This window comes from Streptomyces sp. NPDC050164 (assembly GCF_044459945.1).
Lineage (GTDB): Bacteria > Actinomycetota > Actinomycetes > Streptomycetales > Streptomycetaceae > Streptomyces > Streptomyces coeruleorubidus_A.
This window is the reverse complement of the sequence record NZ_JBITJK010000056.1, coordinates 1-52602: the sequence shown is the minus strand read 5'-3', so window position 1 is coordinate 52602 and position 52602 is coordinate 1. Positions and strand designations below refer to the sequence as shown.

Sequence of the window (52602 nt, the reverse complement as noted above, 5' to 3'; positions counted from 1 at the left end):
TAGGTGTCGCAATCCACACCGAAACCAGGGGCCCTCACCCCGTTCAAGGACCACTCAAGGCGTGTCGCCCGTCACCAACGCCCCGGGACAGCACACCTAGACCCGTGACCGATGCGCCACGTACGCCAGCGTGCCCAGCACCAGCCGGGCCTCCGGTGGCCGGGACGCCGAGTCCAGGGCGGGGGAGCGCAGCCAGCGCACGGGGCCGAGGCCGCCGCGGTCGGAGGGCGGTGCCGTGATGTGCGCGCCGGGGCCGAGGCCGCCGAGGTCGAGGGCGGCCGGGTCGTCCCAGCCCATGCGGTAGAGCAGGCCGGGCAGGTCGGCGGCGGCGCCCGGGGCGACGAAGAAGTGGGCGCGGCCGTCCGGGGTCGCGGCGACCGGGCCGACGGGCAGGCCCATGCGCTCCAGCCGGGCCAGCGCGCGGCAGCCGGCGGGCTCGGCCACCTCGATGACGTCGAACGCCCTGCCCACCGGCAGCATCACCGAGGCGCCGGGGAACTCGCCCCAGGTCTCGGTCACCTCGTCCAGCGTCGCCCCGGCGGGGATCACCGGCGCGAAGTCCAGCGGATGCGCGCCCGGCGCCGGGCAGTCACGGCGGCCGCAGGAGCAGGTGCCCGCCGCGGCCCGGGCGCCGGGCACCACGTCCCAGCCCCACAGGCCGGTGTACTCGGCCACGGCGGTGCCGTCCGACGTGCGGCCGCGGCGGCGTGAGCCGGACCGGATGTCGCGCATGCCCCGGCTGATGCCGATCGTGAAGCCCATGCCCCCTCCAACGGGTCCGACGTCCGGTAGTTACGTAGCGGACGCGAGATGTGACTCTCTGTTCCCGCCTTCCCGGGGACGATCGGTTCACTCGGCGCCCGGAAGTGCCCAGGGTGGTGTGTTCGACGACACGCGCCCCTGAGTGCATCGCTGCACCCGCTCCTGGTTGTCCTGTGTCAAGTGAATCGCGGTAACGCGTGCATGAGTTCATTCGTTGGGGTGGCGAATGGTGGCGTTTCCGTGTGAGCCGTGGCTGGACGGGTGATCGTAGGATTACTTTGTGTGCACGAGTCCTGGGGGCGCATGCACTTGTGGATATGCCGGAGGCAAGTCGGCATTCCGTTCGAAGGGTGACAAGGACCGGACGGACGACGGTACGAACCGGCATGCTGATAGGGCTTGGCGCACTCGGCGACAAGTGGTCTCAGGGATGGGGGCGTTCCAGTGAGCGGCAACGGCGGAAGCGGGACGAACGCTGCAAACGCGACGCACGCTGACAAGCGCCCGAACGAGCTGCTCACCTCCTGGTTCGTGCGCAGCGGCTGGTCCAAGGGCGAGCTCGCCCGCCAGGTCAACCGCCGGGCGCGCCAGCTGGGCGCCAACCACATCTCCACGGACACCTCACGCGTGCGCCGCTGGCTCGACGGCGAGAACCCCCGCGAGCCGATCCCCAAGATCCTGTCCGAGCTGTTCTCGGAGCGCTTCGGCGTCGTCGTCTCCGTCGAGGACCTGGGGCTGCGCACCGCGCGCCAGTCCCCCTCCACGACCGGCGTCGACCTGCCCTGGACGGGCCCGCAGACCGTGGCCCTGCTCAGTGAGTTCTCGCGCAGCGACCTGATGCTGGCGCGGCGCGGCTTCCTCGGGAGCTCGCTGGTCCTGTCTGCGGGCCCGGCCCTCATCGAGCCCATGCAGCGCTGGCTCGTCCCCTCGCCCCCGGCCCCGCGGTCGGAGCCCGAGCCCGCGACCGGCCCCTCCGGCCGGGCCCGCGGCCGGCTCTCCAAGCCGGAGCTGGACCTGCTGGAGTCCACGACCGTGATGTTCCGGCAGTGGGACGCCCAGTGCGGCGGCGGCCTGCGCCGCAAGGCGGTCGTCGGGCAGCTGCACGAGGTGACGGACCTGCTCCAGGAGCCCCAGCCCGAGGCCACCACCCGGCGCCTGTTCAAGGTCGCCGCCGAACTCGCCGAGCTGGCCGGCTGGATGTCGTACGACATCGGGCTCCAGCCGACCGCCCAGAAGTACTTCGTCCTCGCGCTGCACGCCGCGAAGGAGGCCGGTGACCGGCCCCTCGGTTCGTACGTGCTGTCCAGCATGAGCCGGCAGATGATCCACCTCGGCCGGCCAGACGACGCGCTGGAGCTGATCCATCTCGCGCAGTACGGCAGCCGGGACTGCGCGAGCCCGCGGACCCAGTCGATGCTGTATGCGATGGAGGCCCGCGCCTACGCCAACATGGGCCAGCCCGGCAAGTGCAAGCGGGCGGTCCGGATGGCCGAGGACACCTTCGCCGAGGCCGACGAGTGGGACGAGCCCGACCCCGACTGGATCCGCTTCTTCTCCGAGGCCGAGCTGTACGGCGAGAACTCCCACTCGTACCGCGACCTGGCCTATGTCGCCGGCCGCAGCCCGACGTACGCCTCGCTGGCCGAGCCCCTGATGAAGCGGGCCGTGGAGCTCTTCGCCGAGGACGGCGAGCACCAGCGGTCCTACGCGCTGAACCTGATCGGGATGGCCACGGTGAACCTCCTCCAGCGCGAGCCCGAGCAGTGCACGGTCTTCGCCTCCCAGGCCATGCAGGTCGCCAAGAAGGTCCGCTCCGAGCGGGTCAACACTCGTATCCGAAAGACGGTCGACACGGCCGCGCGCGACTTCGGTGACCTCGGTGAGGTCGTCGACCTCACCGAACGGCTGGCCGCCGAGCTGCCCGAGACGGCCGAGGCGGTCTGAGCCACCACCCGCTAAGACCTGCCCGCACCCCCTGAACCCCGGCCGCGGCCTGCCCTCCCGAACTGCCCGACTCGGCTCCCCCTGCCAGGTCATCGGAAGGCCGACCGCGGCCGGACCCGCTTCCGCGCGGAAGATTGCGTCACGATAACGATCGACGCGCCCACAATCCGGCAGTTCACCGAGGCGTAACACACAGAGCGCCTTCGTCACGGCGGCGAAACAACGAGGGGCTTCCACCGAAACCGCGCTGCGCCAATCTCGTGGCGCATAACCGGCCCACCCCTCATTCCGCTCGAGGCTTCGCCCGCACGGGGCCGTACCAACGACGAGGAGACGCCGATGGCACCAGCCATCACCCTTGCCGCAGAAGCACCCAAGCTGTCTGCCGCCAACACAGGGTTCATGCTCATCTGTTCCGCCCTGGTGATGCTCATGACCCCGGGCCTGGCCTTCTTCTACGGAGGCATGGTCCGCGTCAAGAGCACCCTGAACATGCTGATGATGAGCTTCATCAGCCTCGGGATCGTCACCATCCTGTGGGTGCTGTACGGCTTCTCCATGGCGTTCGGCACCGACTCCGGCAGCCTCATCGGCTGGAACTCCGACTGGGTCGGCCTCGGCAACATCGGCCTGACCGAGCTGTGGCCCGGCTACACCATCCCGGTGTTCGTGTTCCTGGTCTTCCAGCTGATGTTCGCGATCATCACGCCCGCCCTGATCAGCGGTGCTCTCGCCGACCGCGTGAAGTTCAGCGCGTGGGCGCTGTTCATCGCCCTGTGGGCCACGGTCGTCTACTTCCCGGTCGCGCACTGGGTCTGGGGCGCCGGCGGCTGGGCCTTCGAACTGGGTGTGATCGACTTCGCCGGTGGTACGGCGGTCCACATCAACGCCGGTGCCGCCGCGCTCGGCGTGATCCTGGTCATCGGCAAGCGCGTCGGGTTCAAGAGGGACCCGATGCGTCCGCACAGCCTGCCGCTGGTCATGCTCGGCGCAGGGCTCCTGTGGTTCGGCTGGTTCGGCTTCAACGCCGGCTCCTGGCTCGGCAACGACGACGGCGTCGGCGCGCTGATGTTCGTCAACACGCAGGTCGCCACCGCCGCCGCCATGCTGGCCTGGCTCGCCTACGAGAAGATCCGCCACGGCGCGTTCACCACGCTGGGTGCCGCCTCCGGCGCGGTCGCCGGTCTGGTCGCCATCACCCCGGCCGGTGGCGCGGTCACCCCGCTCGGCGCGATCGCCGTCGGCGTCATCGCCGGTGTGCTGTGCGCCATGGCCGTCGGCCTGAAGTACAAGTTCGGCTACGACGACTCTCTCGACGTCGTCGGCGTCCACCTGGTCGGCGGTGTCGTCGGCTCCCTGCTGATCGGATTCTTCGCCAGCGGCAAGGGCCAGTCCGAGGTCGAGGGCCTCTTCTACGGCGGCGGCCTGACCCAGTTCTGGAAGCAGTGCGCCGGTGTCTTCGCGGTGCTCGCCTACTCGCTGATCGTCTCCGCGCTCCTCGCCTTCATCCTCGACAAGACCATGGGTATGCGGGTCACCGAGGACGACGAGGTCGCCGGCATCGACCAGGCCGAGCACGCCGAGACCGCATACGACTTCAGCGGCGCCGGTGGCGGTGCCGCCAAGACCGCCGCCGTCGCGGGCGCCGTGGCCGGCGCCGAGAGCAAGAAGGTGGACGCATGAAGCTCATCACCGCCGTCGTGAAGCCGCACCGGCTCGACGAGATCAAGGAGGCCCTCCAGGCCTTCGGCGTACACGGCCTGACGGTCACCGAGGCCAGCGGCTACGGTCGTCAGCGGGGCCACACCGAGGTCTACCGCGGTGCCGAGTACACCGTCGACCTGGTCCCCAAGATCCGCATCGAGGTCCTGGTCGAGGACGACGACGCCGAGCAGCTGATCGAGGTCGTGGTCAAGGCGGCCCGCACCGGCAAGATCGGTGACGGCAAGGTCTGGTCCATCCCGGTCGACACGGCCGTACGGGTCCGGACCGGCGAGCGCGGCCCCGACGCGCTCTGAGGCAGGCAAACAGAACAGGAGTCGCTGGGTGACGGGTACGGACGTGCAGAAAGAAGCAGAGGACTCGGGACCCAGCGGCTATGCGGCGGCCCGGCTGCGTCTCCTCACCGAGGAGGCGCGGTCCGGGCCGCCGCGCCGTGCGGCCCTGGCCGAACTGACGGACGACTGGCTGACCGGCCTGTTCGCCGCGGGCGCGGAAGGGCTGCGCGGGGCCTCCCTGGTCGCCGTCGGCGGCTACGGACGTGGCGAACTCTCCCCGCGCAGCGACCTCGACCTGCTCCTGCTGCACGACGGCAGCGACCCCAAGGCGGTCGCCGCCCTCGCCGACCGGCTCTGGTACCCGGTGTGGGACCTGGGCCTGGCCCTCGACCACTCCGTCCGGACGCCCGCCGAGGCCCGCAAGACGGCCGGCGAGGACCTCAAGGTGCAGCTCGGCCTGCTGGACGCCCGGCACATCGCCGGTGACCTCGGCCTCACCGCGGGACTGCGCACGGCCGTGCTGGCCGACTGGCGCAACCAGGCGCCCAAACGCCTCCCCGAACTCCAGGAACTGTGCGCCGAACGCGCCGAGCGCCAGGGCGAGTTGCAGTACCTCCTGGAACCCGACCTGAAGGAGGCCCGCGGCGGGCTGCGCGACGCCACCGCCCTGCGCGCCGTCGCCGCCTCCTGGCTCGCCGACGCCCCGCGCGAGGGCCTCGCCGACGCCCGGCGCCGGCTCCTCGACGTACGGGACGCACTGCACCTGACCACCGGTCGGGCGACCGACCGGCTCGCCCTCCAGGAGCAGGACCAGGTGGCCGCCGAGCTCGGCCTGCTCGACGCGGACACGCTGCTGCGGCAGGTGTACGAGGCGGCCCGGCTCGTTTCGTACGCCAGTGACGTCACCTGGCGCGAGGTGGGGCGCGTACTGCGGTCGCGGGCCGTGCGGCCCCGGCTGCGCGCCATGCTGGGCGGCGGCGGGAAACCGACCGCCGAGCGTTCTCCGCTGGCCGAAGGCGTGGTGGAGCAGGACGGCGAGGTGGTGCTCGCCCGTGCCGCACGCCCCGAGCGCGACCCTGTCCTGCCGCTGCGCGCCGCGGCCGCCGCCGCGCAGGCCGGACTCCCGCTCTCCCTGCACGCCGTACGGCGCATGGCGGCCACCGTGCGCCCGGTGCCCACCCCCTGGCCCGCCGAGGCACGCGAACAGCTCGTCACCCTGCTCGGCTCCGGCCGCCCGACCATCGAGGTCTGGGAGGCACTGGAGGCCGAGGGGCTGATCACCCGGCTGCTGCCCGACTGGGAGCGGGTGCGCTGCCGCCCGCAGCGCAACGCCGTGCACCTCTGGACCGTCGACCGGCATCTCATCGAGACCGCCGTACAGGCCTCCGAGTTCACCCGCCGGGTCAGCCGCCCCGACCTGCTGCTGGTCGCCGCGCTGCTGCACGACATCGGCAAGGGCTGGCCCGGCGACCACTCGGTGGCCGGCGAGATCATCGCCAAGGACGTGGCCGCCCGCATCGGCTTCGACCGCCACGACGTGACGGTCATCGCCACCCTCGTACGGCACCACCTGCTGCTCGTCGAGACGGCCACGCGGCGTGACCTGGAGGACCCGGCCACCGTGCGCTCGGTCGCCGAGGCCGTCGGCTCCGAGGGCACCCTGGAACTGCTGCACGCGCTCACGGAGGCCGACGCCCTGGCCACCGGACCGGCCGCCTGGTCGTCCTGGCGCGGCTCGCTCGTCGCCGACCTCGTCAGGCGGGTCGCGGCGGTGCTCGCCGGGGACGCCCCGGCCGACCCGGAGGAGGCCGCGCCGACCGCCGAGCAGGAGCGGCTCGCCATCGAGGCGGTCGCGACGGGCAGCCCGGTCCTCTCCCTGCGGGCACAGACCGAGCCGCCCGCCGGGCAGGAGCCGTCCGGCGACCCGGAGCCGCTGGGTGTGGAGCTGCTCATCGCCGTCCCCGACCAGCCGGGTGTGCTGCCCGCGGTGGCCGGTGTCCTCGCCATGCACAGGCTGACCGTCCGCACGGCGGAGCTGCGGTCCCTGAATCTCCCGGACGGCGTCGACGGCTCCGTCCTGCTGCTGGACTGGCGGGTCGCCGCCGAATACGGCTCCCTGCCGCAGGCCGCCCGCCTCCGCGCCGACCTCGTGCGGGCGCTGGACGGCTCCCTGGACATCGCCGGCCGCCTCGCCGAGCGGGACGCGGCCTATCCGCGCCGCCGAGGCGTGGTCGCGCCCCCGCCGAGGGTGTCGGTCCACCCGGCCGCCTCCCGGCTGGCCACCGTCATCGAGGTCCGCTCCCAGGACGCCCCGGGCCTGCTGTTCCGCATCGGCCGAGCCCTGGAGGACGCGAGCGTACTGGTGCGCAGCGCGCACGTCTCGACGCTCGGTGCCAACGCCGTCGACGCCTTCTACGTGACCGATCCGGAGGGCGCGCCGCTGCCCGGCGACGAGGCCGAGTCGGTGGCGCGGAAGCTGGAAGAGACACTGCGTGGGTGAGGGCGACCCGGCGACTTGTCACGCCGGGATACCCTGGAGGGCGATTCCCCAGTCTGTCTCCGACCCCGAGGACCGCGAGCGCCGTGTTCGATACTCTTTCCGATCGCCTCTCAGCGACCTTCAAGAACCTGCGCGGCAAGGGACGGCTCTCCGAGGCGGACATCGACGCCACGGCGCGCGAGATCCGGATCGCGCTCCTCGAGGCGGACGTGGCGCTGCCGGTCGTCCGCACGTTCATCAAGAACGTCAAGGAGCGCGCGCTCGGTGCCGAGGTCAGCAAGGCGCTGAACCCGGCCCAGCAGGTCCTCAAGATCGTCAACGAGGAACTGGTCACCATCCTCGGCGGCGAGACCCGGCGCCTGCGCTTCGCCAAGCAGCCGCCCACCGTGATCATGCTGGCCGGTCTGCAGGGTGCCGGTAAGACCACCCTCGCGGGCAAGCTCGGCCACTGGCTGAAGGAGCAGGGCCACTCGCCGCTGCTGGTCGCCTGTGACCTCCAGCGCCCGAACGCCGTGAACCAGCTGAGCGTCGTCGCCGAGCGCGCGGGCGTCGGCGTCTACGCGCCCGAGCCGGGCAACGGCGTCGGCGACCCGGTCAAGGTCGCCAAGGACTCCATCGAGCACGCCAAGTCCAAGGTCCACGACATCGTGATCGTGGACACCGCCGGCCGCCTGGGCATCGACCAGGAGATGATGCAGCAGGCCGCGGACATCCGGGACGCGGTCAGCCCCGACGAGATCCTGTTCGTCGTCGACGCGATGATCGGTCAGGACGCCGTCAACACCGCCGAGGCCTTCCGCGACGGCGTCGGCTTCGACGGCGTGGTGCTCTCCAAGCTCGACGGTGACGCCCGCGGTGGTGCCGCCCTGTCGATCCGGCAGATCACCGGCAAGCCGATCATGTTCGCGTCGAACGGCGAGAAGCTCGACGACTTCGACGCCTTCCACCCGGACCGGATGGCCTCCCGCATCCTCGACATGGGTGACCTGCTCACCCTGATCGAGCAGGCGGAGAAGACCTTCGACCAGGCCGAAGCCCAGAAGATGGCCGAGAAGCTGGCCTCCAAGAAGGGCCAGGACTTCACCCTCGACGACTTCCTGGCCCAGATGGAGCAGGTCAGGAAGATGGGCTCCATCTCCAAGCTGCTCGGCATGCTCCCGGGCATGGGCCAGATGAAGGACCAGATCAACAACCTCGACGAGCGGGACGTCGACCGCACGGCCGCCATCATCAAGTCGATGACCCCGGCCGAGCGCCAGGAGCCGACGATCATCAACGGCTCGCGCCGCGCCCGTATCGCACGGGGTTCCGGTGTCGAGGTCAGCGCGGTGAAGAACCTGGTCGAGAGGTTCTTCGAGGCCCGCAAGATGATGTCCCGCATGGCCCAGGGCGGCGGCATGCCCGGGATGCCCGGCATGCCGGGCATGGGTGGCGGTCCCGGCCGGACGAAGAAGAAGCAGAAGCAGGCCAAGGGCAAGCAGCGCTCCGGCAACCCGATGAAGCGCAAGCAGCAGGAGCAGGAGGAGGCCGCCCGCCGCGCGGCCGCCGCCGAGGGCGGAGGCGCCTTCGGGCTGCCGCAGCAGGGCGGCAAGGACTTCGAACTCCCCGACGAGTTCAAGAAGTTCATGGGCTGACGGCCCGTTCCCGTACGGCACGGGTTTCTGAACGGCAGGAGGGCGCCCCCCTTTCCGAAGGGGGGCGCCCTCAGTGGTGCGTCGGCAGCTCGCCGGTCAGGCGTTCGGGAACTTCCAGACGTAGGGCTCGCCGTCCTCCTCGGACCAGTGGACCTCGACGCTCTTGGCGTTCGCCGGGATCACGTACGTCTCGCAGAAGACGTGGCTCTCGCCCTGCTTCCAGCTCTCGACGTCGTACGGGTCCTCGCAGCCCGCCGCGTCCTCGGACGCGCCGATGAGGACGCTGCCGCGCTGCCCGTCGGCGAAGACCGTGGTGCCGTCGTGCACGTCGGAGCCGTCGGTGAGGGCGGGACCGCTCTTGTGCGTGTACTTCACATGGGCGACGGCCAGCACCTTGCCCTTGACCTTGCCCGGCTCCGAGACGACCTTGGCCGCCTCCGCCTCGGTGCCCACGTCGACCTTCTGCGCCACGACGTCGTAGGTGACCTCGCCCGGTTCCTCCGCGACCTTGCCCGTGGCGCTCTCGCCGGTCTCCAGCTCGCCGCCGGAAGCCGGCTCCGGCGAAGGGAAGACCTTGGCCTTCTCGGTCTCCGGGCTCTTCGCGTCGGCGGTGTCGCCGCCGCCACCGCAGGCGGTGAGCGTCAGAGCGAGGACGGCGACGGGCGCGACGAGACGCAGCGCGGTCGTGTGGTGCGGCAAAACAGCTCCTGTATGCAGATGTGTTAGGTCCCCCGAGCGGTGGATCACATTAAGCGTTCATGATCCACTTGGTGAAATCAAAAGCACCCCATGATGCTTTCTTCACACCATTCACACCCTGCACTGAAAGCCTGTTCGTCACGGTGTTCGGGCGATCAGATACCGGAACACGTTCGGCATCCACACCGTCCCGTCCTGCCGCTGGTGCGGATGCAGAGCCTCGGTCAGCTCCTTGTCCACCTGCACCTGGTCCGTCGCCGTGATCGCCGCGTCGAACAGTCCCGTCGACTTGAGCCCGCGTACCGCGCTGTCCACATCGGCGTACCCGAAGGGGCACGCCACCCGCCCGGACCCGTCCGGCTTGAGACCGGCCCGCTGGGCGACGTCCTCCAGGTCGTCGCGCAGGGCGGGACGCCAGCTGCCCGTGCTGCGCAGCGGTTCCGCCAGCTTGGTGGCGACCCGCACCACGGACGTCGTGGCGCACCGCTCCGGCGGACCCCAGCCGGCCAGCACCACGGCCGCTCCGCGCCCCGCCAGCGGCGTCGCCTCCGCGAGCAGCCCGCCCAGCCCCTCCGAGTCGCCCGCGAGGCACCCGATCGGCTCGAAGGCGGTCACCAGGGTGTACGCGGGAGTGCCCGGCTCCTTCGTGTCCCGGGGCGAGCCGTCGACCAGCCGGGTGCCCGCACGCGCGCGCGTGGCCCCGGCCTCGGGCAGCAGTCGCTCCCGTGCGAGGGCCATTCTTTCGGGGGAAGCGTCGACACCGGTGACCGCCGCTCCCCGGGTGGCTGCCATCAGCAGGGCGAGTCCGGAACCGCAGCCGAGGCCGAGCAGCCGCGTCGTGGGACCCACGTCCAGTCGCTCGTAGACGGCCTCGTAGAGCGGTACGAGCATCCGCTCCTGAATCTCGGACCAGTCACGCGCGCGTGCACGCAGGTCCACGCGGGGTGCGGTCCCCGCGTGAGGCAGGTGCTGCCGCACGAGCGTAGGTGTCATAAGTAAGCGCCCCAATCCGCCGAGAGTTGCCTCTTGCCCGATTCCATGGCCCCCGTGACAGTGCGCTCGCACTACCCCCGTATGCCAGGAAACTCCCCCCTCGACCTGTCGTCCAGTGGAATGCGGCCCGGCATATGAGTTGTCATGTGCCTATGGCGAGATTTCACATTCCGGCAACGTGGGCCCGTACCATCTCGCCATGGCCAAGGCACCCGTACTCACCCCCCAGGCGGACGATTTCCCGCGCTGGTACCAGGACTTGATCACCAAGGCGGAGCTCGCCGACAACGGTCCGGTGCGCGGCACCATGGTCATCCGACCGTACGGATACGGGCTGTGGGAGCGGATGCAGGCCGAGATGGACGCCCGCATCAAGGAGACGGGCACCCAGAACGCGTACTTCCCGCTCCTGATCCCGCAGTCCTACCTCACGCGCGAGGCGGACCACGTCGAGGGCTTCGCGCCCGAGCTGGCCGTGGTCACGCACGGCGGCGGCAGGGAACTCGAAGAGCCCGCCGTGGTCCGGCCCACCTCCGAGATGATCATCAACGACTACTTCTCGAAGTGGGTGCAGAGCTACCGCGATCTGCCGCTGCTCATCAACCAGTGGGCGAATGTCGTGCGCTGGGAGCTGCGGCCCCGCCTCTTCCTGCGCACCACCGAGTTCCTCTGGCAGGAGGGCCACACCGCGCACGCCACGTACGAGGAGGCGCGCGATTTCGCCGCGCACATTCACCGTCAGGTCTACGAGGACTTCATGGTGAACGTCCTGGCGATGGACGTGGTCCCCGGCCGCAAGACCGTCAAGGAGCGGTTCGCCGGCGCCGTCAACACCCTCACGCTCGAAGGCATGATGGGCGACGGCAAGGCCCTCCAGATGGCCACCAGCCACGAGCTCGGCCAGAACTTCGCCAAGGCCTTCAACACGCAGTACCTGTCGAAGGACGGCCGGCAGGAGCTGGTCTGGCAGACCTCCTGGGGCTCCACCACCCGCATGATCGGCGCCCTGGTGATGACGCACGGCGACGACAACGGCCTGCGCGTCCCGCCGCGGCTGGCACAGATCCAGGCCGTGGTGCTCGCGATCAAGGGCGACGAGGCGGTTCTGGCCAAGGTCCGCGAGGTCGGCGACCGGCTGAAGGCGGCCGGGATCCGTGTCCACGTCGACGACCGCACCGACACCCCCTTCGGCCGCCGCGCCGTCGACTGGGAGCTCAAGGGTGTGCCGGTCCGGATCGAGATCGGCCCGCGCGACCTGGAGAACGGCACCGCGATGCTCGCGCGCCGCATCCCGGGCGGCAAGGAGCCGGTCTCCCTGGACGCCCTGGTGTCGCTGCTGCCGACGGTCCTCGAAGCAGACCAGGCACTGCTGCTGAAGCAGTCCCGGGAGCGCCGCGAGTCCCGTACCACCGAGGTCGCGACGATCGACGAGGCCGTCGAGGCCGCCGGCGTCGGCGGCTGGGCGCGGATCCCGTGGGCGGTGCTCGGCGAGGAGGGCGAAGCCAAGCTGGCCGATCACGCGGTGACCGTACGGTGTCTGGTCGCCGAGGACGGGTCGGTGCCGGACGCCGACGACGCACCCGGTAACGTCGCGGTCGTCGCACGCGCTTACTGAGTCACGGCAGGCGCTCACCGAGTGGGGCGCAAGGCGGCCGAAACGCCTCTTGCGCACCCGCGGACCCCTGCTTCCCCGGTGCGCGGACGGGGGCCTACGCGCCGGGGCGTACGCGGGGCTACGCACCACCTTGTGGTGAGCTGTGAAGCTTCTCCACAGATCAGCGCACCCGCCCTCGTCGGGACGCATCAGAGGCAACTGACGGGTACGTGCAAATTATTTGGGATGCCCCGGAATCGGAACACTGGGGCACCCCGGCTCGTTGTCATTACGTGAGCACGACACAGACACCACCTGTTCTCGCCGCAGAGCTGGCACAGGCGTGGGCCGACATTCAGCGGTACCACCCCGAGCTGCCCGACCTTGCCGCGCCAGAGTCCCTGATCGGGGAGTCGTCGTCCGCGTGCGGTCACGAGCTCTCCTTCGAGCGACTGCTCCATGAGGCAGTCCATGGCATCGCCGCCTCCCGCGGCGTCCGCGACACCTCCCGTGCCGGCCGCTACCACAACCGCAGATTCCTCGCGATCGCCGAGGAGCTGGGCCTGGACCACCCCGAGGAACCGCACCCCAGCAGCGGCTTCTCCCTGGTCACGCTCACCCCCGAGGCGAAGCGCCGCTACCGCCCGACGATGGAGCGCCTCCAGCGCGCCCTCAAAGCCCACACGGCCGCGACCTCCTCCGACACCTCCCGCACCTTCCGGGGCCCGGCCGCACGGCACGGCTCCTCCGGCGGCGGCGTCCGCGTCAAGGCGGTCTGCGACTGCGGCCGCAACGTACGCGTCGTGCCGTCGGTCCTCGCCCAGGCGCCCATCGTCTGCGGAGGCTGCGGCAAGCCGTTCCGGATCCCGGACATCGTGGGAGCGGGAGCGGTGGCCGGCTGACGTCCACCACCGGCATCTCGTGGCTGCCGGTCGGGACAGCACCCCGCCACTGCCGGGCAGGGCACCCGACGTACTTCACCTCCACGCCGGGTGCCCCCTCGGCATGCCCGCACAGCGGCGAACCCCTCGGTCAAAGCCGCTGGCAGGGTGTGGCACAATGGCTAGCTGTACTCGACAGCCGCACAGGACCCCTCTCTCCTCCGGCTGACGCGTCCATCGGGCACTCGGGTACCGCAACCCCACGCGGCCATCTCGCCGTGCCCAACCACGTCAAATCCAGGAGAACCCACTCCCGTGGCAGTCAAGATCAAGCTGAAGCGTCTGGGCAAGATCCGTTCGCCTCACTACCGCATCGTCGTCGCCGACTCCCGTACCCGTCGTGACGGTCGTGCGATCGAGGAGATCGGCAAGTACCACCCGACGTACAACCCGTCGGTGATCGAGGTCGACGCCGAGCGTGTGGCGTACTGGCTCGGTGTCGGCGCGCAGCCGACCGAGCCCGTGATGGCCATCCTCAAGAAGACCGGCGACTGGCAGAAGTTCAAGGGCGAGCCCGCCCCGGCTCCTCTGCTGACGCGGCCCGAGAAGGCCGCGCGCCCGTCGTTCGAGGCTCTCGGCGGTGACGACGAGGGCAAGGGTGAGGCGATCACCCAGAAGAAGAAGGCTGAGAAGAAGGACGAGGCTGCCGCCGAGTCCGCTTCGACCGAGGCCTGAGCATGCTCGAGGAGGCTCTCGAGCACCTCGTGAAGGGCATCGTCGACAACCCTGACGATGTGCAGGTCGCCTCGCGTGACCTGCGCCGCGGGCGAGTGCTCGAGGTCCGGGTCCACCCGGACGACCTCGGCAAGGTGATCGGCCGCAACGGCCGCACCGCACGCGCCCTGCGTACCGTCGTGGGCGCCATCGGCGGTCGCGGTGTCCGCGTCGACCTCGTCGACGTGGACCACGTCCGCTGACGCTTCAACGCAACCGGCTCGGGCCGGGGAGGGCCTGAGGGCCGTCCCCGGCCCGCAGTCGTATGACAGGAGAATGGACACGTGCAGCTGGTAGTCGCACGGATCGGCCGTGCCCATGGCATCAAGGGCGAGGTCACCGTCGAGGTACGGACCGACGAGCCGGAACTGCGGCTCGCTCCCGGCGCCGTGCTCGCCACCGATCCCGCGTCCGCGGGACCGCTCACCATCGAGACGGGCCGCGTTCACAGCGGCCGCCTCCTGCTGCGCTTCAGGGGCGTCAGCGACCGCACCGGCGCCGAGGCCTTGCGCAACATCCTCCTGATCGCCGAGATCGACCCGGACGAACTGCCCGAGGGCGAGGACGAGTACTACGACCACCAGCTCATCGATCTCGACGTGGTCACCGCGGACGGCACGGAGGTCGGGCGGATCACGGAGATCTCGCACTTGCCCACCCAGGACCTGTTCATCGTGGAGCGCCCCGACGGCAGTGAGGTGATGATCCCCTTCGTCGAGGAGATCGTCAGTGAGATCGACCTGGAGGAGCAGAAGGCCGTCATCACCCCGCCGCCGGGCCTGATCGACGACCGCGCCGAGATCGCCTCCAGCCGGGAAGACGTCTCCAGCCGGGAAGAGTCGTAATGCGCCTCGACGTCGTCACGATCTTCCCCGAGTACCTGGAACCGCTGAACGTCTCCCTCGTCGGCAAGGCGCGCGCGCGTGGACAGCTGAACGTGCACGTCCACGACCTGCGCTCGTGGACCTACGACCGCCACAACACCGTCGACGACACGCCCTACGGCGGCGGCCCCGGCATGGTCATGAAGACCGAGCCCTGGGGAGAGGCGCTGGACTCCGTCCTGGCCGACGGCTACGAGACCGGCTCCCACGAGCCGGCCCTCATCGTGCCCACGCCCAGCGGCCGCCCCTTCACCCAGGAACTTGCCGTCCACCTCTCCGAGCGTCCCTGGCTGATCTTCACGCCGGCCCGCTACGAGGGCATCGACCGGCGCGTCGTCGACGAGTACGCGACGCGGATGCCGGTGTACGAGGTGTCCATCGGCGACTACGTCCTGGCCGGCGGCGAGGCGGCCGTCCTCGTCGTCACGGAGGCCGTGGCGCGGCTGCTGCCCGGCGTCCTGGGCAACGCCGAGTCCCACCGGGACGACTCCTTCGCGCCCGGCGCCATGGCGAGCCTGCTGGAGGGGCCCGTCTACACCAAGCCGCCCGAGTGGCGCGGCCGGGACATCCCCGACGTGCTGCTCAGCGGCCATCACGGGAAGATCGCCCGGTGGCGGCGGGACGAGGCCCTGAAGCGCACGACGGCCCACCGGCCCGACCTCATCGAGCGGTGCGACCCCAAGGCCTTCGACAAGAAGGACCGCGAGATGCTGTCCATCCTGGGCTGGGGACCCGACCCGGCGGGGGAGCCGTACGGCCGATTTTGGCGCAGGACCGACGGCGTGGAAGAATAGCCAGCTGTTGTGCGTCCGTCCGGCGTGCGCCCCTGCCACAGGGGGAGACGACGCCCGCCCCGACCCGCACACCCCTGATCCAGAACACCTAGTTTCCGTTGATGACCTGTGGCATCAGCGAAGAAAGCAGACGAAATGTCTCACCTGCTCGACACCGTCGACTCCGCGTCGCTGCGCAGCGACGTCCCCGCCTTCCGCCCGGGCGACACGGTCAACGTGCACGTCCGCGTCATCGAGGGCAACCGCTCCCGTGTGCAGCAGTTCAAGGGTGTGGTGATCCGCCGCCAGGGTTCCGGCGTGCGCGAGACCTTCACGGTCCGCAAGGTCTCCTTCTCCGTCGGCGTCGAGCGCACCTTCCCGGTGCACACCCCGATCGTGGAGAAGATCGAGCTCGTCACCAAGGGTGACGTCCGCCGTGCCAAGCTGTACTACCTGCGCGAGCTGCGCGGCAAGGCCGCGAAGATCAAGGAGAAGCGCGAGAGCTGAGCGCTCTCCGGAGTTCTCATCGGGGCCGGATAGCATCTGGCCTCGATGGACACCGAAGCACAGCCGACGGAGCGCGACCGCTCCTCCCGCCTTTCCGACTCCGAGGACACCTCGGATCCCGGAGGACCGGAGGACCGGTCGCGTTTCGCGTTGTCGCGTGTCACCGAGTGGGTCCCGGGCGGCCGGATCACTCTGACGCTGCTGGCCTGCCTGCTCTTCCTGCTGCTGCTCAGCACGTTCGTGCTGCGGCCGTTCCAGATCCCCAGCGGATCCATGGAACAGGGATTGAGGATCGGGGACCGGGTTCTCGTAAATAAGTTGGCGTACCGTTTCGGTGCCGAGCCGCAGCGGGGAGACATCGTCGTGTTCGACGGGACCGGGTACTTCGGGCACGCGGACTACATCAAACGCGTTGTCGGCGTGGGGGGAGACCGCGTCGTCTGCTGCGACAAGGAGGGGAGGATCCAGGTGAACGGCCGGCCGGTCGACGAGTCGGGCTTCCTGTACCCCGGAGACAGCCCCTCGACGGTGCCCTTCGACGTCGTCGTGCCCGGCGGCACCCTGTTCCTCCTCGGCGACCACCGCGGCGACTCCAGCGACTCCCGCGACCACCTCGGCTCGCCGGGCGGCGGCATGGTCCCGGTCGACGAGGTGATCGGCCGCGCCGACTGGATCGTCTGGCCCTTCGGCCACGCCACCCGGCTGCACCGCCCCGACGCCTACGCGCGCGTGCCCGTCCCCGCCGCCGGAAGGGCGGGCGCCCATGGGTAACCGCGGCAAACCGCGCGGCGTCCCCGCCAGCCCCGCGGACAACCTGCTGCCCACCGGCGCCCGGCGCGCCGCCAGCCCGGCCGGTGGCCGTACGCGCGCCGAGCGGCGCAAGCTCCAGAAGAAGGTCAAGCGGCGCCGCAGGCGCGGTGCCGTCAAGGAGATACCCCTCCTCGTCGGCGTCGCCGTGCTCATAGCGCTCGTGCTGAAGACGTTCCTCGTGCAGGCCTTCGTCATCCCGTCCGGCTCCATGGAGCAGACGATCCAGATCGGCGACCGCGTCCTGGTCGACAAGCTCACCCCGTGGTTCGGCTCCAAGCCGCAGCGCGGGGACGTCGTCGTCTTCAAGGACCCCGGCGGCTGGCTCCAGGACGAGCAGACCGCCCCTGTGAAGGACGACCCCGTCGTCATCAAGCAGGTCAAGGAAGGGCTCACCTTCATCGGCCTGCTGCCGTCCGACAACGACAAGGACCTCATCAAGCGGGTCGTCGGCGTCGGCGGAGACCGCGTCAAGTGCTGCGACACGCAAGGGCGCGTGACCGTCAACGGCATCCCGCTGAACGAGGACTACCTGTACCCCGGCAACGCCCCGTCCGACACGCCGTTCGACATCACGATCCCCCCGGGCCGGCTGTGGGTGATGGGCGACCACCGGAACAACTCCGCGGACTCCCGCGCCCACCAGGACACCGACTACGGCGGCACGGTCTCCGAGGAAGAGGTCGTGGGCCGTGCCATGGTCATCGCCTGGCCCTTCGGGCACTGGAGCACCCTGGAGGAACCGAACACCTACGCCTCCGTGTCCGACTCGGCCCCCGGGTCGACCGCTGCTCCCGAACCGTCGCATAGGGTTGCCTCCTACGATTCGAACGGAACGATCCAGCTCCCGACCCCTGCGGAACTCCCGCTCGTTATGGGAGTGGTGGGCCTGCGTCGTGTATGGGGCAGGCGGCGGCACAGAGTGAGGAGTTGGCGTGGGGGATGTGGCGGTTGGCGCACGGTCCGGACACGACGGCGAGGAGCACCGCGGACGCCCCGCGGGATCCGCCGTCCCGGCCGCGGACAGCGCCGTGACCTTCGGGAATGACTCCGGGGCAGTCGAGGACGACAGGGTGACAGGCGAGTACAGCAGCACAGCCGAGGGCGAGGGGCCGGGCGGCCCGGCCCGGACGCCGAAGAAGCCACGCTCCTTCTGGAAGGAGCTGCCCATCCTGATCGGCATCGCGCTGGTGCTCGCGCTGCTGATCAAGACCTTCCTGGTGCAGGCGTTCTCCATCCCCTCCGACTCGATGCAGAACACCCTCCAGCAGGGCGACCGCGTCCTGGTCGACAAGCTGACGCCCTGGTTCGGCTCCGAGCCCGAGCGTGGCGAGGTCGTCGTCTTCCACGACCCCGACAACTGGCTGGCGGGCGAGCCGGTGGCGGATCCGAACGCCTTCCAGACGTTCCTCAGCTGGATCGGCCTCATGCCGTCCGCGGAGGAGAAGGACCTCATCAAGCGGGTCGTCGGCGTCGGCGGCGACACGGTCGAGTGCAAGGGCACGGGCCCGCTGACGGTCAACGGCAAGGCGCTGGACGAAGCGTCGTACGTCTACCCCGGCAACACGCCGTGCAGCGTCGACGATCAGGGCGGTCAATTCAAGGTAAAGGTTCCCGAGGGCTACATCTGGGTCATGGGCGACCACCGGCAGAACTCCCGGGACTCCCGCTACAACCAGTCGGACGTGCACAAGGGCATGGTCCCGGTGAAGGACGTCGTCGGCCGGGCCATCGTCATCGCCTGGCCGATCAACCGCTGGGACAACCTGCCGGTCCCGGACACCTTCGACCAGGCGGGTCTGGGCGCCCAGTCGGCCGCGGCCGGTCTGGCGGTGGCGCCGCAGGGGCTGGCGCTGCTGGGGGTGGTGCCGGTGGTGCTGTGGCGCCGCCGGAAGCAGTGATCCCGACGGTGGGCTGACCCCGCTCGGTACCCCCGGGTAGGGTGCGGACCCATGGGTGGCGAGAGCATGACGCACACGGCCCCGCGCAGCGGTGGCACAGGCTCGGGCCCGGTGGGCAGCCGGACCGGACAGCGGTTGTCCGGGCTGGCCGTCGCACTGGGCCTTGTGCTGTTCCTGGGTGGTTTCGCCTGGGGAGCGGTGGTCTACCGGCCGTACACCGTGCCCACCAGTTCGATGACGCCGACGATCGACGCGGGCGACCGGGTGCTGGCGCAGCGCGTCGAGGGCGCGGATGTGCGACGCGGTGATGTCGTCGTGTTCAAGGACACCACCTGGGGCAACATGCCGATGGTCAAGCGCGTGGTGGCCGTCGGCGGCGATACGGTCTCCTGCTGCCAGGACGGCAAGCTGAAGGTCAACGGCAAGGAGGTCGACGAGCCTTACCTGGCCGAGGGCACACCGGCGGAGATCACCGGCTTCCCGTCCGTGACCGTCCCCGAGGGGCGCCTGTTCCTGCTCGGCGACGAGCGCGGCAGTTCCATGGACTCCACCGCCCACCTGACCGACGCCGCCGGCGGCACGGTGTCACGCGGCGCCGTCGACGCGCGCGTGGACGCCGTCGTCTGGCCCATGAACGGCATGCTGGCGCGCCCCACCGGCTTCGAGTCGCTCGGCGACCTCTCCTCGCCCGGACCGCTGCGGACGATCACCGCCCTGGTGATCGCCGGCGCCGTGCTCGTCCTGGGCGGGGGCGCCTACGGTCCCGTCGCCAAGGGCGCGGCCCGGGCCCGGCGGGCGAGCGCGGAGCCCGCAGGTGTCCGCTGAGGCCGTGGGGGCGGGTCAGGACACCTACGAGGGCGGGCTGCGCAAGGTCGCCCGGGTCGTGCTGCTCGACCCGCAGGACCGCATCCTGCTGCTGCACGGGCACGAGCCGGACGATCCGGCCGACGACTGGTGGTTCACCCCCGGCGGCGGTGTGGAGGGCGAGGAGACCCGTGAAGAGGCCGCCCTGCGGGAACTCGCCGAGGAGACGGGCATCACCGAGGTCGAGTTCGGCCCGGTGCTGTGGCGGCGGATGTGCTCCTTCCCGTTCGCGGGCCGCCGCTGGGACCAGGACGAGTGGTACTTCCTGGCTCGTACGGACCGCACGGCGATCGAGGCCGTGGGGCTGACCGAGCTGGAGCGGCGCAGTGTCGCCGGAGCGCGCTGGTGGACGTGTCCGGAACTTTGCCGGGCACATGAGACGGTGTATCCGACGAGACTCGCCGGGCTGCTGCGCACGCTGCTCGACGAAGGTCCCCCGGCCAGGCCCGTGATCCTTGACCCGGAAATCGTCTAGGGGTGCACGGAACTGGCGCACAATGGTGGGATCGCACGGCTGAAGGGGAACATGCCATGAGCGCCGAGGACCTCGAGAAGTACGAGACCGAGATGGAGCTGAAGCTCTACCGGGAGTACCGCGATGTCGTCGGTCTGTTCAAATACGTGATCGAGACCGAGCGGCGCTTCTACCTGACCAACGACTACGAGATGCAGGTGCACTCGGTCCAGGGTGAGGTGTTCTTCGAGGTGTCCATGGCGGATGCCTGGGTGTGGGACATGTACCGGCCGGCGCGGTTCGTGAAGCAGGTGCGCGTCCTCACGTTCAAGGACGTGAACATCGAGGAGCTGAACAAGAGCGATCTCGAACTGCCGAGCGGGTGAGGTTCGCCCAGGAGGGTGACGGGGTTTTCCACAGCCGCTGAGCTGTCCACCAAGATCCACTTTGTGGGGACGGGTGCGTGATCGTTGGCGCCGGAGGTGGTGCCGACATGAACGCACGCAGTGCGATGGGCAGGTATGGAGAGACTCTGGCGGCCCGGCGGCTGGCGGAGACCGGACTGACGGTCCTGGAGCGCAACTGGCGCTCGGGCCGGACCGGTGAGATCGACATCGTGGCCAGGGACGGGGACGTCCTGGTCGTCTGCGAGGTGAAGACCCGCAGGGAGGGTCCCTTCGAGCATCCGATGGCCGCCGTGACCCCGCAGAAGGCGGAGCGGCTGCGGGACCTCGCCGAGCGGTGGATCCAGACGCACGGGGGCGCACCGCCCGGCGGGGTCCGCATCGACGTGGTCGGGGTGCTGCTGCCGACCCGCGGCGCGGCCGTGGTCGAGCACGTTCGGGGGGTGGCCTGATGGCATTCGCCCGTACGTGTTCGGTGGCGCTGGTGGGCGTCGAGGGCGTGGTCGTCGAGGTCCAGGCCGACCTGGAGCCGGGCGTCGCGGCGTTCACGCTGGTGGGACTGCCCGACAAGAGCCTGACCGAGAGCCGGGACCGAGTGCGTGCCGCGGTCGTCAACTCGGGCGCGGCGTGGCCCCAGAAGAAACTCACGATCGGGCTGAGCCCGGCCTCCGTCCCCAAGAGCGGCAGCGGCTTCGACCTGGCCGTCGCCGCGGCGGTCCTCGGCGCGTCGGAGCGCATCGACCCCCGGGTCCTCGCCGACATCGTGATGATCGGGGAACTGGGGCTGGACGGGCGGGTGCGGCCGGTGCGCGGGGTGTTGCCGGCGGTGCTGGCCGCGGCGGACGCGGGGTACGAGCAGGTGGTGGTGCCGGAGTGCGCCGCCGCCGAGGCGTCCCTGGTGCCCGGGGTCTCCGTACTGGGCGTCCGGAGCCTGCGCCAGCTGATCGCCGTCCTGGCCGACGAACCCGTACCCGACGAGGATCCGGACGAGCAGGGCCGCCCGGCCCCGCTCCTCGCCGGCCTGCGGATGCCGGGCACGGGCGCCGCCACGGGGATGCACAGCGTCGGCGCGGCCCAGCACGAGCCCGACCACGACCTGGCGGACGTCGTCGGGCAGATCTCGGCGCGCACGGCGGCGGAGGTGGCCGCGGCGGGCGGACACCACCTGTTCCTGGAGGGGCCGCCCGGCGCCGGCAAGACGATGCTCGCGGAGCGGCTGCCCGCCATCCTGCCCCGGCTCGGCCGGCAGGAGTCACTGGAGGTCACCGCGGTCCACTCGGTGGCGGGCCTGCTGCCCCCGGGCAAGCCCCTGATCGACGTCGCCCCCTACTGCGCCCCGCACCACTCGGCCACCATGCAGGCACTCGTCGGCGGCGGCCCGGGCATCGCGCGGCCCGGCGCGGTGTCGCTGTCCCACCGGGGAGTCCTCTTCCTGGACGAGACGCCCGAGTTCAACAGCCAGGCCCTGGACGCCCTGCGCCAGCCGCTGGAGGCGGGGCATGTGGTCATCGCGCGCAGTGCAGGAGTGGTGCGCTTCCCGGCGAAGTGCCTGATGGTGCTCGCGGCCAACCCCTGCCCGTGCGGCCGGTTCTCGCAGCGGGACGACCTGTGCGAGTGCCCGCCCTCGGCGATCCGCCGCTACCAGGCCAGGCTCTCCGGCCCGCTGCTCGACCGGGTCGACCTGCGCGTCGAGGTGGACCGCGTCACCCGCACCGAGCTGACCGCCTCCGGCGCGCGCGGCGAGTCCACCGCGACGGTCGCCGACCGGGTACGGGCGGCCCGGGAGCGGGCCACGGAGCGCCTCGCCGGCACTCCTTGGCGCACGAACAGCGAGGTACCCGGCCGCGAGCTGCGAAGCCGCTGGTACGCCGTGTCCGGGGCGATGGACGAGGCCGAGCGGAACCTGGAGCGGGGCGTCCTGACCGCCCGCGGCCTCGACCGGGTCCTGCGCGTCGCCTGGACCGTCGCCGATCTCGTCGGCCACGACCGGCCCGACGCGACGGACGTCGCCCTTGCGCTCCAGTTGCGCACCGGTGTCCCGAGGGGCGTGCCCATGGCCATCGGAGCGCTGACGTGAGCGCCGCCCCCGGGCCGGACGAGGAGCTGCTCGCCCGGGTCCTGCTCACCCGTGTCATCGAGCCCGGTGACGAGGTCGGCGGGCGGTGGGTGCGGGAGCTCGGGGTGCGGGGCCTGGCCCGGCGGTTGGCGGAGGGCGGGCGGCCCCTGGCCGGGGTGAGCGGGAAGCGGTGGAAGGGGCTACTGGCCAGGGCCGAGGCGGCTCGGCCGCGTGAGGACCTCGCCGTCGCCCGGGAGGCCGGGGTGCGGTTCGTCGGTCCCGGTGACGCGGAGTGGCCGGGGCAGCTCGATGATCTCGGGGATGCCCGGCCGCTGGGGCTGTGGGTGCGCGGTCGGGCCAGCCTGCGGGTGTGGGCGCTGAAGTCGGTGGCGGTCGTCGGCGCCCGCGCCTGCACCGAGTACGGGGCGCACATGGCGGCCACCCTCGCCTCCGGTCTCGCCGAGCAGGGCTGGGTCGTGGTGTCCGGCGGCGCCTACGGAGTCGACGGCGCCGCCCACCGCGGCGCCCTCGGCGCAGGCGGCGCCACCGTCGCCGTCCTCGCCTGCGGCGTCGACCGCCCCTACCCGCGCGGACACACCCAGCTGATCGGCAGGATCGCCGAACAGGGACTGGTCATCGGCGAGTTGCCGCCCGGTGATCACCCGACACCGAGCCGGTTCATCCTGCGGAACCGGGTGATCGCGGCGCTCACCCGCGGCACCGTGGTCGTCGAGGCCGCCCACCGCAGCGGCTCCCTGGTCACGGCACGGGCGGCACAGCGCCTCGGCCGGCACACCATGGGCGTACCGGGCCCGGCCACCAGCGGCCTGTCCGCCGGGGTGCACGAGCTGCTGCGCGGGGAGGCGGTCCTGGTCACCGACACCGCGGACGTCGTCGAACTGGTCGGCGACATCGGACAGCTGGCCCCCGACCGGCGCGGCCCCGTCCTGCCCCGGGACCTGCTCGATCCGGCCGCCCGGCAGGTGCTCGCCGCGCTGCCGGGTGGCCGGGCGGCCCGGCCGGACGAGATCGCGCGCCGCGCACAGACCGCACAGGACGACGCGATCGCGAGACTGTACGAACTCCGAGCACTCGGTTACGTCGAACGACACGGCGACGGCTGGAAGTTGACACGCCAGGCGGTGATGTCGGTCCGCGGCGGTCCCGGGCCATGCTGACCGCGCGTGTTCGGCCGTCCGGGGGAACCTCGACATCCCTTGGAAATTCCCCCAGTTGGGGTTCTCCGGTGATCACACCGAGTGACCTCGCCCCCCTGGTGGGACGCCCTCCGGAACATATCTCCGTCCGCCGTGACCTCCGTCCTTCGCGCACCGCGACACCACAGTCACGCTACGCTCACGAGGATCCCGACACGGACAGGCAACTCGACATCAGACAGACAGCCAACCCCAGCAGCACCACTCCGCAGCAGAACGGCACAAGGCGACGAATGCCCCAGCACACCTCCGGGTCCGACCGGGCGGCGATCCCCCCAGCCGCCCGTGACGGTGGCAGCGTGCGGCCGCCCGCTCCCTCGACGCTCGACGAGCTGTGGCGGTCGTACAAGGCGACGGGGGACGAGCGGCTGCGGGAGCAGCTGATCCTGCACTACTCGCCGCTCGTGAAGTACGTCGCCGGCCGGGTCAGCGTGGGCCTGCCGTCCAACGTCGAGCAGGCGGACTTCGTCTCGTCCGGGGTGTTCGGGCTGATCGACGCGATCGAGAAGTTCGACATCGACCGCGAGATCAAGTTCGAGACGTACGCGATCACCCGGATCCGGGGCGCGATGATCGACGAGCTGCGGGCCCTGGACTGGATCCCCCGGTCGGTCCGGCAGAAGGCGCGCAACGTGGAGCGCGCGTACGCCACGCTGGAGGCGCGGCTGCGGCGGACGCCGACGGAGGGCGAGGTGGCCGCCGAGATGGGCATCGCCGTGGAGGAACTCCACGCGGTGTTCAGCCAGTTGTCGCTGGCCAACGTGGTGGCCCTGGAGGAGCTGCTGCACGGCGGAGGCGAGGGCGGCGACGGGCTCAGCGTCATGGACACGCTGGAGGACACCGCCGCCGACAACCCGGTGGAGGTCGCCGAGGACCGGGAACTCCGCAGGTTCCTCGCGCGGGCGATCAACACGCTGCCCGAGCGGGAGAAGACCGTGGTCACGCTGTACTACTACGAGGGGCTCACCCTGGCCGAGATCGGGAACGTGCTGGGCGTGACCGAGAGCCGAGTCAGCCAGATCCACACCAAGTCGGTGCTCCAGCTGAGAGCGAAACTGGCGAGCTTCGGCCGCTGACCTGGCCGGAAGACGACGGTCCGGCGGGAGCCTCTCCCGCTGGGACTGACGCGTCCGTAGAGTGGTTGACGTGCCAAGGATTCGAGCGGCCTCCGTGGCCGAGCACCGGTCGATGCAGCGAGCCGCCCTGCTGGACGCGGCTCGTTCCTTGTTGTCCGAGGGCGGTACGGAGGCGCTGACCTTCCCGGCCCTCGCCGAGCGGACGGGGCTCGCGCGCTCGTCCGTCTACGAGTACTTCCGGTCACGGGCGGCCGTGGTCGAGGAGCTGTGCGAGGTCGACTTTCCCGTCTGGGCGGCGGAAGTGTCGGCGGCGATGGAGCGGGCGGGGACGGCCGAGGCCAAGGTCGAGGCGTATGTGCGGCAGCAGCTGGAGCTGGTGGGGGACCGGCGGCATCGGGCCGTGGTGGCGATCTCGGCGAGTGAGCTGGACGCCGGGGCCCGGGAGAAGATCCGGGCGGCGCATGGCGGGCTGGTCGCGATGATCGTCGAGGCGCTGGGAGAGCTGGGGCATGAGCAGCCCCGGCTGGCGGCGATGCTGGTGCAGGGGGTTGTCGACGCGGCGGTGCGGCGGATCGAGCTGGGGGCTGCGGAGGAGCCGGGCGTTGTCGCGGAAGCGGCGGTGAGCATGGCCCTGCGGGGTGTGCGGGGCTGAGCCGCGTTGGTGCTCGGGCGGGGTGGGTCCGCAGCCCGGCGGAGCGGGGTGCCGCTGCGCCCAACCCTCCCCCAAGTTCTCGGCTTCTCCCCCAAGTTCTCGACTTCGCTCGAACAGGGGAGACCCCCACGAGTAGGGGTCCCCATCGCCCCCCAAGTGGCACGACTGCCCGCAGCTATCTCCAGACTGGCAGGAGTCGCGAAGGCCCCCTGTGCAGGAGCCAGGGCGGCAGGAGCGACAGTGGGTTCAAGTACGTCTCGTCCCGCCGTAGGCCCCAGTGCACGCACGTAACCGTGCAATGTGAGCCCGTCGCGTCCACTGTGCCGATCACCTCGCTCGGTTCCACCTCCTCGCCCTCCTCCACCGACGCCGTCACCGGCTCGTACGTCGTGCGCAGCGGTGGTTCGCCCGTCCCTGTCAGCTCCACCGAGACCACTCCCTTTCCGGCCACCCGGCCCGCGAAGGACACCCGGCCCGCGGCCACCGCCCGTACCGGCGTCCCCGGCGCCGCCGTCAGGTCCACGCCGCGATGACCCGGGCCGTAGGTCGTCGCCGGGGGTTCCCAGCCGCGCAGGACCCGGGGGCGTAAGCCGACGGGCCAGGTGCGGCCGACCGCCGGCACGGTGACGTCCGCGAGGGGTGCGCCCGCCGCGAACAGGGGCGGCGGAGGGGCCAGCAGGACGGCCGTCGTCATGACCAGCACCAGGACCAGGCGCGTACAAACAGGCACACATCGCTTCGCTTGCATGCCGAAAGCGTCCCGGACCGCTGCCCGTCACCGCCCGTGGCTGTGGACCGCCGTCCGGTTGTGGACAACGGCGTCACCCGGTGCCCCGCGGGTCCCGTACACTTCTGGTGGCGATCCGGGTCACCGGGTCGACTTCGCACGCCCCGATACGCACCCCGGCAACGGGCCGTATCAGCGCCCCTCGGTCCCTCGTGGCACGGCGCGCAGTGGGCGTCAGGCGCGGAAGCCGTCCGGCATCCGCGGCACAACCGAGAAGCACAAGGAGATACGGCCATGGCCGTCGTCACGATGCGGGAGCTGCTGGAGAGCGGCGTCCACTTCGGTCACCAGACCCGTCGTTGGAACCCGAAGATGAAGCGCTTCATCTTCACGGAGCGCAACGGCATCTACATCATCGACCTGCTCCAGTCGCTGTCGTACATCGACCGCGCCTACGAGTTCGTCAAGGAGACCGTCGCCCACGGCGGCACGGTCATGTTCGTCGGCACGAAGAAGCAGGCGCAGGAGGCCATCGCCGAGCAGGCCACCCGCGTCGGCATGCCCTACGTCAACCAGCGCTGGCTGGGCGGCATGCTCACCAACTTCTCGACCGTCTACAAGCGTCTGCAGCGCCTCAAGGAGCTCGAGCAGATCGACTTCGAGGACGTCGCCGCGTCCGGTCTGACCAAGAAGGAGCTTCTCGTGCTCTCGCGCGAGAAGGCCAAGCTGGAGAAGACCCTCGGTGGTATCCGCGAGATGCAGAAGGTGCCCAGCGCCGTCTGGATCGTGGACACCAAGAAGGAGCACATCGCCGTTGGTGAGGCCCGGAAGCTGAACATCCCGGTCGTCGCGATCCTCGACACCAACTGCGACCCCGACGAGGTCGACTACAAGATCCCGGGCAACGACGACGCGATCCGCTCCGTCACCCTGCTCACCCGCGTCATCGCCGACGCCGTCGCCGAGGGCCTCATCGCCCGCAGCGGTGTCGCCACCGAGGGCAAGGGCGAGAAGGCCGCGGGCGAGCCGCTCGCCGAGTGGGAGCGCGACCTGCTCGAGGGCGAGAAGAAGGCCGACGAGGCTGCCCCCGCCGCCGAGGCCGCCCCGGCTGCTGAGGCCGCTCCGGCCGCCGAGGCTGCTCCGGCCGCCGAGGCTGCCCCCGCCGAGGCTGCCCCCGCCGAGGCCGAGAAGCCGGCCGAGGGCGAGAAGGCCGCCGAGGCCGAGCAGGCCTGACCCGTCAGTCCGAGTTGACGGCGGGAGCGCTGACATGAAGTCCGCTCCCGCCGTTCACCCGTAGGTCAGCGGAAGGACAGCGCCCCCCGGCTCCATGGGGCACATCCGCAGATCTTCGATCTTCCAGACTTCGAGAGAGATTCACAGACTCATGGCGAACTACACAGCCGCCGACGTCAAGAAGCTCCGTGAGCTCACGGGCGCCGGCATGATGGACTGCAAGAAGGCGCTGGACGAGGCCGAGGGCAACGTCGAGAAGGCCGTCGAGGCGCTCCGCATCAAGGGCCAGAAGGGCGTCGCCAAGCGCGAGGGCCGTTCCGCCGAGAACGGTGCCGTCGTCTCGATCATCGCCGACGACAACTCCTCCGGTGTCCTCGTCGAGCTGAAGTGCGAGACGGACTTCGTCGCCAAGGGTGACAAGTTCCAGGGCGTGGCCACCGCCATCGCCGAGCACGTCGCCAAGACCTCCCCGGCCGACCTCGAGGCCCTGCTCGCCTCCGAGATCGAGGCCGGCAAGACCGTCCAGGCGTTCGTGGACGAGGCCAACGCCAACCTGGGCGAGAAGATCGTCCTGGACCGCTTCGCGCGGTTCGCCGACGGCTACGTGACGGCGTACATGCACCGCACGATGCCCGACCTGCCCCCGCAGATCGGTGTCCTCGTCGAGCTGGACAAGCCCAACGCCGAGATCGCCAAGGGCGTCGCCCAGCACATCGCCGCCTTCGCGCCGAAGTACCTCTCCAAGGAGGACGTCCCGGCCGAGGTCGTCGAGTCCGAGCGCCGCGTCGCCGAGGAGACCACCCGCGCCGAGGGCAAGCCCGAGGCCGCCCTGCCGAAGATCGTCGAGGGTCGCCTCAACGGCTTCTTCAAGGACGCCACGCTGCTCGGCCAGCCCTACGCGCTCGACAACAAGAAGTCCGTCCAGAAGGTCCTGGACGAGGCCGGTGTCACCCTGAAGCGCTTCGCGCGCATCAAGGTCGGCATCTGAGTCCGTACCGCGATCGACGCCCGACCCCGATAGGGTCGGCAGCAGTCGTCCGTGTACGCCGTCACATGGGTGGCGGACGACAGCAGATCTGACGAGGAGGCCATTGCCGTATGGGATGCGAACCACGCCCCACCGGCAATGGCCTTCTTCGTATGTGCAACACGTGAAAGAGGCGGGATCCCCCATGACCACCAAGGCCCAGAAGAGCGACGACGGCAAAGTACGCGGCCGGTTTCTGCTGAAGCTGTCCGGAGAGGCCTTCTCCGGCGGTGGCGGCCTGGGCGTCGACCCCGACGTGGTGCACAAGATCGCCCGCGAGATCGCGGCCGTCGTGCGCGACGGCGCACAGATCGCGGTCGTCATCGGCGGCGGCAACTTCTTCCGCGGTGCCGAGCTCCAGCAGCGCGGCATGGACCGGGCCCGCTCCGACTACATGGGCATGCTCGGCACCGTCATGAACTGCCTGGCCCTCCAGGACTTCCTGGAGAAGGTGGGGGTGGACTGCCGGGTGCAGACCGCCATCACCATGGGCCAGGTCGCCGAGCCGTACATCCCGCTGCGCGCCGTACGGCACCTGGAGAAGGGCCGTGTGGTCATCTTCGGTGCCGGTATGGGCATGCCGTACTTCTCCACCGACACCACCGCCGCCCAGCGCGCCCTGGAGATCGACGCCGAGGCGCTGCTGATGGGCAAGAACGGCGTGGACGGGGTCTACGACTCCGACCCGAAGACCAACCCGGACGCCGTGAAGTTCGACCACCTCGGGTACGGGGAGGTCATCACGCGCGACCTGAAGGTCGCCGACGCCACGGCTGTGACGTTGTGCCGCGACAACAAGCTCCCGATCGTGGTCTTCGAGCTGCTGGCGGAGGGCAACATCGGACGCGCCGTCAAGGGTGAGAAGATCGGCACGCTGGTGGGGGACCCCGGCAGCCGGGACTGAGACCCCGAGAACAACCCCGTCCGGGGGACGGACGGGACGGAGCCGGGCCGGGGGATGGACAATGTCCTGCCGGTCGGGAACCGTGCAGGAAGAAGACGCGACGCAGCCGGCCGCCGCCCCACATGGAACCGCAGCCGGGCCTACTCAAGACACGCAGGAGCAAGTGGTGATCGAAGAGACCCTCCTCGAGGCCGAGGAGAAGATGGAGAAGGCCGTCGTGGTCGCCAAGGAGGACTTCGCCGCGATCCGCACCGGCCGTGCGCACCCGGCGATGTTCAACAAGATCGTGGCCGACTACTACGGCGCGCCGACCCCGATCAACCAGCTGGCCTCGTTCTCGGTGCCCGAGCCGCGCATGGCCGTGGTGACCCCGTTCGACAAGAGCGCGCTGCGCAACATCGAGCAGGCCATCCGCGACTCCGACCTGGGCGTCAACCCGAGCAACGACGGCAACATCATCCGGGTGGTGTTCCCCGAGCTGACGGAGGAGCGCCGCCGCGAGTACATCAAGGTCGCCAAGAGCAAGGGTGAGGACGCCAAGGTCTCCATCCGCTCCGTGCGCCGCAAGGCCAAGGACGCCATCGACAAGCTGATCAAGGACGGCGAGATCGGCGAGGACGAGGGCCGCCGTGCGGAGAAGGAGCTCGACGACACCACCCACAAGTACGTGGCGCAGGTGGACGAGCTCCTGAAGCACAAGGAAGCGGAGCTGCTCGAGGTCTGATGAACGACTCTTCCTGGGGGGCGCCGCCACAGGCCGGGTACTGGGGGCCCACCGACCAAGGGCATGGCCACGGGCACGCCCACAGCCCTGGCCATGGGCACGCCCAGGGAGCCGCTCCGGCGGGTCCCGCATACGATGCGCATGAAGCGCCTCAGACTCGCCCCATGCCCATCGTGCCCGACGTAGCCGAATACGGCGGGAACCAGGATGACGGCCGGGGGGCTGCTCGGCTGAGCGGCTCCCCGGTCCAGAACGAGACGAATCCGGAGCCCATGCCCGACGCCGCAGAGCCGGCACCCAAGCCGCAGAAGAAGAGCGCGGGTCGCGACCTGAGTGCCGCGATAGGGGTCGGGGTCGGGCTCGGTGCGGTGATCGTCGCGTCGCTGTTCGTCGTCAAGGCCGTGTTCGTCGGCGTGATCGCGGTCGCCGTCGTGGTGGGCCTGTGGGAGCTGACCAAGCGGCTGGACGAGCGCAAGGGCATCCGGGCGCCCCTCGTGCCGCTCGCGCTCGGCGGTGCCGCGATGGTCGTCGCCGGGTACGTCAGAGGCGGCGAGGGCGCCTGGGTCGCCATGGCGCTCACGGCGCTGGCCGTGCTGGTGTGGCGCATGACGGAACCGCCCGAGAACTACCTCAGGGACGTCACGGCGGGCGTCTTCGCGGCGTTCTACGTGCCGTTCCTGGCGACCTTCGTCGCGATGATGCTGACGGCGGACGACGGCCCGCAGCGGGTGCTCACGTTCCTGCTGCTCACGGTCGTCAGCGACACCGGTGCCTACGCGGTCGGCTGGCGCTTCGGCCGAAACAAGCTCGCCCCGCGCATCAGCCCCGGCAAGACCCGCGAGGGTCTGCTCGGCGCGGTGGCCTTCGCCATGGTCGTGGGCGCGCTGTGCCTGGAGTTCCTCATCGACGACGGTGCCTGGTGGCAGGGACTGCTGCTCGGCCTCGCGGTCGCGGTCAGTGCCACGCTCGGCGACCTCGGGGAGTCCATGATCAAGCGGGACCTCGGCATCAAGGACATGGGAACGCTGCTGCCGGGGCACGGCGGCATCATGGACCGGCTGGACTCGCTGCTGCCCACGGCTCCGGTGGTGTGGCTGTTGCTGGTGCTCTTCGTCGGGTCGAGCTGAGGCGATACCGCTTTCACGGCTCTTACGGCTCTTACGGCGAGCTCCCGTCCGATGGTCGGCGGGGGCTCGCTGTTGTTGTGCGGAGGTGCCTGCGGCGACACCAAGTGGGACGATTCAGGTGTACGTCGCGAAGGGGGACATCATGTCCAGCATTCGACAGACCATCGATGTCGACCGGCGTCCCGAGGACGTCTACAACTACGTCATGGACACCCCGCGCATGCCCGAGTGGCAGTTGAGCGCCGTGTCCGCGGAGCGCCTCGACGAGGGGCCCGTCGGCGTCGGTTCCCGGGTCCGGGTCACCCGGCACATCGGCCGCCGGGTCATGCCGATGACCATGGAGGTCACGGAGTACGACCCGCCGCACAGCTGGGGTCTGCGGGGTGTCGACGGCCCCGTCCGGGCACGTGTGCACGGCGAGGTCGAGCCGTTCGACGAGGGGCGGCGCTCCCACGTGACGATCGAGGTCGACTTCGAGGGCCACGGCGTCGGCAAGGTCCTCGTCCCGCTCGTCGTACGCCCCCAGGTCCGCAAGGAACTGCCCCGCAACGAGCAGCTGCTCAAGGATCGGCTGGAGCACGCGGGAGGATGACGATCCTGCGGATGGACAACGTCCTCATCGTTGTCGACGACCTCGACGCCGCTCTCTCGTTCTTCGTCGAACTCGGCATGGAGCTGGAGGGCAGAGGGCCGGCCGAGGGACGTTGGGTGGAGCGTGTCATCGGGCTGGAGGACGTCCGACAGGAGATCGCGATGCTGCGGACCCCGGACGGTCACGGCCGCATCGAGCTGGCGATGTTCCACCAGCCGAAGGCGGTCCGCCCCGAGCCGAAGGACGCGCCGGCGAACACGCTGGGCATTCGTCGCATCATGTTCGCCGTCGACGACATCGAGGGCGCCATCGCCCGCCTGCACACCCACGGCGCCGAACTCATCGGCGAGGTGGTGCGATACGAGGACATCTACCGGCTCTGCTACCTCCGCGGCCCCGAGGGCATCATCGTCGGGCTGGCCGAGCAGCTCGGCTGAGGATTGCCGAAGGACCGCGTGCCCAGCGGTCGCAGGTCACATGAATCGATCTGCGAGCGTAGAAGTGGCGAAGGGCGTGCATTCCGTGCTGCCGGGCGGAGGCGTACGCCTTGCCGGGTTCGGGCGTCAGGACAGCCAACGATGGGCGCTTACGGTTGCACACAGCGCAACGGCCCCTGACCGATGTTCCTGGTCAGGGGCCATTCTCACTGCTCACCACGCGGAGGCGGTGGGATTGGAACCCACGGCGACATCGCTGCCACGACGGTTTTCAAGAGCTCCTGGCGAGGGACGCAGCCCGGCGGCGCAGCCCCCAAGCCCTGAACCGGCCGCTGCCGAAGATGCCGACACCGATGGACAGGGCGAGCAGCACGGATGAGGGCCCAACGCCAAGGGAGACCGAGTGGTGCCCGGCTGCCAGCGACAACAGAAACATGATCAGCATGAGGGTCGCTGCTGCCGTGGCGAGAAAGACCGCCAATTCGGCCCACCACATCGCCCGTGTTGGTTGAGTCGTCACGACGTCGTTGTACACCCGTGCCACTGGGCTTACAAGGCAGACCACGGCGTCCTCGATCAGCGCTGGGCCGTCCCTCGGCCGTGCGAGGCCGACCGACGATGACAGAGGGCGCCCATGGGTGACCGCCCCCACCCTGCTCTGGCCTGGGCTGCCCGAGTTGATCTGCGACACTGGGAGGGTTATGCCTGCACCCGGAGAACTCACTTTCGTCGCCCCGCGCGGAGCCAAGAAGCCGCCGCGGCATCTCGCCGACCTCACTCCTGCCGAGCGCAAGGAGGCCGTTGCCGCTGTCGGGGAGAAGCCGTTTCGTGCAAAGCAGCTCTCGCAGCACTACTTCGCGCGGTACGCGCACGATCCGCAGCAGTGGACCGACATCCCGGCCGGTTCCCGCGGCCGGCTCCAGGAGGCGTTGCTGCCCGAGCTGATGACGGTCGTGCGGCATCTGTCGACCGACCAGGGCACCACGCGCAAGACGCTGTGGCGGCTGTTCGACGGGACGCTCGTCGAGTCCGTGCTGATGCGCTACCCGGACCGGGTGACCATGTGCATCAGCTCGCAGGCCGGGTGCGGGATGAACTGCCCGTTCTGTGCGACCGGGCAGGCTGGGCTCGACCGGAATCTGTCCACCGCCGAGATCGTGCACCAGATCGTGGACGGCATGCGGGCCCTCCGGGACGGTGAGGTGCCGGGCGGGCCGGCGCGGCTCAGCAACATCGTGTTCATGGGCATGGGCGAGCCGCTCGCCAACTACAACCGGGTCCTCGGCTCCATCCGGCGGCTCACCGACCCCGAGCCCGACGGGCTGGGGCTCTCGCAGCGCGGGATCACCGTCTCGACGGTCGGGCTCGTCCCGGCCATCCACCGGTTCGCCGACGAGGATCTCAAGTGCCGCCTCGCGATCTCGCTGCACGCCCCCGACGACGAGCTGCGCGACACCCTCGTCCCCGTGAACACGCGGTGGAAGGTGCGCGAGGTCCTCGACGCCGGGTTCGAGTACGCGGCGAAGTCCGGGCGCCGGCTGTCCATCGAGTACGCGCTGATCCGGGACATCAACGATCAGGCCTGGCGCGGTGACCGGCTGGGGCGCATGCTCAAGGGCAGGCCCGTGCACGTGAACCTGATTCCGCTCAACCCGACGCCCGGCTCCAAGTGGACCGCCTCGCGGCCCGAGGACGAGAAGGCATTCGTGGAGGCGATCGCGGCCCATGGTGTGCCGGTGACGATCCGGGACACCCGTGGTCAAGAGATCGACGGGGCGTGTGGTCAGCTCGCGGCCACCGAACGGTAGTCTGACCGGCGTAAGCACACCTGCATATCCGACACCTGCATATTCCGACAGGGGAGCGCCACAGCGCTGAGAGTGCGGCACCCGGCCGCAGACCCTCCGAACCTGGCCCAGGTCATTCTGGGTAGGGAGATCGGTCATCACTCGAGCTGTTGCGCCCTGCCCGGGACTCCCAGAGATCCCGGGCAGGGCCGCGTCTTCTCCTGGTCCTCCAGGAGGAATCCAGTGAGCAACAACATCAAGCGGCTGACGGCGGTGGTCGTCGGCCTCGGCATGGCCGGCACGCTCGCCGCGTGCGGGTCGTCCGACGGCGGCCAGGGGTCCGGCGACTCCAAGACCGTCACCCTCGTCAGCCACGATTCGTGGGCCGCCTCGAAGGGCGTCATCGCGGCCTTCGAGAAGCAGTCCGGCTACAAGGTCAAGGTTCTCAAGGACGGCGACGCCGGGCAGGCCGTGAACAAGGCCATCCTGACCAAGGACAACCCGCAGGGCGACGTCTTCTTCGGCGTCGACAACACGCTGCTGTCCCGCGCCCTGGACAACGACCTCTTCCAGTCGTACGAGCCGAAGGGCTCCGACCGGATCAAGCCCGAGTACCGGGCCGACCAGGAGCAGCACCGGGTCACGCCCGTCGACACCGGCGACATCTGCGTCAACTACGACAAGAAGTACTTCGCCGACCACAAGCTCGAACCGCCGCGGAGCTTCGACGACCTGGTCAAACCCCAGTACAAGAACCTCCTGGTCACCGAGAACGCCTCCACCTCCTCGCCCGGCCTCGGCTTCCTGCTCGGCACCGCCGCGAAGTACGGCGACGACGGCTGGCAGGACTACTGGAAGAAGCTCAAGGCCAACGGCGTGAAGGTCGTCGACGGCTGGGAGCAGGCCTACAACGAGGAGTTCTCCGGATCGGCCGGAGGCAAGAAGGCCAAGGGGGACCGGCCGCTCGTCGTGTCGTACGCCTCCTCGCCGCCCGTCGAGGTCGTCTACACCGACCCGAAGCCCGCCGCCGCACCGACCGGGGTCGCGCAGGGCACCTGCTTCCGGCAGGTCGAGTACGCCGGGCTGCTGAGCAACGCGAAGAACACCAAGGGCGGCAAGGCGTTCCTCGACTTCCTGACCAGCGAGCGGTTCCAGGAGGACATGCCGCTCAACATGTACGTGTACCCGGTGCGCGAGGGCGCCCAGGTGCCGCCGGAGTTCGTGAAGTACGGGCCGCAGGCCAAGGACCCGGAGACCATGGACCCGGCGAAGATCGCCGACAACCGTGACCAGTGGGTCAAGTCGTGGACCTCGCTCGTACTGAAGTGACCGTCCGCAAGGACCGTCGCGGGAGCGCGGCGCGGCTCGGACTCATCGCCGTGCCCGTCGCGTTCTTCGCGGTCTTCTTCGCCTACCCCGTCGCCGCGATCGTCGCCCGCGGTCTGAAGGTGGACGGGGTCTGGCAGTTCGGGCGGATCGGGGAGGTGCTGGCGCAGTCCGACGTCCGGCACGTCCTGTGGTTCACCACCTGGCAGGCGATCGTCTCGACGGCGCTCACCCTGCTGATCGCACTGCCCGGCGCGTACGTCTTCGCGCGCTTCGACTTCCCCGGCAAGCAGGTCCTGCGGGCGGTCGTGACCGTGCCGTTCGTGCTGCCGACGGTCGTCGTCGGTACGGCGTTCCTGGCGCTGGTCGGACGCGGCGGGCTGCTGGACGAGCTGTGGGGCGTGCGGCTGGACACCACCGTGTGGGCGATCCTGCTCGCGCACGTCTTCTTCAACTACGCGGTCGTCGTACGGACCGTCGGCGGGCTCTGGGCGCAGCTCGACCCGCGGCAGGAGGAGGCCGCGCGGATGCTCGGAGCGTCGCCCATGAGGGCCTGGCGGCAGGTCACGCTGCCGGCGCTCGCGCCCGCCGTGGCCGCCGCCGCGCTCATGGTCTTCCTGTTCACCTTCACCTCCTTCGGTGTCGTCCAGATCCTCGGCGGGCCCACCTTCTCGACCCTGGAGGTGGAGATCTACCGGCAGACGTCGGAGATCTTCGACCTGTCCACGGCGGCCGTGCTGACGTTGATCCAGTTCGTCGCGGTGGGCGCGATCCTCGCCGTGCACGCCTGGACCGTACGGCGGCGGGAGACCGCGCTGCGGCTGGTGGACCCGTCCGTGACCGCGCGCCGGCCGCGCGGCACCGGGCAGTGGGCGCTGCTGGGCGGGGTGCTCGCCACCGTCGTCGTGCTGCTCCTGCTGCCGCTCGCCGTGCTGGTCCAGCGGTCCCTGGACGCGCCAGGCTTCGGCTCCTACCGGGCCCTGACCAGGGATGACGGCGGGGTGTTCCTGGTGGCGCCGATCGAGGCGATCGGCAATTCGCTGTCGTACGCCGTCGCCGCCACCCTCATCGCCGTGGCTGTCGGGGGGCTCGCCTCCGTCGCGCTCACCCGCCGGGACGCCGGGCGGTTCGTGCGCGGCTTCGACGCGCTGCTGATGCTGCCGCTCGGGGTGTCCGCGGTGACCGTCGGCTTCGGGTTCCTGATCGCCCTCGACGAGCCGCCGCTGGATCTGAGGGCCTCGTGGATCCTGGTGCCGCTCGCCCAGGCGCTGGTCGGTGTGCCGTTCGTCGTGCGGACGATGCTGCCCGTGCTGCGCGCGGTGGACGTGCGGCTGCGGGAGGCGGCCTCGGTGCTGGGGGCCTCGCCCTGGCGGGTGTGGCGTGAGGTGGATCTGCCGATGGTGCGGCGGGCGCTGCTGATCGCGGCCGGGTTCGCCTTCGCCGTGTCGCTCGGGGAGTTCGGGGCGACGGTGTTCATCGCGCGGCCCGACAACCCGACGCTGCCGGTGGCCGTGGCGCGGCTGCTGGGGCGGCCCGGGGAAGTCAACTACGGCCAGGCTATGGCCCTTTCGACGATTCTGATGGTGGTGTGCGCCGTGGCCCTGCTGGTGCTGGAGAGGCTTCGCACCGACCGGACCGGGGAGTTCTGATGCTGCTGGCTCTGCAGGGCGCGACGGTCCGTTTCGGCGGGCGCGCGGCGTTGGACGCCGTCGATCTGGAGGTCGTCGAGCACGAGATCGTGTGCGTGCTCGGGCCCAGCGGCAGCGGCAAGTCGACGCTGCTGCGGGCGGTGGCCGGGCTGCAGCCCCTCGACTCCGGGCGGGTGTCGCTCGACGGGCGCGACCAGGCAGGCGTGCCCGCGCACCGGCGCGGCGTCGGGCTGATGTTCCAGGACCACCAGCTGTTCCCGCAGCGGGACGTGGGCGGCAACGTCGCCTTCGGACTGCGTATGCACGGTACGTCGAAGCGGCAACAGGCCGAGCGCGTACAGGAGTTGCTGGACCTGGTCGGCCTGCCGGGCGCGTCCCGCCGGGCCGTCGCGGCGCTGTCCGGCGGGGAGCAGCAGCGGGTGGCGCTGGCCCGGGCCCTGGCGCCGAGCCCCCGGCTGCTGATGCTGGACGAGCCGCTGGGGCAGCTCGACCGGTCGCTCAGGGAGCGGCTGGTCGTCGAACTGAGGGAACTCTTCGGCCGGTTGGGCACGACCGTGCTCGCCGTGACGCACGACCAGGGGGAGGCCTTCGCGCTGGCCGACCGGGTCGTGGTGATGCGGGACGGGCGGATCGCCCAGTCCGGTACGCCCCTTCAGGTGTGGCAGCGGCCGGCCGACGCGTTCGTGGCCCGCTTCCTCGGCTTCGAGAACGTCGTCGAGGCGACGGTCGGGGCGGAGGCCGCGGACACACCGTGGGGCAAGGTGCCGGTGGGGGAGGGCGCCCCGCAGGGCACACGAACCTTGCTGGTGCGGCCCGCCGGCGTGCGCCTGGTGGCCGCCGGCACGGGCCTGCGCTGCACGGTGACCGCGCGCACCTTCAAGGGCACCCATGTCGCCGTCCACCTCCAGCCGGAGGACGCTCCGCGCCTGGAGGCGGCCTGCGCGCTGCGGTCGGCGCCGGGGGTCGGGGAGGTGGTCGGGGTGGAGTTCGACGCGGCCGAAATCGTGGTGCTCGGCTGATGGGCTGCCGCCTAAGGTGCGGGCCATGACGTTACTCGCGCACGATCGCTACTGCGACGAAATCGCCCACCAGGTCGCTCTGTTGAGGTCCCTGGTGACGTCCGGCGCCGACCTGTCCGGCACCGTGCCGACCTGCCCGGACTGGTCGCTGGAAGATCTGGTCCGGCACATGGGCGGCGCCATGCGCTGGGTGGAGTTCATCGTGCGGACCCGGGCCGAGGAGGAGGTGCCCGAGGAGCGGGTGCCGGGCCTGGCCGGACCCGGAACCCGGGGTGACACCGCCGTACTGGACGCATGGCTGGCGGAGAGCGGCGAGCAGGTCGTCGCAGCGCTGCGGGAGGCCGGGCCGGACACGAAGGTGTGGAGCTGGGCGGGGATCCTCAACTCCGGGTTCTGGGCCCGACGGATGACACACGAGATCACCGTGCACCGCGCGGACGCCACGCTCGCCGCCGGACTGCCCTACGACGTCGCGCGCGACGTGGCCGCCGACGCGATCGACGAGTGGCTCCAGATCGTCGAGTACGTGCAGCGGACGGCTCCGCAGGACACGGTGAGGGAACTGCGCGGCCCGGGCCGCAGCATCCATCTGCACGCCACCGACACCGGGTCCGGCCTGAACGCCGAGTGGCTCGTCGAGCTCACCGAGAACGGTGTCGCCTGGCGCCGGGGCCACGAGAAGGCCACGGTCGCCCTGCGTGGGCCGCTCACCTGCGTCCTGCTCGCGTTCTACCGCCGGCTGCCGCTGGACGCCCCGGAGTTGGAGGTGCTGGGGGAGCGGGAACTGCTGGAGTTCTGGCTGGAGCGGGCGACCTTCGGGTAGGGCCGGAACAGGCGGTGGCCCGCCCCCACGAGGGGGCCGGGCCACCGCCGGGCGCTGATGCGCGGGCGTCAGCTGTCGCCGCTGCTCGCCCCACGACGGCGCATGCCGAAGAACACCGCGCCGCCACCGACGAGGACCAGAACCGCCGCGATGCCGGCGATGATGCCGGTGTTGGAGTTGGCACCCGTCTCGGCGAGGTTGGAGTCACCGGCCGCGGGCGCGGGCGCGTTGCCCGCCGGCGTGGTGCTCTCGCTCTCCGACGGCGACGGAGCCGGGGTGTCGGTCTCCTCGGCCGGCTTCGAGGGGGAGGCCGACGGGGTCGGCGTGGCCGGCTCGGTCGCCGGCGGCTTCTCCTCTTCCTTCTTGCAGGCCGTGGCCGGGGTCACGAGGTTCGGCTTGATGTCCTCGTCGACGTACGGAGTGGCCTTGACGTGGATGCGGTACTCCGCGTTCGGCTTCCAGTTCTCGGCGAAGGTGATGGTGGTGCCTTCGCGTGAGCCCTTGACCACCTGCTCGCCGACCTTCTTCACGTCGGCGCCGTTGTTCTCCAGGTACACGGTGACGGTCGCCGGGATGCCGGCGGGGTCCACGTCGGTGACGGTGATGACGCCCTTGTCGCCATCGCACTTCGCCTCGGCCGAGAACTCGTTGATGTTGCAGGCGAGCGCGTTGCCGGCGGCACCGAGCGCGAGCGCGGCCGAGGCGGAGACGACACCGAGGATCCGCACGGAACGTGCGACGGTACGGCGCGATGCCGTACGACGGGATACGGACAGAACTGCCACGTTTGTCCTTTACAGGATGCGCAAATGCGGGGGGTGGAGGCAGTGTTGACTGAACATCAGCACTACCCAGAGGCTCACAGGTCTATAAGCGTCGCATAAGTAGTGTCAACGCATATGCAGGTTGCAAGCACTTGCTTTGCCAGCTTATTAACCGCCGAGACGTTTCAACGCCTCCGGCGCCTCCTCGATCCGCTCCACCAGCGCGATCCGCGCCTCCATCGAACGGCCCCTGGCCAGCGACCGGAGCAGCGGCCACGTCGGCAGCTTCTCCGTCCAGTGCGCGCGGTTCACCAGCACCATCGGTGTCGGCTCGCCCCGCGACTCGTAGTAGTTGGGCGTCGCGTTGTCGAAGATCTCCTGTACGGTGCCGGCGGCCCCCGGCAGGAACACCACGCCCGCGTTGGACCGGGCCAGCAGGCCGTCCTCGCGGGTGGCGTTGGCGAAGTACTTGGCGATGTGCGACGCGAAGGCGTTCGGCGGCTCGTGGCCGTAGAACCAGGTCGGGATCCCGACGGAACGCCCGCCTTGCGGCCAGCGCGTGCGTATCTCGAAGGCGGCCGACGCCCACTGCGTGACCGACGGCGTGAAGCGCGGTGCCTTGGCGAGCAGTTCGAGCGACTCGGTGAGCATCTCGTCGCCGAACGGGGCGGCGTACGCGCCGAGGTTCGCGGCCTCCATCGCGCCCGGGCCGCCGCCCGTGGCGACGGTGAAACCGGCACGGGCCAGCTCCCGGCCGAGGCGCACCGCCCCCGCGTACTCCTGAGTGCCACGGGCCATCGCGTGGCCGCCCATCACGCCCACGACCCGGGCGCCGGACAGGAGTTCGTCGAGTGCGTCCGAGACGGAGTCGTCGTGGACCGCGCGCAGCATGGAGGCGTAGATGTCCCGGTCCGCCTTCGTGTGCTGGAACCAGGCGTAGGCCCGGGCGTCGGGCGTGGCCTCGTAGCCGTCCGCCAGCGACTCGAAGAGCTCGTCCGGCGAGTAGACGTGGCCGCGGTAGGGGTCGAAGGGCAGGTCCGGGACCGGCGGGAAGACCAGGGCGCCGTCCGTGCGGATCTTGGCGGCGGCCTCCTCGCGCATCGCGCAGCCGAGGAAGACGGCGCCCGCCGTGTCCGTGGTGAGCAGTTCGCGCGTACGGTCCGTCAGGTCGACGGCCTGGACGCGGTGACCGGCGAGCGTGCCGCGCGCCGAGACGGTCGCGTCGAACTCCTCGAGCGTCTCGATCTCACGGTCGTCATGGTGGGCCGCATGGGCGGGCATCGTCTGCACCCGCCCATGCTGGCACAGCCATGTCTCAGCCCTCGACGGCCGACGGGTCCATCCACACGACCTCGAAGGTGTGGCCGTCGACGTCGTCGAAGGCGCGGCCGTACATGAAGCCGTGGTCCTGGGTCTCGCCGGAGACCGAGCCACCGGCCGCGACGGCCTTCTCAACCAGTTCGTCGACCTTCTCGCGGCTCTCGGCGCTCAGCGCGATCAGCACCTCGCTGGTCTTGCGCGAGTCCGCGATCTCCTTCTTGGTGAACTGGGCGTACTTCTCCTTGGTGAGCACCATCAAGACGATGGTGTCGCTGATCACGACCGACGCGGCCGTGTCGTCGCTGAACTGCTCGTTGATCGAGTAGCCGAGCTCCGTGAAGAACTTCTTCGAGGCGCCGAGGTCGCTGACGCACAGGTTCACGAAGATCATCTGCTGGTACATGCGGGGTCTCTCCCATCGGGTCCGTGTCGTTACGTGGGGATAGACCGGGGGCCGGCGCGGAACTCATCGCCGTACGGAGATTTTTTTTCGTACGAGTTGTTCAGCGGGGTCGGCGGGTTCAGCGGGCCAGCGGCAGCGCCGCCAGTTCGGCGACCGTCAGGGTCAGCGGGCCGAACAGGGCGAGCAGCGCGCCCGCGCGCAGGGCGGCGGCGCTTCGCAGCATCGTCGCGGGGGCGCCGAGCCGCAGCAGCGCGGCGGTGGTGTCGGCGCGGGCCTGCCGGGCCTCGACGGTGGCCGTGAGGAGCGTCGCCACGGTGCAGCCGGTCACCAGCAGCACGCCGAGCGTGGTGAGCGGACCGAGCGACAGTCCGTCCGGGGCGTGCAGCAGCGCCATGGCGTACGCGGCCGCCAGCACCGCGCAGACCACGCCCAGGGGGCGGCCGATCCGGGTGGCCTCCGCCATGAGGATCCGGCCGGCCAGGAGCCGGCGGGCGCCGGGGCGGGCCGACTGGAGCAGCCTGCCGCACAGATGGGTCAGGCCCGGACCGGCCAGGGCCAGTCCGACGGCGGCCAGCGCCCAGCCCGCCAGGACGCCGGGGGAGGCGCCGGAGAAGGTGAGGTCGGGGGGCGTGGGGGCGGTACGGCTCGTGTACGTCTCCACGGCGAGACCCGCGGCCAGGGCCGTGATGCCCCAGGGGAGACCGGAGGGGGCGGCGGTGGGGGCGTCGCCGGGCAGGGGGGTGTCCGGCAGGGCCGCGTCGGAAGCGGCGGGGTTGTCGGCGGTGTCCGGTGTCGCGGTGTGCCGGGCCGAGCGCCGCGCGGCGCCCCCGGCCGCGTGCGCGGCGCTCCCGGCCGGGATCACGGCGCTGACGGCGTCCGGTGCCGCCGTCTGAGGGCCGGACGGCTCGGCGGGGTCCTCGACCACGCTCACCGTGCTCCCGGCGCCCCGGGCGGTCGAGCCCGTGGCCGCAGCCGGGACGGACGCGCCCGTCCGCGCCGCCGGCGGCCCGCCGTTGCGCCCGGCCGACTCGGTGGGATCGGTGGGTCCGGTGGGTCCGGTGGGTCCGGTGGCGCGACCGTGCGAAGGCCGGACGATCTGCCGGCCGAAACGGCCGTACGTCCCGGCCGCCCGGGACGGGGCCGGGCCGGCCTCCCTCGGCCGCAGCGCCAGTGCCACCGCCACCGACGCGGCTGCGGGCACGATCGCGAGCAGTGTCAGGGCTCCCGGCAGCGGCAGCGGCTGGTCCGCCGCGAGGGACTCGGCGGCCGCGCCGTCGAAGGGCATGCCCGTCAGGTCGCCGCGCAGGTGCAGGAAGAACAGCAGGGCCAGCATCGAGCCCAGCGTGCAGGACAGGGCCGTCGTCGTCGCCGAGACGGCCATCAGGCGCAGCGGACCGAGGCCGATCGCGGAGAGGCCGGGGCGGGGCTTGGTACCGGGGTCGGTACGGGCCACCGCGACCGCGAAGTACACCGTGGCGGCCAGGGGAGCCAGGCACCAGGCCAGGCGCAGCAGGGCGGCGCCGGTGGAGCCGGGGTGGCCCAGCGCGTAGCCCAGGGCGCAGAGCAACAGGAAACCCGTCCCCGCCGAGGCCGCCGCGACCAGGAGGCGGCGCAGCTGGACGGCGGGGCGGGCGCCGCGGGTCAGACGGAGAGCGAGCACGCGGCCCGGCCTTCCGTCTCGGTGTGCTCGGCGACCGGCGGCAGGTGCACCGTCTGCACGCGCCGCCCGTCGAGCAGGGACACCGTGCGGTCGGCGAGCGCCGCGGTCTGCGCGTCGTGCGTGGCCAGGACCACCGTGATGCCGTGGGAGCGGGCCGCCGTGGTGAGGGTGCGCAGCACATGGGCGCGGTCAGCGCGGTGCAGGGGCGCCGTGGGCTCGTCGGCGAACAGCACCGACGGGGCGGGGGCGAGGGCGCGGGCGATGCACACCCGCTGCCGCTCGGCCTGCACCAGCTGGTGCGGGCGTTTGCGGGCGCCCTCGCCGATGTCCAGGCGCTCCAGCCACTCCAGGGCCACGGTCTTGGCGCGGCGGCGGCTGGTGCCGCGCAGCATCAGCGGCAGGGCGGCGTTCTCCCAGGCGTTGAGCTCCGGGACCAGCGAGGGGGCCGGGTCGATCCAGCCGAAGCGGTCCCGGCGCAGCCGCTCGCGGGTGAGGGGGCCCATGGTGTGCACGGGCATGCTGTTGAACCAGACCTCGCCGCGCCGGACGGGCACCAGGCCGGACAGACACCGCAGCAGGGTCGTCTTGCCGCTGCCGCGCGGGCCGCTGACGGCGAGGATCTCGCCCTCCCGGACACCGAGCGAGACACCGCTGAGCGCGGGGGAGCCGTCGTCGTGCTGGAAGTGCAGGGCGCGTGCCCAGAGCACGTCGTTGTCAGGCGGGGCCTCCATGGGCGTACACCTCGGTTCAGATCCGTAGTTCCCGTGTCCATCCCCCGTGCGGGGGAACGAAGGCAGGGCCGATCGGTCACTGGCACGCTAGGCAGAAGGCGGCGGGACGCCGGACAGCACGCGGCCCCGGTCCGCCGTTTCTCACTCGAACGGGGGGCACCGGGGCCGGTGTTGATCATCCAGGCAGACGATCGGAGCGACGATCGGGGCGACGGTCAGAGCTTCGTCCACGCCTCCGACAGGGTGGCGCGCAGGATCTGCTCGATCTCGTCGAACGTCGACTGGTCGGAGATCAGCGGCGGGGCGAGCTGGACGACCGGGTCGCCGCGGTCGTCGGCGCGGCAGTACAAGCCGTTGTCGTACAGCTTCTTGGAGAGGAAGCCGTACAGGATCCGCTCGGTCTCGTCCGCGTCGAAGGACTCCTTGGTCGCCTTGTCCTTGACCAGCTCGATGCCGTAGAAGAAGCCGTTGCCGCGGACGTCGCCGACGATCGGCAGGTCGTGGAGCTTGTCCAGGGTGGAGCGGAACGCGCCCTCGTTGTCGAGGACGTGCTGGGTGAGGTTCTCGCGCTCGAAGAGGTCGAGGTTGGCCAGGCCCACGGCCGCGGAGACCGGGTGGCCGCCGAAGGTGTAGCCGTGCAGGAAGGTGTTGTCGCCCTTGTAGAACGGCTCGGCCAGGCGGTCGGAGACGATGCAGGCGCCGATCGGGGAGTAGCCCGAGGTCATGCCCTTGGCGCAGGTGATCATGTCCGGGACGTAGTCGAACTTGTCGCAGGCGAAGATCGTGCCCAGCCGGCCGAAGGCGCAGATGACCTCGTCGGAGACGAGCAGCACGTCGTACTGGTCGCAGATCTCGCGGACGCGCTGGAAGTAGCCGGGCGGGGGCGGGAAGCAGCCGCCCGCGTTCTGCACCGGCTCCAGGAAGACCGCGGCGACCGTGTCCGGGCCCTCGAAGAGGATCTGCTGCTCGATCTGGTCGGCGGCCCAGCGGCCGAAGGCCTCGGGGTCGTCGCCGTGGATCGGTGCCCGGTAGATGTTCGTGTTGGGGACCTTGTGGGCGCCCGGGACGAGGGGCTCGAAGGGCGCCTTCAGCGCGGGCAGGCCGGTGATGGACAAGGCGCCCTGCGGGGTGCCGTGGTAGGCGACCGCACGAGAGATGACCTTGTACTTGGTGGGCTTGCCGACCAGCTTGAAGTACTGCTTGGCGAGCTTCCAGGCGGTCTCGACGGCCTCGCCGCCGCCGGTCGTGAAGAAGACCTTGTTCAGGTCGCCCGGGGCGTGGTGCGCGAGGCGCTCGGCCAGCTCGACGGCCTTGGGATGGGCGTAGGACCACACCGGGAAGAACGCCAGCTCCTGCGCCTGCTTGGAGGCGGTCTCGGCGAGCTCGACGCGGCCGTGCCCGGCCTGCACCACGAACAGGCCGGCGAGACCGTCCAGGTAGCGCTTGCCCTGGTCGTCGTAGATGTACGTGCCCTCGCCCCGGACGATGGTGGGGACGGGGGCCTTCTCGTACGACGACATGCGCGTGAAGTGCATCCACAGGTGGTCGTACGCGGTCTGGGAGAGGTCCTTGCTCACGGCTATCGGGTCCTCACGGTTATCGGGTCCCCCACATGTAGGTCTGCTTCTTGAGCTTGAGGTAGACGAAGCTCTCGGTGGAGCGCACTCCGGGGACGGCCCGGATGCGTTTGTTGATGACGTCCAGGAGGTGGTCGTCGTCCTCGCAGACGATCTCCACCATCAGGTCGAAGGAGCCTGCGGTCATCACCACGTACTCGCACTCGGACATGGCCGTCAGCGCGTCCGCCACCGACTCCACGTCGCCCTCGACGTTGACGCCGACCATCGCCTGTCTGCGGAAGCCCACGGTGAGCGGGTCCGTGACGGCGACGATCTGCATCACGCCCTGGTCGAGCAGCTTCTGGACGCGCTGGCGCACGGCCGCCTCGGACAGGCCCACGGCCTTGCCGATGGCGGCGTACGGCCGGCGGCCGTCCTCCTGCAGCTGCTCGATGATGGCGAGGGAGACGGCGTCCAACTGCGGCGAGCTGCCGTTCCTGGACTCGCGGGAGGACTCGCGGTGCTCCCGCGAGCCCTTCTGGTCTGCGCTTCGACTGGCCACGAGCTCACTGTGCACGAGGTCTCGACACTTCCGCAAGCCTCGATCGATGAAATCCGTTGTTTAGGTAGCCGACTCCTGCGGATTCCGCATGCTCGAAGGGAGCGGGGGTGTTGAAAACGTGGGTCAGCCGACTAGGGTGGGTGTCTCAAGTACTGGACATCCGAACTGGAGGGCCGGCAGTGAGCACCGAGCTGCGTCGTCTGCGCAACTACATCGGCGGTGAGTTCCGGGACGCCGCCGACGGACGGACCACCGAGGTGGTCAATCCCGCGACGGGCGAGGCGTACGCGACCGCTCCGCTGTCCGGGCAGGCGGACGTGGACGCCGCGATGGCGGCGGCCGCCGAGGCCTTCCCCGGCTGGCGCGACACCACGCCCGCCGAGCGCCAGAAGGCCCTGCTGAAGATCGCGGACGCCTTCGAGGAGCGCGCCGAGGAGCTGATCGCGGCCGAGGTGGAGAACACGGGCAAGCCGGTCGGGCTGACCCGCTCCGAGGAGATCCCGCCGATGGTCGACCAGGTCCGCTTCTTCGCGGGCGCGGCCCGGATGCTGGAGGGCCGCTCGGCCGGCGAGTACATGGAGGGCCTGACCTCCATCGTCCGCCGCGAGCCGGTCGGCGTCTGCGCGCAGGTCGCGCCGTGGAACTACCCGATGATGATGGCCGTGTGGAAGTTCGCCCCGGCGATCGCGGCGGGCAACACGGTCGTGCTGAAGCCGTCCGACACCACCCCGGCGTCCACGGTGCTGATCGCGGAGATCCTCGGCGGGATCCTGCCGAAGGGCGTCTTCAACGTCATCTGCGGCGACCGCGAGACCGGCCGCATGATGGTCGAGCACGAGATCCCGGCGATGGCCTCCATCACCGGCTCGGTGCGCGCCGGCATCAAGGTCGCCGAGTCCGCCTCCAAGGACGTCAAGCGCGTCCACCTGGAGCTGGGCGGCAAGGCGCCGGTCGTCGTCTTCGAGGACACCGACATCGCCAAGGCCGTCGAGGACATCTCGGTCGCGGGCTACTTCAACGCCGGCCAGGACTGCACGGCCGCCACGCGCGTGCTCGTCCACGAGTCCATCCACGACGAGTTCGTCTCCGCGCTGTCGAAGGCCGCCGCCGAGACCAGGACCGGGCAGCCGGACGACGAGGACGTGCTGTTCGGCCCGCTCAACAACCCCAACCAGCTCAAGCAGGTCGAGGGCTTCATCGAGCGGCTGCCCGCGCACGCGCGCGTGGAGACCGGCGGCAAGCGGGTCGGAGACAAGGGCTACTTCTACGCGCCGACCGTCGTCTCGGGCCTCAAGCAGGACGACGAGATCATCCAGAAGGAGGTCTTCGGCCCGGTCATCACCGTGCAGTCCTTCACGGACGAGGACCAGGCGGTGCAGTGGGCCAACGGCGTCGAGTACGCGCTCGCCTCCTCCGTGTGGACCAAGGACCACGGCCGCGCCATGCGGATGTCCAAGAAGCTCGACTTCGGCTGCGTCTGGATCAACACGCACATCCCGCTGGTCGCCGAGATGCCGCACGGCGGCTTCAAGAAGTCCGGCTACGGCAAGGACCTGTCGGCGTACGGCTTCGACGACTACACGCGGATCAAGCACGTGATGACGTCGTTGGACTCGTAATCCCCGGGCCGAACTGCCCGCGGCCCCGGACGGTCGGCTTCCGTCCGGGGCCGCGGTGTTGTTCGGCCGGCGGCCGTACGAACGCCGAGATCTCCCGGCCACTCCGAAAAAGTGTTATCGCGGTTCCTTCACGACGTCTCCACCCTGTGATCCCCGACATAGCGCAGACCCCGGGACCGGCTGAGAGGGTGCGTGCGGAACATCAGTGAACCCAGGCGTCGAGAGGCCACCGTGGACAGTCAGCACTGGCGCGCCACCATCACGGCGGCGCAGTCCGGCGACCGGCAGGCGCTGGACGAGCTGGTCGCGGGCTGGCTGCCGCTGGTCTACAACATCGTGGGCCGGGCCCTGAACGGTCACGCCGATGTCGACGACGTCGTCCAGGAGACCATGCTCCGCGCGGTCGACAACCTCGGCTCGCTGCGCGACCCGGACAGCTTCCGGTCCTGGCTGGTGGCGATCGCCGTGCGCCAGATACGCGACCGCGCCCGGCGCCGCACCCCGGACCGGCTGGAGGAGGCCGCTGCCTCCGACTTCGCCGAACTGACCGTGCTGCGCCTCCAGTTGGAGGGGCAGCGGCGTGAGGTCGCCGAGGCCGTGCGGTGGCTGGACGACGAGGACCGGCAACTGCTGTCGCTGTGGTGGCTGGAGGTCGCGGGCGAACTGACCCGGCGCGAACTGGCCGCCGCCGTCGGCATCACCCGGCAGCACGCCGCCGTGCGCGTCCAGCGGATGAAGGAGCGCCTGGAGACCTCGCGCGGCATCGTCCGCGCCCTCGACGGCGCCTGCCCCGGCCTGCGCGAGCTGACCGGCCGCTGGAACGGCCGGCCCGACTCGGTGTGGCGCAAGCGGCTGGCCCGGCACATCCGCGGCTGCGGCTACTGCGGCGACCCCCGCGAGACGGTCGTACCGGCGGAACGCCTCCTCGTCGGCATCGCGCTCGTCCCGCTGCCCGTCGGGTTCACGCTGTCGCTCGCCTTCGGCGGCAAGACGGCCGTGGCCGCCACCTCCGCCGGGTGGTCCGCCAAGGTGCTGGGCGCGCTCACCAAGCCGGCCGTCGCGATGACGGCCGGCGCGACGATCGTGGCGGGCGGCGCGTATGTCGTCACCCAGCCACCGGACGCCCCGCCGCCCCGGGCCGCGGTCACCCCCACGGCGACGGCCACTTCCGAACCGCCGCCCTCCGCCACGCCCACCCCCACGCCCACCCCCACGCCCTCCCCGTCGGCGACGAAGAAGGCCGACCTGTACGGCACGGTCGTCGACGCCGTCGACCGCGCCCCCGACCCGGACGCCCGGCCCGCCGCCCTGCCCCGCCGCCCCGAGTCCGGCATCACCAGCACCGGCGGCCCGAGGGCCGTGATGCAACACCGTGGCGACAGCGTGACGCTGAGCGGGCAGGGCTATGTCCTGGTCCGCTGGCAGATCTCGCCGCACGCCCGGCCCGGCGCGGTGGTCATGCCGACCTGGACCGGCCTGAAGGGCAAGCTGTTCCACGTGGCCTCCGGCGGCTCGCGCCGCATGGACGACCCGCTGCCCGGCGCCCCGAACGGCTACGTCACCGGCATGGGCGGCCCCGACATCGGATACGCGGTGCTGCCGCCCGGCACCCAGCAGATGTGGCAGAACGAGTACTTCTACGTCGACGGCACCGTCACCCTCACCCAGAACGAACGCGGCTGCGACTACGGCATCGCCGTCTTCCCGTCGAGCTGGCAGGCCGTGGACAAGGACGTCAACGACGGCCCCGCCCAGGGCGCGATCCGCTACGGCCTCGTCCGCGACACCGGCACGGACAGCGCGCCGGTGCCGCAGTACGTCACGCGTTCGACCCCGGCCGATCCGGCGACGGTCGCGCAGCGCTCGCGCGTGTAGCGCACAGCACGTCGATGCGGTTGGTCGTGATCGAGTCCACGCCCGCGTCCAGCAGCCGTCGCATGGAGCGGCGCGTGTCGGGGGTCCAGACGGACAGCAGGTAGCCGTCGCGGTGGACGCGGTCGGCGAGGGCCCGGTCCACCAGCGAGAAGCGGTAGTTGAGCCAGCGCGGGCGGACCGCCTCCAGCAGGACGGGCCGGGGCGGGGCCAGCGTCGTCCAGGTGAGCGCGATCTCGGCGGCCGGGTCCGCCGCGCGCACGGCGAGCATGGCGTCGGCGCCCGCGCAGTAGTAGACGCGGTCCGCCGCCCCGGCCTCCCGTACGGCGTCCATCACCCGCCGCACCGCCCGCACGTCGGGCGAGCCGGGCAGGTCGATCATCACCCGGTGGCCGCCGGTCGCGGCCAGCGCCTCCGTCAGGGCCGGAACCCCGCCGCCGGTCAGCCCGCGCACCTCCTCCCAGGACAGCGCGAGCACCGGCCGCTCCTGCTCCCAGAGCCGCTTCAACGTGTCGTCGTGCAGCAGCACCGGCACGCCGTCCCTGGTCAGCCGTACGTCGATCTCCACCGCGTCCGCGCCCCGGTCGAGCGCGGAACGCAGTGAGGCGACGGTGTTCTCGCGGTGGCGGTAGGGGTCGCCCCGGTGGGCCACGGCGGTCACGAGTCGCCAGGGGTGCTCGGGGGAGGGCGTCACCGGTCGAGCCACCCAGCGGTGTACGTGTCGATCTCCTCGTTGATCCGGGCCTTGCCCGCCGTGTCCAGGAAGGACGCCTCGACGGCGTTCTTCGCCAGCTCGGCCAGGCCCCGCTCGTCGAGGTCGAGCAGCCGGGCGGCGACCGCGTACTCGTTGTCGAGGTCGGTGCCGAACATCGGCGGGTCGTCGGAGTTGATCGTGACGATGACCCCGGCCTCGGCGAACTCCTTGATCGGGTGCTCGTCGAGGGTGCGGACCGCCCGCGTGGCGATGTTGGAGGTCGGGCACACCTCCAGCGGGATCCGGTGCTCGGCGAGGTGCGCGAGGAGCTTCGGGTCCTGCGCGGAGCTGGTGCCGTGGCCGATGCGCTCGGCCCGCAGATGCGTCAGGGCGTCCCACACCGTCTGCGGGCCGGTGGTCTCGCCGGCGTGTGGTACGGAGTGCAGCCCGGCGGCGATCGCCCGGTCGAAGTACGGCTTGAACTGCGGACGCGGCACGCCGACTTCGGGCCCGCCCAGACCGAAGGAGACCAGGCCCTCCGGGCGCAGCCGGTCGTCGGTGGCGAGCCGGGTCGTCTCCTCGGCGGCTTCGAGTCCGGCCTCGCCGGGGATGTCGAAGCACCAGCGCAGCACGGTCCCGAAGTCGGCCTCTGCGGCCTTGCGGGCGTCCTCGATCGCGTCCATGAAGGCGCGTTCGTCGATGCCGCGGCGCGTGGAGGAGAACGGGGTGATGGTCAGCTCGGCGTACCGCACCTGTTGCCGGGCCAGGTCACGGGCCACCTCGTAGGTCAGCAGCCGGACGTCCTCCGGGGTGCGGATCAGGTCGACGACCGACAGGTACACCTCGATGAAGTGGGCGAAGTCGGTGAAGGAGAAGTAGTCGACCAGGGCAGCGGGGTCGGTCGGGACCCTCGAGTCGGGGTGGCGGGCGGCCAGCTCGGACACGATCCGGGGGGAGGCGGAGCCCACGTGGTGCACATGCAGTTCGGCCTTGGGCAGCCCGGCGACGAAGGCCTTCAGGTCGCGCGGGGCATGCGGGTCGACGAGATGCTCGGTCAAGGGTTCCTCCCCGGAACGGCGCCCCTGTCGGCGCGTGGCGGGCGGGGCGCGGGTGATCGGCTGATCGATGACTCGGATTCATCGTAGGCCGTGGGGGAGAGCCCCTTTCCGGGGGCGCGGGGCTGTATCGCTGTACGGCTCCGCCGCGTGGGCGCGAGCAACCCCCGCACCCGCACTGTGGCACGCACCGAACGGCCCCGTAGCATGGCGGCACGATCGACCCAGGGGGGATGCACCATGACGGACCCGACGCAGCCCGGTTCAGGCGGCGGCCACGACCCGTGGGCGCCCCCGGAGAACCGGCCGTCGCTCAACAAGGACCAGCCCCCCACCGCAGGGCCGCCCTCCGTGCACGACCAGGCCACGGTCACCTCGATGCCGACCGCGGGTTTCACCCCGCCCACCGGCACGCCGCAGTTCGACACCTCGGGCACCGGCGCGGTCCCACCCCCACCCGCCGCCCCCGGCGGGTACGGCTACCCCGGCTACCCCCAGGCGGGCTACGGCTGGCCCGGTATGCCGCCTGCCCCCCAGAACGGCATGGGCGTCGCCGCGATGGTGCTGGGCATCATCTCCTGCACGCTCTTCTGTCTGTACGGCGTGGTCTCCCTGGTCACCGGCATCCTCGCGGTCGTCTTCGGCATCAAGGGCCGCAAGCGCGCCGAGGCGGGAGTGGCCAGCAATCACGGTCAGGCCCAGGCGGGCCTGATCATGGGCATCATCGGGATCATCCTCGGCATCGCGGTGATCGTCCTGATAGCCGTCGGCATCACGGCCGCGATCAACAGCGACGAACCGTACGACGATCCGTACTACGGCGCCCAAGCCCCGGTCGCCACCGCCCCGTCCCACCACTGAAACAGCCGTACTACGCGGCGGACTTGGCCACTACGATTCCCTGGTCTGACAACGGAGGGGAGATCGTCCATGTCCAACACCAATCCCACGCCCGGTGGGTTCGGTCCGCCGTCCCAGCCCCCGCAGCAGCCGGCCCCCGGCTACGGCTATCCGCAGCAGGGCGGCCCCGGCTACGGCTACCCCCAGGGCAGCCCCGGCTACCCGGCCGCGCCGCCCGCGGGCTACCCCCAGGCGCCCGGCTACGCGATGCCCGCGCAGCCGAGCAACGGCATGGGAACCACGGGGCTGGTGCTGGGCATCATCGGCGTGGTGTGCAGCGTGACCTTCCTGCTGTGGTTCTTCGGCGTGATCCTGGGCATCCTGGCGATCATCTTCGGTGCCATCGGCCGGGGCAGGGCCACCCGAGGTGAGGCCACCAACAAGGGCGCGGCGACCGCCGGACTGGTCTGCGGCATCATCGCCACCGTGATCCTGCCGCTGCTGGGCTTCCTGCTCTTCGCCAGCGTCATGGGCGGGCTCGGCGCGGCTGCCTGAAGCTGCTGCCTCACAGGAGGGGGTCGGCCCCCATGGGCCGGCCCCCGAGTCATGCCCCGCCTAGGGTCTGTCGTTTGGACAGGTCGCAGGGAATCGACGGCATCTCTTCAGCCCCGCGTCTGCGACGTGATCCAAACGACAGGCCCTAGGTGTATTGATCACGAGCGTTGTTAACACTGGCCGGGCTTGATCATGGCGAAGGCCCCCGTGTGTGGTGGAG

Annotated in this window: 53 protein-coding genes and 1 riboswitch; of the genes, 39 read left to right on the top strand and 14 right to left on the bottom strand. The window is 70.8% G+C overall.

The genetic code is table 11. The features are described from left to right. Window positions 1-96: 96 nt before the first annotated feature. Window positions 97-762: a bifunctional DNA primase/polymerase gene (locus tag ACIBNA_RS41620; protein ID WP_399170530.1), complete on the bottom strand. Its 666-nt coding sequence runs from the start codon at window positions 760-762 to the stop codon at window positions 97-99. Window positions 763-1206: 444 nt separating this feature from the next. Between ACIBNA_RS41620 and ACIBNA_RS41615 the strand changes: the two genes are divergently transcribed. The 5 genes from ACIBNA_RS41615 to ffh all read left to right on the top strand — a co-directional run bounded on the left by ACIBNA_RS41615 (window position 1207) and on the right by ffh (window position 8837). Next, window positions 1207-2706 (top strand): hypothetical protein, encoded by a 1500-nt coding sequence (locus ACIBNA_RS41615; RefSeq protein ID WP_399170529.1) that lies wholly within the window; start codon window positions 1207-1209, stop codon window positions 2704-2706. 339 nt (window positions 2707-3045) lie between these two features. Beyond that, complete coding sequence (locus tag ACIBNA_RS41610; RefSeq protein ID WP_399170527.1) at window positions 3046-4389, top strand: ammonium transporter; 1344 nt, start codon at window positions 3046-3048, stop codon at window positions 4387-4389. Beyond that, window positions 4386-4724, top strand: coding sequence for a P-II family nitrogen regulator (locus tag ACIBNA_RS41605; protein ID WP_102907163.1), 339 nt, complete (start codon window positions 4386-4388; stop codon window positions 4722-4724). The genes ACIBNA_RS41610 and ACIBNA_RS41605 overlap by 4 nt, the downstream gene beginning before the upstream one ends. 28 nt (window positions 4725-4752) lie before the next feature. Continuing rightward, window positions 4753-7203, top strand: a complete 2451-nt coding sequence (locus tag ACIBNA_RS41600) for a [protein-PII] uridylyltransferase (RefSeq protein WP_399170526.1) — start codon at window positions 4753-4755, stop codon at window positions 7201-7203. 83 nt (window positions 7204-7286) lie between these two features. Continuing rightward, window positions 7287-8837, top strand: coding sequence for a signal recognition particle protein (gene ffh, locus ACIBNA_RS41595; RefSeq protein ID WP_399170525.1), 1551 nt, complete (start codon window positions 7287-7289; stop codon window positions 8835-8837). Between the two features lie 96 nt (window positions 8838-8933). On the opposite strand, the gene ACIBNA_RS41590 is transcribed toward ffh, so the two are convergent. After that, entirely contained in the window at window positions 8934-9536 is a 603-nt protein-coding gene (locus ACIBNA_RS41590; RefSeq protein ID WP_399170524.1) for a hypothetical protein, read from the bottom strand. A 138-nt stretch (window positions 9537-9674) separates the two neighbouring features. Then, window positions 9675-10529 (bottom strand): methyltransferase domain-containing protein, encoded by an 855-nt coding sequence (locus tag ACIBNA_RS41585; protein WP_399170523.1) that lies wholly within the window; start codon window positions 10527-10529, stop codon window positions 9675-9677. Between the two features lie 199 nt (window positions 10530-10728). On the opposite strand from ACIBNA_RS41585, the gene proS reads away from it, so the two are divergent. The 18 genes from proS (at window position 10729) to ACIBNA_RS41495 (ending at window position 25373) form a co-directional block, all read left to right on the top strand. Continuing rightward, window positions 10729-12144, top strand: coding sequence for a proline--tRNA ligase (proS, locus tag ACIBNA_RS41580; protein WP_399170522.1), 1416 nt, complete (start codon window positions 10729-10731; stop codon window positions 12142-12144). Window positions 12145-12416: 272 nt separating this feature from the next. Beyond that, window positions 12417-13025: a hypothetical protein gene (locus tag ACIBNA_RS41575; RefSeq protein WP_399170521.1), complete on the top strand. Its 609-nt coding sequence runs from the start codon at window positions 12417-12419 to the stop codon at window positions 13023-13025. Window positions 13026-13319: 294 nt separating this feature from the next. Continuing rightward, window positions 13320-13739: a 30S ribosomal protein S16 gene (gene rpsP / locus ACIBNA_RS41570; RefSeq protein WP_399170520.1), complete on the top strand. Its 420-nt coding sequence runs from the start codon at window positions 13320-13322 to the stop codon at window positions 13737-13739. A gap of 2 nt (window positions 13740-13741) precedes the next feature. Then, window positions 13742-13981 carry an RNA-binding protein gene (locus tag ACIBNA_RS41565; RefSeq protein WP_005479813.1) on the top strand — a complete coding sequence of 80 codons (240 nt, stop codon included), beginning with the start codon at window positions 13742-13744 and terminating at the stop codon, window positions 13979-13981. Between the two features lie 81 nt (window positions 13982-14062). Beyond that, window positions 14063-14623, top strand: coding sequence for a ribosome maturation factor RimM (gene rimM / locus ACIBNA_RS41560; protein WP_399170519.1), 561 nt, complete (start codon window positions 14063-14065; stop codon window positions 14621-14623). Then, the gene (gene trmD / locus ACIBNA_RS41555; RefSeq protein WP_399170518.1) at window positions 14623-15456 is read left to right on the top strand and encodes a tRNA (guanosine(37)-N1)-methyltransferase TrmD; all 834 of its coding nucleotides are present in this window, start codon (window positions 14623-14625) and stop codon (window positions 15454-15456) included. Before rimM ends, trmD begins: the two co-directional genes overlap by 1 nt. Before the next feature lie 135 nt (window positions 15457-15591). Further along, a complete protein-coding gene (rplS, locus tag ACIBNA_RS41550; protein ID WP_003993262.1) occupies window positions 15592-15942 on the top strand; it encodes a 50S ribosomal protein L19 in 351 nt (116 codons plus the stop codon). A 45-nt stretch (window positions 15943-15987) separates the two neighbouring features. Beyond that, a complete protein-coding gene (lepB, locus tag ACIBNA_RS41545; RefSeq protein WP_399170517.1) occupies window positions 15988-16713 on the top strand; it encodes a signal peptidase I in 726 nt (241 codons plus the stop codon). After that, window positions 16706-17797 (top strand): signal peptidase I, encoded by a 1092-nt coding sequence (lepB, locus tag ACIBNA_RS41540; RefSeq protein WP_399170516.1) that lies wholly within the window; start codon window positions 16706-16708, stop codon window positions 17795-17797. Before lepB (ACIBNA_RS41545) ends, lepB (ACIBNA_RS41540) begins: the two co-directional genes overlap by 8 nt. Beyond that, window positions 17685-18650 (top strand): signal peptidase I, encoded by a 966-nt coding sequence (gene lepB, locus ACIBNA_RS41535; RefSeq protein ID WP_399170514.1) that lies wholly within the window; start codon window positions 17685-17687, stop codon window positions 18648-18650. Before lepB (ACIBNA_RS41540) ends, lepB (ACIBNA_RS41535) begins: the two co-directional genes overlap by 113 nt. 51 nt (window positions 18651-18701) lie before the next feature. Continuing rightward, window positions 18702-19475 carry a signal peptidase I gene (gene lepB, locus ACIBNA_RS41530; protein WP_399170513.1) on the top strand — a complete coding sequence of 258 codons (774 nt, stop codon included), beginning with the start codon at window positions 18702-18704 and terminating at the stop codon, window positions 19473-19475. Beyond that, window positions 19465-19989 carry an NUDIX hydrolase gene (locus ACIBNA_RS41525; protein WP_399170512.1) on the top strand — a complete coding sequence of 175 codons (525 nt, stop codon included), beginning with the start codon at window positions 19465-19467 and terminating at the stop codon, window positions 19987-19989. Before lepB (ACIBNA_RS41530) ends, ACIBNA_RS41525 begins: the two co-directional genes overlap by 11 nt. A 56-nt stretch (window positions 19990-20045) precedes the next feature. Beyond that, entirely contained in the window at window positions 20046-20354 is a 309-nt protein-coding gene (locus ACIBNA_RS41520) for a DUF2469 domain-containing protein (RefSeq protein ID WP_003993268.1), read from the top strand. A 77-nt stretch (window positions 20355-20431) separates the two neighbouring features. After that, complete coding sequence (locus tag ACIBNA_RS41515) at window positions 20432-20824, top strand: YraN family protein (protein ID WP_399170511.1); 393 nt, start codon at window positions 20432-20434, stop codon at window positions 20822-20824. Next, complete coding sequence (locus ACIBNA_RS41510) at window positions 20824-22449, top strand: YifB family Mg chelatase-like AAA ATPase (RefSeq protein ID WP_399170510.1); 1626 nt, start codon at window positions 20824-20826, stop codon at window positions 22447-22449. The genes ACIBNA_RS41515 and ACIBNA_RS41510 overlap by 1 nt, the downstream gene beginning before the upstream one ends. Further along, the gene (gene dprA / locus ACIBNA_RS41505) at window positions 22446-23606 is read left to right on the top strand and encodes a DNA-processing protein DprA (protein WP_399170509.1); all 1161 of its coding nucleotides are present in this window, start codon (window positions 22446-22448) and stop codon (window positions 23604-23606) included. The genes ACIBNA_RS41510 and dprA overlap by 4 nt, the downstream gene beginning before the upstream one ends. Before the next feature lie 272 nt (window positions 23607-23878). Continuing rightward, on the top strand, window positions 23879-24721 hold the full coding sequence (gene whiG / locus ACIBNA_RS41500; RefSeq protein WP_399170508.1) for an RNA polymerase sigma factor WhiG: 843 nt from the start codon (window positions 23879-23881) through the stop codon (window positions 24719-24721). Between the two features lie 94 nt (window positions 24722-24815). Continuing rightward, the gene (locus ACIBNA_RS41495; RefSeq protein ID WP_274822188.1) at window positions 24816-25373 is read left to right on the top strand and encodes a TetR/AcrR family transcriptional regulator; all 558 of its coding nucleotides are present in this window, start codon (window positions 24816-24818) and stop codon (window positions 25371-25373) included. A gap of 175 nt (window positions 25374-25548) precedes the next feature. Here ACIBNA_RS41495 and ACIBNA_RS41490 read toward each other — a convergent pair whose 3' ends face one another. Next, entirely contained in the window at window positions 25549-26067 is a 519-nt protein-coding gene (locus ACIBNA_RS41490) for a peptidoglycan DD-metalloendopeptidase family protein (protein ID WP_399170507.1), read from the bottom strand. Between the two features lie 327 nt (window positions 26068-26394). Here ACIBNA_RS41490 and rpsB point away from each other — a divergent pair, with 327 nt between their 5' ends. From rpsB to ACIBNA_RS41455, 7 genes are all read left to right on the top strand, one after another. Further along, window positions 26395-27333, top strand: a complete 939-nt coding sequence (gene rpsB / locus ACIBNA_RS41485; RefSeq protein WP_399170505.1) for a 30S ribosomal protein S2 — start codon at window positions 26395-26397, stop codon at window positions 27331-27333. Between the two features lie 151 nt (window positions 27334-27484). After that, complete coding sequence (gene tsf / locus ACIBNA_RS41480; protein WP_059421873.1) at window positions 27485-28321, top strand: translation elongation factor Ts; 837 nt, start codon at window positions 27485-27487, stop codon at window positions 28319-28321. A 184-nt stretch (window positions 28322-28505) separates the two neighbouring features. Next, on the top strand, window positions 28506-29264 hold the full coding sequence (pyrH, locus tag ACIBNA_RS41475; RefSeq protein WP_010044452.1) for a UMP kinase: 759 nt from the start codon (window positions 28506-28508) through the stop codon (window positions 29262-29264). Window positions 29265-29430: 166 nt separating this feature from the next. Beyond that, window positions 29431-29988, top strand: coding sequence for a ribosome recycling factor (gene frr / locus ACIBNA_RS41470; RefSeq protein WP_059422066.1), 558 nt, complete (start codon window positions 29431-29433; stop codon window positions 29986-29988). Next, window positions 29988-31115 carry a phosphatidate cytidylyltransferase gene (locus ACIBNA_RS41465; RefSeq protein WP_399170503.1) on the top strand — a complete coding sequence of 376 codons (1128 nt, stop codon included), beginning with the start codon at window positions 29988-29990 and terminating at the stop codon, window positions 31113-31115. Before frr ends, ACIBNA_RS41465 begins: the two co-directional genes overlap by 1 nt. A gap of 142 nt (window positions 31116-31257) precedes the next feature. Beyond that, window positions 31258-31707, top strand: coding sequence for an SRPBCC family protein (locus ACIBNA_RS41460; protein ID WP_399170502.1), 450 nt, complete (start codon window positions 31258-31260; stop codon window positions 31705-31707). Next, the gene (locus ACIBNA_RS41455) at window positions 31704-32144 is read left to right on the top strand and encodes a VOC family protein (RefSeq protein ID WP_399170501.1); all 441 of its coding nucleotides are present in this window, start codon (window positions 31704-31706) and stop codon (window positions 32142-32144) included. The genes ACIBNA_RS41460 and ACIBNA_RS41455 overlap by 4 nt, the downstream gene beginning before the upstream one ends. A 271-nt stretch (window positions 32145-32415) precedes the next feature. On the opposite strand, the gene ACIBNA_RS41450 is transcribed toward ACIBNA_RS41455, so the two are convergent. Then, window positions 32416-32679, bottom strand: coding sequence for a hypothetical protein (locus ACIBNA_RS41450; protein ID WP_399170500.1), 264 nt, complete (start codon window positions 32677-32679; stop codon window positions 32416-32418). A gap of 166 nt (window positions 32680-32845) precedes the next feature. Between ACIBNA_RS41450 and rlmN the strand changes: the two genes are divergently transcribed. From rlmN to ACIBNA_RS41425, 5 genes are all read left to right on the top strand, one after another. After that, on the top strand, window positions 32846-33952 hold the full coding sequence (rlmN, locus tag ACIBNA_RS41445; RefSeq protein ID WP_399170499.1) for a 23S rRNA (adenine(2503)-C(2))-methyltransferase RlmN: 1107 nt from the start codon (window positions 32846-32848) through the stop codon (window positions 33950-33952). A 39-nt stretch (window positions 33953-33991) separates the two neighbouring features. Further along, window positions 33992-34098: riboswitch (TPP riboswitch) on the top strand. 124 nt (window positions 34099-34222) lie between these two features. Beyond that, the gene (locus tag ACIBNA_RS41440; RefSeq protein WP_399170533.1) at window positions 34223-35260 is read left to right on the top strand and encodes a thiamine ABC transporter substrate binding subunit; all 1038 of its coding nucleotides are present in this window, start codon (window positions 34223-34225) and stop codon (window positions 35258-35260) included. Beyond that, window positions 35236-36906 carry an ABC transporter permease gene (locus ACIBNA_RS41435; protein WP_399170498.1) on the top strand — a complete coding sequence of 557 codons (1671 nt, stop codon included), beginning with the start codon at window positions 35236-35238 and terminating at the stop codon, window positions 36904-36906. The genes ACIBNA_RS41440 and ACIBNA_RS41435 overlap by 25 nt, the downstream gene beginning before the upstream one ends. After that, window positions 36906-37925, top strand: coding sequence for an ABC transporter ATP-binding protein (locus ACIBNA_RS41430; RefSeq protein ID WP_399170497.1), 1020 nt, complete (start codon window positions 36906-36908; stop codon window positions 37923-37925). The genes ACIBNA_RS41435 and ACIBNA_RS41430 overlap by 1 nt, the downstream gene beginning before the upstream one ends. A 25-nt stretch (window positions 37926-37950) precedes the next feature. Further along, window positions 37951-38748, top strand: a complete 798-nt coding sequence (locus tag ACIBNA_RS41425; RefSeq protein WP_399170495.1) for a maleylpyruvate isomerase family mycothiol-dependent enzyme — start codon at window positions 37951-37953, stop codon at window positions 38746-38748. Window positions 38749-38816: 68 nt separating this feature from the next. On the opposite strand, the gene ACIBNA_RS41420 is transcribed toward ACIBNA_RS41425, so the two are convergent. The 7 genes from ACIBNA_RS41420 to ACIBNA_RS41390 form a co-directional block, all read right to left on the bottom strand. After that, a complete protein-coding gene (locus ACIBNA_RS41420; RefSeq protein ID WP_399170492.1) occupies window positions 38817-39476 on the bottom strand; it encodes an LAETG motif-containing sortase-dependent surface protein in 660 nt (219 codons plus the stop codon). Between the two features lie 204 nt (window positions 39477-39680). Beyond that, on the bottom strand, window positions 39681-40802 hold the full coding sequence (locus ACIBNA_RS41415) for an LOG family protein (RefSeq protein ID WP_399170491.1): 1122 nt from the start codon (window positions 40800-40802) through the stop codon (window positions 39681-39683). A 25-nt stretch (window positions 40803-40827) separates the two neighbouring features. Next, window positions 40828-41235 (bottom strand): VOC family protein, encoded by a 408-nt coding sequence (locus ACIBNA_RS41410; protein ID WP_399170490.1) that lies wholly within the window; start codon window positions 41233-41235, stop codon window positions 40828-40830. A gap of 118 nt (window positions 41236-41353) precedes the next feature. After that, window positions 41354-42895 carry a hypothetical protein gene (locus tag ACIBNA_RS41405; protein WP_399170489.1) on the bottom strand — a complete coding sequence of 514 codons (1542 nt, stop codon included), beginning with the start codon at window positions 42893-42895 and terminating at the stop codon, window positions 41354-41356. Then, complete coding sequence (locus tag ACIBNA_RS41400) at window positions 42877-43626, bottom strand: ABC transporter ATP-binding protein (RefSeq protein ID WP_399170488.1); 750 nt, start codon at window positions 43624-43626, stop codon at window positions 42877-42879. The genes ACIBNA_RS41405 and ACIBNA_RS41400 overlap by 19 nt, the downstream gene beginning before the upstream one ends. Window positions 43627-43841: 215 nt before the next feature. Continuing rightward, window positions 43842-45203, bottom strand: a complete 1362-nt coding sequence (locus ACIBNA_RS41395) for an aspartate aminotransferase family protein (protein WP_274820082.1) — start codon at window positions 45201-45203, stop codon at window positions 43842-43844. A gap of 19 nt (window positions 45204-45222) precedes the next feature. Further along, window positions 45223-45762 (bottom strand): Lrp/AsnC family transcriptional regulator, encoded by a 540-nt coding sequence (locus ACIBNA_RS41390; protein WP_274820084.1) that lies wholly within the window; start codon window positions 45760-45762, stop codon window positions 45223-45225. A gap of 164 nt (window positions 45763-45926) precedes the next feature. On the opposite strand from ACIBNA_RS41390, the gene ACIBNA_RS41385 reads away from it, so the two are divergent. Continuing rightward, entirely contained in the window at window positions 45927-47366 is a 1440-nt protein-coding gene (locus ACIBNA_RS41385) for a gamma-aminobutyraldehyde dehydrogenase (RefSeq protein ID WP_399170487.1), read from the top strand. Window positions 47367-47597: 231 nt separating this feature from the next. Continuing rightward, a complete protein-coding gene (locus ACIBNA_RS41380; protein WP_399170486.1) occupies window positions 47598-49241 on the top strand; it encodes an RNA polymerase sigma factor in 1644 nt (547 codons plus the stop codon). Here the strand turns inward: ACIBNA_RS41380 and ACIBNA_RS41375 are convergent. Together ACIBNA_RS41375 and ACIBNA_RS41370 are read right to left on the bottom strand one after the other, a co-directional pair. Further along, window positions 49186-49932, bottom strand: coding sequence for a glycerophosphodiester phosphodiesterase (locus tag ACIBNA_RS41375; protein ID WP_399170485.1), 747 nt, complete (start codon window positions 49930-49932; stop codon window positions 49186-49188). The genes ACIBNA_RS41380 and ACIBNA_RS41375 overlap by 56 nt on opposite strands. Continuing rightward, complete coding sequence (locus ACIBNA_RS41370) at window positions 49929-51047, bottom strand: adenosine deaminase (RefSeq protein WP_399170532.1); 1119 nt, start codon at window positions 51045-51047, stop codon at window positions 49929-49931. The genes ACIBNA_RS41375 and ACIBNA_RS41370 overlap by 4 nt, the downstream gene beginning before the upstream one ends. A gap of 180 nt (window positions 51048-51227) precedes the next feature. Between ACIBNA_RS41370 and ACIBNA_RS41365 the strand changes: the two genes are divergently transcribed. Both ACIBNA_RS41365 and ACIBNA_RS41360 read left to right on the top strand, forming a co-directional pair. After that, the gene (locus ACIBNA_RS41365; protein WP_399170484.1) at window positions 51228-51848 is read left to right on the top strand and encodes a DUF4190 domain-containing protein; all 621 of its coding nucleotides are present in this window, start codon (window positions 51228-51230) and stop codon (window positions 51846-51848) included. A gap of 69 nt (window positions 51849-51917) precedes the next feature. After that, the gene (locus ACIBNA_RS41360) at window positions 51918-52382 is read left to right on the top strand and encodes a DUF4190 domain-containing protein (RefSeq protein ID WP_399170483.1); all 465 of its coding nucleotides are present in this window, start codon (window positions 51918-51920) and stop codon (window positions 52380-52382) included. The last annotated feature ends 220 nt before the right edge of the window (window positions 52383-52602 follow it).

What these genes read in the sequence shown, in the direction of transcription:
- ACIBNA_RS41425 (WP_399170495.1), top strand. Translation starts at nt 37,951, where the DNA reads ATGACGTTACTCGCGCACGATCGCTACTGCGACGAAATCGCCCACCAG.
- ACIBNA_RS41465 (WP_399170503.1), top strand. Translation starts at nt 29,988, where the DNA reads ATGAACGACTCTTCCTGGGGGGCGCCGCCACAGGCCGGGTACTGGGGG.
- ACIBNA_RS41400 (WP_399170488.1), bottom strand. Translation starts at nt 43,626, where the DNA reads ATGGAGGCCCCGCCTGACAACGACGTGCTCTGGGCACGCGCCCTGCAC.
- trmD (WP_399170518.1), top strand. Translation starts at nt 14,623, where the DNA reads ATGCGCCTCGACGTCGTCACGATCTTCCCCGAGTACCTGGAACCGCTG.
- ACIBNA_RS41520 (WP_003993268.1), top strand. Translation starts at nt 20,046, where the DNA reads ATGAGCGCCGAGGACCTCGAGAAGTACGAGACCGAGATGGAGCTGAAG.
- ACIBNA_RS41490 (WP_399170507.1), bottom strand. Translation starts at nt 26,067, where the DNA reads ATGACGACGGCCGTCCTGCTGGCCCCTCCGCCGCCCCTGTTCGCGGCG.
- ACIBNA_RS41620 (WP_399170530.1), bottom strand. Translation starts at nt 762, where the DNA reads ATGGGCTTCACGATCGGCATCAGCCGGGGCATGCGCGACATCCGGTCC.
- lepB (WP_399170517.1), top strand. Translation starts at nt 15,988, where the DNA reads ATGGACACCGAAGCACAGCCGACGGAGCGCGACCGCTCCTCCCGCCTT.
- rpsB (WP_399170505.1), top strand. Translation starts at nt 26,395, where the DNA reads ATGGCCGTCGTCACGATGCGGGAGCTGCTGGAGAGCGGCGTCCACTTC.
- lepB (WP_399170513.1), top strand. Translation starts at nt 18,702, where the DNA reads ATGGGTGGCGAGAGCATGACGCACACGGCCCCGCGCAGCGGTGGCACA.
- ACIBNA_RS41440 (WP_399170533.1), top strand. Translation starts at nt 34,223, where the DNA reads ATGGCCGGCACGCTCGCCGCGTGCGGGTCGTCCGACGGCGGCCAGGGG.
- proS (WP_399170522.1), top strand. Translation starts at nt 10,729, where the DNA reads ATGGCCAAGGCACCCGTACTCACCCCCCAGGCGGACGATTTCCCGCGC.
- rlmN (WP_399170499.1), top strand. Translation starts at nt 32,846, where the DNA reads ATGCCTGCACCCGGAGAACTCACTTTCGTCGCCCCGCGCGGAGCCAAG.
- rplS (WP_003993262.1), top strand. Translation starts at nt 15,592, where the DNA reads ATGTCTCACCTGCTCGACACCGTCGACTCCGCGTCGCTGCGCAGCGAC.
- ACIBNA_RS41430 (WP_399170497.1), top strand. Translation starts at nt 36,906, where the DNA reads ATGCTGCTGGCTCTGCAGGGCGCGACGGTCCGTTTCGGCGGGCGCGCG.
- ACIBNA_RS41360 (WP_399170483.1), top strand. Translation starts at nt 51,918, where the DNA reads ATGTCCAACACCAATCCCACGCCCGGTGGGTTCGGTCCGCCGTCCCAG.
- tsf (WP_059421873.1), top strand. Translation starts at nt 27,485, where the DNA reads ATGGCGAACTACACAGCCGCCGACGTCAAGAAGCTCCGTGAGCTCACG.
- ACIBNA_RS41605 (WP_102907163.1), top strand. Translation starts at nt 4,386, where the DNA reads ATGAAGCTCATCACCGCCGTCGTGAAGCCGCACCGGCTCGACGAGATC.
- ACIBNA_RS41410 (WP_399170490.1), bottom strand. Translation starts at nt 41,235, where the DNA reads ATGTACCAGCAGATGATCTTCGTGAACCTGTGCGTCAGCGACCTCGGC.
- ACIBNA_RS41585 (WP_399170523.1), bottom strand. Translation starts at nt 10,529, where the DNA reads ATGACACCTACGCTCGTGCGGCAGCACCTGCCTCACGCGGGGACCGCA.
- ACIBNA_RS41460 (WP_399170502.1), top strand. Translation starts at nt 31,258, where the DNA reads ATGTCCAGCATTCGACAGACCATCGATGTCGACCGGCGTCCCGAGGAC.
- ACIBNA_RS41610 (WP_399170527.1), top strand. Translation starts at nt 3,046, where the DNA reads ATGGCACCAGCCATCACCCTTGCCGCAGAAGCACCCAAGCTGTCTGCC.
- lepB (WP_399170516.1), top strand. Translation starts at nt 16,706, where the DNA reads ATGGGTAACCGCGGCAAACCGCGCGGCGTCCCCGCCAGCCCCGCGGAC.
- ACIBNA_RS41455 (WP_399170501.1), top strand. Translation starts at nt 31,704, where the DNA reads ATGACGATCCTGCGGATGGACAACGTCCTCATCGTTGTCGACGACCTC.
- ACIBNA_RS41565 (WP_005479813.1), top strand. Translation starts at nt 13,742, where the DNA reads ATGCTCGAGGAGGCTCTCGAGCACCTCGTGAAGGGCATCGTCGACAAC.
- ACIBNA_RS41365 (WP_399170484.1), top strand. Translation starts at nt 51,228, where the DNA reads ATGACGGACCCGACGCAGCCCGGTTCAGGCGGCGGCCACGACCCGTGG.
- pyrH (WP_010044452.1), top strand. Translation starts at nt 28,506, where the DNA reads ATGACCACCAAGGCCCAGAAGAGCGACGACGGCAAAGTACGCGGCCGG.
- whiG (WP_399170508.1), top strand. Translation starts at nt 23,879, where the DNA reads ATGCCCCAGCACACCTCCGGGTCCGACCGGGCGGCGATCCCCCCAGCC.
- ACIBNA_RS41510 (WP_399170510.1), top strand. Translation starts at nt 20,824, where the DNA reads ATGGCATTCGCCCGTACGTGTTCGGTGGCGCTGGTGGGCGTCGAGGGC.